Origin of the sequence: Streptomyces lycii (assembly GCF_009735685.1) — a bacterium.
In the GTDB taxonomy this organism is placed as follows: Bacteria; Actinomycetota; Actinomycetes; order Streptomycetales; family Streptomycetaceae; genus Streptomyces; species Streptomyces lycii.
The window spans coordinates 1-57,671 of sequence record NZ_WHPN01000422.1; the positions used below are offsets into that span (position 1 = coordinate 1).

Sequence of the window (57,671 nt, forward strand, 5' to 3'; positions counted from 1 at the left end):
CTGCGCAACTACATCGACGGGGAGTTCCGGGACGCCGCCGACGGCCGGACCACCGAGGTGGTCGATCCGGCCACCGGCCGGGCCTACGCCACCGCCCCGCTCTCCGCCGCCGCGGACGTCGACGCCGCCATGGCCGCGGCCGACGCGGCCTTCCCGGCCTGGCGCGACCTCGTACCGGGCGAGCGCCAGAAGGCCCTCCTGAAGATCGCCGACGCGGTCGAGGCGCGCGCCGACGAACTGCTGGCCGCCGAGTGCGAGAACACCGGCAAGCCGCTGGAGCTGACCCGGCAGGAGGAACTGCCGATGATGCTCGACCAGATCCGCTTCTTCGCGGGCGCGGCCCGGATGCTCGAAGGCCGCTCGGCCGGCGAGTACATGGAGGGCCTGACCTCCATCGTCCGCCGTGAGCCGGTCGGGGTCTGCGCGCAGGTCGCGCCGTGGAACTACCCGATGATGATGGCCGTGTGGAAGTTCGCCCCGGCGCTCGCCGCGGGCAACACCGTCGTCCTCAAGCCGTCCGACACCACCCCGGCGTCCACCGTCCTGCTCGCCGAGATCATCGGTTCGATCGTGCCGAAGGGCGTCTTCAACGTCGTCTGCGGCGACCGCGACACCGGGCGGCTCATGGTCGAGCACCGAACCCCGGCGATGGCCTCCATCACCGGTTCGGTCCGCGCCGGCATGCAGGTCGCCGAGAGCGCCGCGAAGGACCTCAAGCGGGTGCACCTGGAGCTGGGCGGCAAGGCGCCGGTCGTCGTGTTCGAGGACGCCGACATCGCCAAGGCCGTCGAAGGCATCTGCGAGGCGGGCTACTTCAACGCGGGCCAGGACTGCACGGCCGCCACCCGGGTGCTCGTCCACGCCTCCGTGCACGACGAGTTCGTGAGCGCCCTGGCCAAGGCCGCCGCCGACGCCAGGACCGGTCCCGGCGAGGACGACCCGTTCTTCGGCCCGCTCAACAACGCCAACCAGCTGGAGCAGGTCAGCGGCTTCATCGAGCGGCTCCCGGCGCACGCCAAGGTCGAGGCGGGCGGCCACCGGGTCGGCGACCGGGGCTACTTCTACGCGGCGACCGTCGTCTCCGGCCTCCGCCAGGACGACGAGATCATCCAGAACGAGGTCTTCGGCCCGGTCATCACCGTCCAGTCCTTCTCGGACGAGTCCGAGGCCGTCGAGCACGCGAACGGTGTCGACTACGCCCTGGCCTCCTCGGTGTGGACCAAGGACCACGGCCGCGCCATGCGCATGTCCAAGGCCCTGGACTTCGGCTGCGTGTGGATCAACACACACATCCCGCTGGTCGCGGAGATGCCACACGGCGGCTTCAAGAAATCCGGCTACGGCAAGGACCTCTCGGCGTACGGCTTCGAGGACTACACCCGCATCAAGCACGTCATGACCGCCCTGTAAGCGGCGGTCGCGGGAGGGGCGGGGCGGCCGTGGCACACGGCCGCCCCGCCCTGCTCGACGTCCGGGAGGGTCACCGGGGGACCATCGCTGTCGCCGATCCGGGCGTCCGGGAAGCACGTATCTCGATCGTCTCGTCGACGTAATCCGCGAGGCAGTCCCCGCCCAGCGCGACCGCCAGCGCCACGTCCAGCAGGCCCTTCCCCGGATCGTGCACCGCCCGAGTCTTCCGCCACGGCGCCAGCGCCGCGGATATCGCCGTGTCCAAGCCGGCCCTGCGGACGGCCTCGACCAGCAGCACGTCCCCGACCTGCGAGACCACTGCCCGGCCACCGCCCTCGATGCGGATACGCGGGTAGGACCCGGCACGCTTCTTCACCTGGAGAGTGCTTCTTCCCGTGCAGCCAACAGGACCCTGGACAAACCCCATCGTTGCAGCTCAGGAGCACTCTCTGCTTGTTTGATCAAGCCTCGGACCCCACCTCGTGAAAGCACGAGGCCAGAGCTGTTGCCGAGGAGCCTCGGCTGCTTCCGTGCGCAAGTGTCTCCCGGCCCCGATCGAGACAAGCGTGATCATCGAGCACCGCAGGAGTCGAACGTCGCGCTGGAGCACGAGATCCGAGCGCTGCGAAGTCGGCTGTTGCAATGATTGCGATCCGGCAGCCCCGGCCCGCTGGGCCCGGGCATGCAACTGGCCGCCCTCCGCATCGTGCAGGAGGCTCTGACCAACGCCCTCAAACACGCCGGCCCGCGCACCACCGTCTGCCCGAGCCTGGCCGCCGACTCCTGCCAGGTCCACATCGTCGTGCACGACAGCGGCCCGCCCGACGACGAACCCGCGCCGGCGGCCAACCGGCCTGAGCGCCGTTTTAACAGTCGTCTCAGGTTCGCTCGGTATGAAATAGGCGTCGCCGGGCGACGCGGGTCGCGGCCTCGCAGGCATGGCTGAACGCGCCGCGATCTACGGCGGCACGCTCAGCGCCGACCCCGCATCGGACGGCGGCTGGACCGTCTACGCGACCCTGAAGGCAGCCATTCATGATCTCCGTGCTCGTGGTGGACGCCCAGCCGCTGCAGCGCTTCGGGTTTCGCATGCTGCTGGAGAGCACCCCCGACACCAAGATCGTCGGCGAGGCCGAGAACGGCGCCGAGGCCGTTCGGTGGACCACCGAGCTGCGTCCCGACGTGGTGCTGATGGACATCCGCATGCCGGGCGTCGACGGAATCGAGGCCACCCGGCGCATCGTCGCCGCCGGTGGGCGTTCGCGGATCCTGGTGCTGACGACGTTCGACATGGACCGGTACGCGCTCGCCGCGCTGCGGGCCGGGGCGAGCGGTTTCCTGCTGAAGGACATCCCCCCGGAGGAGCTGCTCGCCGGCATCCGGGCCGTCGCCGCCGGGGCCGCAGTGATCGCGCCGGCGCTGACTCGGCGGCTGCTCGACGCGTTCGCCGACCGGCTCGGCGATGGCGGGCCCGTGCTGGAGGATCCCCGGCTGGATTCCCTGACCGGCCGCGAGCGCGAGATCCTCGTCGCCATCGGCCACGGCCTCACCAACGGCGAGATCGCGCAACGGTTCACGCTGTCGGAGTCGACGGTGAAGACCCACGTCGGGCGGGTCCTCGCCAAGATCGGCGCACGGGACCGGATCCAGGCCGTCATCCTCGCCTACGACCTGAGACTCACCCGGCCGATTCAACGTTCGTCTCGCGCGCCCGTCGGGGGCGCGACCGTAGTCCAGCCGCACCGCTCCGGGCCGGTCCGCTCGGCGTGATCGACCGCTCCACTGCCGGGTCCGCCTGCAGCCGCCCACACCACCGCCCGTCCGACTGCCACCACGCCGCACGGGTGTGAGTTCAGTGCGGACGTGTGTGAACTCAGAGCTGTCGACAAGTCACCAAAGCCGGAGCGAGCCGAAACAGGCGCGTACTGGACTCAAGCCCGTGATGTCGAGCGCTGCCCGAGCAGCTGGGGCAGGGGCGGTTGACCATCATCGGCCATGCTGCCGGCACCAGGCTCGCGATCAGCTACGCGGCGCACCATCCGGAGCGGGTCACCCGACTCCTTCTCGTCACGCCGCCATCCACCTGTCCCGTGGACGAGCCCGCCGACGCGGCGGAACTCATCGGTGAACGAAGCGGCGACCCGGTGTTCGACAAAGCTGTTGCCGCGTTCCAAGACGGCGCCGATCTGTCCGACGAGACAGCGTTCAATGCCTGGCAGCAGGCGTGCGGCCCCGATGGGGTACGCCGTCTGGACGGCAGCCGAACAGAAGCACGCACAACTGGGATGTCCGACCCCGCCGCGGCGCAGGCGTTTTTCAGCGTGCAGCCACGGAAGACCTGGCCGGAAGGCTCGCTGCCGTGCAGGCACCGACACTGGTGCTCGGTGGCGCGCAGGTGTCTGACGGGTGTGCGGCCGGTGAAGGCGTCGGCGAGGCTCTTCCCCAACGCTGATGTCGTGCTGATCGACCAGTGGGCCACTGTCCCCGGGTCGAACGGCCCGCCGAGTTCCGGCGGGCCGCCGACACCTTTCTAGGCGGTCACGACTGAGTCGCCGCTGATCTTCACCGGGATCGGGGTCAGGCCGGTGGTCGCCGGCCCCTTCTTCATGTCGCCGGTCGCGGCGTCGAAGACGCTGCCGTGGCCGGGGCATGTGATGGTGCCATCCGCCGGTTGGGAAACGGTGACGCCCGCGTGCGGGCAGACCGGGTCGAGCCCTTTGACCTCGTTCTCCGATGGCCGGACGATCAGGACTTTGCCTGACGGTCCGTCCACGATGGCCCCGCTGCCGACCGGGACGTCGGCCAGCTTGGCCAACGGCGAGCCACCGGAGCCGGAGGATCCTCCGGCGGGCGGGTTGGCGGCGGGTGTCTCGGACGAGCAGGCGGCCAGGGAAACCGGTGCGACCAGACCGGCCAGCAGGCCGCAGACAACCGTGCGGCGTGTTGGATCTGGCAAGACGATGCCTCCTGAGCGGCAAACAGTGGTGTTTTTCGGCTTGTCGGCCTCAGTGAACTTACACACGTCGACGCTTCGTCAGGACTTGCGCGGGGAGACCGTCATGATGCCGATGCACATCTCGTCGCCGGTTCCGTCGCCCCACACGACGTAGCGCGGCGGCAGCTTCTTCAACTGCGGCAGCTGTTTGCGCAGCCCCGCGTCGTGCGTACACGTCACCCGCAGCGTGTCCCCCGGACCGACCTGCACCGGCGACGGCAGCTTCACCATCCGCTGGTTGTCGAAGTCGAACTGCGGCACGTCCAGCAGGACCTTGGCCTTCGGCGTGCCCGGGTTGAGTTCGACCTTCATGGACCGCCCGAGCATGTGCATGTGACCGAAACCGGCGAACACCGTCACCGGCTCCTGCACCTCGTGGTCGCAGGACTGGGTGTCACCGGGCTCCGGCACGCCGCCCTCGTTGCACTCCTCCACCTGACGGTCCGCGAATTCGCCGACCTCCGGCCCGAACCGCTTCGTCACGTCCGCGATCGAGGCCGCCCGGTCACAGAGCGGACCCGACTCGTCGGCGGCACAGGGCAGGTCGGTCGGCGCGTCGAGCGACCACGTCTCGAGTTCCCGGGTCTGCGGCGTGCCGTCCTTCAGCCGCAGCCGCACCGCCGAACGGTCCGACCCGCCCGGCTTGCCGTCGGTCGCGAGCAGGTTGTAGTGCATCTGGAGGATGATCAGGCTGCCCGGCTCCAGCTTGAAGCCGGCGTCCTGGTCGAGCAGCGTCTCCGTGGCGCCCGGCGCCCAGGTGTCCACCCACGCCGCGCCCGGGTCGGCGCCCTCTTCGTCGCCCTCCACGTCGGCGCCGTCCACGCCGGTCCCGCCGAAACACTGCCAGCCGGGGCCGGGAGTCTTCGCGTCCTGCTCGCGCACCGCGGCAGCGCCGCCCGGCGGCACCGCGTACACGATGCCGTGGTGCGCGATGGCGACGTTCTCCGGCACGACCTGGGTCCCGGTCAGGAACGCCTCCTTGGTCAGGCCCGGATCGAGCACCTGGCACCGGTACTCGTCCACGGCGCCGTCCGGCGGCGCGGGCGTGTAGGCCTCGGCCATCTTCCGGTCGACGAACCGCTCGCCGGCGCGCAGCGGCTGCGGTGGAGCCGACGACCCGCTCGTGTGCGTGCCGTGCGATCCGGTCGCGGCGGGCGCCGCATTGTTGTCGGCGTCCGACCCGCAGGCGGCGACAGCGAACGCCGTCGCCAGCGCGATGGTGGCTGCCCCGAACCTCCGCAGTGGACTTCCAGGTTTCGTCATGGCCTGAACGCTAGGCTCGATTCCGTCCTGTTTCGTCGTACTGCGGTCGTCATCTTCGACAGGGAGGTGGTACCACGGTACTTCTCTCCGGAGCGCCGTTCGACACCCGCACGAGAATCAGACCCGTCGCAACAGGACCCGAAGTCACGCCCACGAAAGTCCGTCGGCGATGGACGGGAGCCGAACTCAGCTCAGAACCGACTCTGCGCCTGCCTGCCCACGCGGTCGACGCGCTGTTCGAGCTCACCGACACGGTGCTCTGTACCGATGGGCCGGTACGAGCCCTGGTCGGGTTGTCGTTGCCGCCCGAGCACCGGCGCGGGCACGGCGCGCCGTACGACGCGCTGAACAAGGGCCGGATCGAGGTCGAACGGCTTCATGGCGTCCTCACCGGGCTGCCGCTACCGCGGTGCGCGGGCGGCTGGTCCTGGCCGTGGACGTCAGCGCCCGGCTGCGCCCGGACGCCGCCACCAGCCCCGGCAGGTTTTTATGTCACGTCTACGGCCGCGGCAAGAACCAGGCCCAGCTGATCCCGGGCTGGCCGTACTCGTTCACCGCCGCCCCGGAACCGGGCCGGACCTCATGGACCGCGGTTCCTCGACGCCGTGCGGCCCGGCCGACGACGTCGCCGGTGTGACCGCGACCGGAAACCGGTTTGGCTGTGGTCGTCACACACCGGCGCCGCACCCGACGACGTGGAACGGCTCCGGCAGGCATCCTTGCGCCGTTTCGACCTGGAACACAACTTCCGCATGGTCGAACAGACCCTCGGCCGGACCGCCCCGAGGCTACGTGACACCGCCGCGGCCGAACCGGTGGGCCTGGCTCGTGATCACCGCGCACACCCCAGTTACGCCTCGCCCGGCACTCGACGCCCTGACCGGTCACGTCCGGGTTTCGCCCAGATGCGCTCAGCGGCCTGGCCGAGGTTGTGCCACAAATGCCAGCGGCCGGCGACTCGCGTCGCCTGTGGTGCCCCGGCTGTGGCACGGCGGCACGGACGAGATCCGGGACGGGGGCCCAGGCCCGTCCCGGGTTTTCACGAGCCCGACGGTCGCCGCCCTTTGGTCCTGCGCCACGCGCCGGGGCTGGGGTCGGCGCATCGCGGTGTCCTGCCCCGGCGGTGAGCCGCGCGGGGCCATGCCCGAGGGCCGCCGTCCCTTGTCCTGCGCCCCGCCGCGGGGGCGGGTCAGCGCACCGCGGTGCCCTCCCCGGCGGTGGGCCGCGCGATCGGGGCGGGCGGGGCCACGGCCGGAAGGCCGGCCCGAAGCAGCGCGCCACCGCGTGCGGAGCGGGCGACGGTGGCCCGGCCGCCGTGGGCGTCAACGACCCGCTGCACGATCGACAGCCCCAGACCGGATCCCGGCAACGCCCGGGCGCTGTCAGCACGGTAGAACCGGTCGAACACCCGCGGTACGTCGGCGGCGTCGATGCCCGGCCCGGCGTCGTCGACCTCAAGCACCGCCGATGCGCCCTCGGCACGGAGCCGGACCTGGACCGGCTGGTCCGAGGGGGACCACTTGCCGGCGTTGTCGATGAGGTTGAGCACCGCCCGCTCGAGCGCAGCGGGACGCCCGCTCACCCACACAGAGGCCACGTCGAGCGCGACCTCGATGTCGGGCACGCGGGAACGCACCCGGGCCGCGGCGGCCACCACCACGTCGGCGAGGTCGAGTACCTCGGTGCTCTCGTCGCTGACGTCACCGCGCGCCAGGTCGGTCAGCTCGGCGGCAAGGGTACTCAACTCGGCCACCTGAGCGCCGAGATCGCCGAGCAGCCGGGTCCGGCTCTCCGCCGGCAGTGCGCTGTCCAGGGTGCCGCGCCGATCGAGCCGCATCAGCAGCTCTACGTTGAGGCGCAGGCTGGTGAGCGGGGTCTTCAGCTCGTGGGCGGCGTCCTCGGCGAGCAGCCGCTGGGCCCGCCGGGAGTCCCGGAGCGCGGCGAGCATGTCGTTGATCGACTGGATCAGCCGCCGGATCTCGCCACCGCCCTCATCCGGGATGTCGGCGTCGAGATCCCGGGTGTGCGCGACACGTACCGCGGCGGTGGTCAGCCGGTCGATCGGTGCCAGCCCGGTCCGCGCCACGGTCCGCCCGACAAGGGCGCCGCCGACCACGCAGAGCAGCCCGATCAGCAGCATGCCCAACCCGAACCGGTTGACCGGGCTGTCGTCGACGACGCGGGCCACCTGGACCGCGCCGTCGCCCGCCCGCAGCGTGTAGATGAGGTAGCCGTCGTCGTCGCTGTCGTTCGACTCCATCAGGTCGGCCGAAGCGCCCTGCGCCACGCGCCCGGCGTGTTCGCTGACCGGGGGCAGCGCGGGTTGGCCGGCCGGCGTCCGGATCGAGCCGTCGGGCAGGATGACCCGCTCCAGCCGACCGGCTCCGGGATACGGCGGCAGCTGGACCTTCGCCAGACCGGCGCGCTCCGCGTCCGTCGCCAGGACGCGGGAGTCGGCGCGTAGCTGATTCTCGGCGGTGTCCTGCAGCTCCCAGTCCAGTAGCTCGCTGGCCACCTGGAAGGCCGCGAACACGCTGACCGCGATGGCCGTCGCCGCGATCACCGTCAGCCTGGTCCGCAGGGACCGCCGGCGCCACCATCGGGTCAGCCGGCGCGGTTCCCGGCCGGCGGGCCTGCTCACGGAGGAGTCTCCCGCAACGTGTATCCCAGGCCGCGCAGCGTGTAGATCAATCGCGGCTCACCCTCGGCCTCCATCTTGCGGCGCAGGTAGCTCACGTATACCTGGAGGTTGTTGGCGGTGGAGCTCATGCCGAAGCCCCAGATCGCCTCGAACAGCGCGTCGCGGGTCAAGACCCGGGTCGCGTTGCCCACGAGGACCTGCAGGAGGGAGAACTCGGTCCGGGTCAGGCGCAGCGGCCGCCCGCCACGCCACGCCTCGAACCGGTCGGGATCGAGCCGGACGTCGGCGAACGACAGGATCTGCGACTCCTCGTCGGTCGGCGTGCGCCGGCGCAGCAGGGCCCGCACCCGGGCCAGCAACTCCTCGGTGGCGAACGGCTTGGGCAGATAGTCGTCGGCGCCCGCGTCCAGCCCCGCGACCCGGTCGGAGACCTGGTCACGGGCGGTCAGCATCAGCACCGGCAGATCCCGACCCGCGGCCCGCAACCGCCGGCAGGTCTCCAACCCGCCGAGGCGGGGCATCATCACGTCGAGAAGCAGCAGATCCAGCGTGTCACCGCTGGCCCCACCGACCCCGTCGAGCACGGCGAGACCGTTGGTGACGATGCTGGTGTCGTAACCCTCGACCTGGAGCACCCGCTCCAGCGACGCACGGATGGCCGGGTCATCATCCGCGATCATGATCCGCACGCCGGCCCGCCCCCTTCCAGTCGATGTCTTTGCCGCTCATTCTCCCCGATCAACCTGAGGCCGGGATTAAAGCGTCGCCGCTGTGGTGCCCGCGGGCCGTGCTCTTACGGATACCTACTGAGGTTGGAATCGTGGAGTCGTGGAGGCTGATGGTTCGTCGCCCCTGCGGTATCACCGAGGCATGCGGTGTCCAAAGGGGGCGGGTTGACCGCCGAGCGACAGATGTTCCGCGAGGAGTTGCGGCTGAAGGCGGCCGAGAGGTTTGCCCAGGGCGAGGCGAGCGGGGTGATCGCCAGGGACCTGCGGGTCAGCGTCCGCTCCGTGCAGCGATGGCGGCAGACGTGGGACGAGGACGGCTCGCGGGCTCTGCGGTCACAGGGGCCGGCGTCGCTGCCGAGACTGAGCGGGAAGCAGTTCGCCCAGCTGGAGGCGGAGCTGGCCAAGGGGCCTGCCGCACACGGCTGGGAGGACCAGCGATGGACGCTCGCGCGCATCAGGACGGTGATCGGCCGGCGCTTTCATCCGGCCTACGCCATCCAGGGCGTGCGGAAACTGCTGGTACGCAACGGCTGGTCATGCCAGGTCCCGGCCCGGCGTCGGCTGGCTGCTCCACACCGCCTGGGACATGGCCCACCACCTCAAGGGCAATCCGATTCTGCCGTTCCGCCACGACGCATCTCCGGCATGTGCCATCTGTGATCCGGTCATCGCCCTGTGGTGCTTCCGCGGAGGACCTTCGCTGATCGCGCTCGTCCGCCGCCGGTTCCGGCCCGGCCGGACAGCAGACCACGCGCACGATCACGTCTCCGCCCTCTCCTGACCGGACCGCACCGGGACCCGACGGTCAGCCTGGGAGCCGGAAGACCGCCCCCGCCTCTTAGGCGGTGTCTTGATTGGTCGTGGCTCGCTGTCCGGTGCATGGGGATAGTCGATCGGCTGGTGTCGGACGAGTTGTGGCAGTTGTTCCAGGACGTCGTACCAGAGGCACCGGTGCGTCCGCAGGGTGGTGGTCGTCGGCGGTGTGATGACCGTGCGGTGCTGGCGGCGACCGTGTTCGTGGCCACGTCCGGCTGTGCCTGGCGGCAATTGCCGCCGGTGTTCGGCGCCTCCTGTCAGACGGTGCACCGGCGCTTCACCGGCTCGTCTACAGCTCGGGTCTGGGCCAAGCTGCACAGGGCGCTGTTGGATCAGCTCGGCGCCGCGGGTGAGGTCGACTGGTCGCGCTGCGCGATCGACTCGGTCAGTGTCCGGGCGGTTAAAGGGGCCCTTGACAGGACCGAATCCGACCGACCGTGGCAAGAACGGGTCGAAGGTTCACGTCATCTGCGACCGGGCCGGCTTGCCGCTGTCGGTGGGTATCTCCGCCGCCAACGTCCACGACAGCCAGGCGCTCGTGCCGTTGATGCGGGGCATCCCACCAGTTCGCTCCCGCTTCGGCCCGCGCCGGCGCCGCCCGGTCAAGCTACACGCGGACAAGGGCTACGACTTCGAGCACCTCCGTAACTGGCTGCGTCACAGGCAGGTCCTGCCGCGCATCGCCCGTCGGGGCGTGGAGAGCTCCAGCCACCTGGGCCGCCACCGCTGGGTGACCGGGCGCACCATGTCGTGGCTGAACGGCTGCCACCGCCTGCACCGCCGCTACGAACGCAAGGCCGAGCACCTTCGCCGGCATCGCCAGCGCCCTCATCCGCTACCGCCGTATGTGACGGGACCGCGAACTGCTCTCAGGCCCGTAACGGCCCCGACCAGTCCGAGCGGGCAGGCGGGTTCTATGATCCGCGCATGTCGAACATCTGGGGGCGGGCTGTCCTGCTGGCGCTGTTGACAGGAGTCACCAGCTTGGGGATCGCGCGGCTTCTGGTCGTGGATTGCGTACGAGTGCCCGCTGGCGGGGGCAGCCGGTGCGGCGCGTTCGTCCATGCGTACGACTACCTGGCCATCGTCGCGTCTATCGGCGGTTGGGGTTGTGTCCAAGTCCTACTTCGGAGCAAGCGCTACCGAGCCGACTGGCGTCCTGCCCTGGGCGTGACCGCCGGCGCGCTCATTGGCGCGGGCGTCATCATGGCGGTCGCCCCCTCGGCCCGGTTCGCCGCAGGCGTGATGCTCGTTCTCGGACTCGTCGCACCGCAGTTGGCTCGCCGGTACGAGCGCGAACCACAGCCTGAGAACCGTCGCCGTCCATGGAAGTGAAGCAACGAGCAGCCGGGCACCACCTGCCGCACGCGAGCCAATAGAGACACCGCCTTACTGCACCACCGGTCCGGCTCCCCCATGTCGGTGCTGCGCACGACCTGCAGGCAGCGGCGCCCACCGTCGACCGGCTGAAAACCCGCGCAGTGCCGCTGAGACCTTCGCCGCAGTTGGCGATGCGAGGATGCGGAAGCATACGTTCTCCGACACTGCGAGCCGTCTCCGTCACAAGGGCCAGCCGCCGGTCAGGCAGCATCTCGAACGACTCCGGGGACCCGGCGCACGGCTGACCGGTCGGGCCCGATCACCGGTGCAGGCCGCCGTTGCCGCTGAAAGACCCGGGCGTCGAAGGCCGGCGTACACCCGCACCTCGCCCCCGGCTCCCCCGGCTCGCGCCGCACGGCCGGGACCCCGGATGTCGCCCACCGCTGCTCCAGGCCGGCCAGCACCGCCGGCCTCGCGCGCGCTTCGCTCCGCGAAGACGACGCGGCGTCGCTACGCGACGGTACGTCGCGATGCTCCGCATCTCTGACGCGGCGTCACGCCGTGATGCCAGCTGGCCGCTTCGTGCCCGACTGAGATCCCGCTCTGCGACCTCTCAACGGAGCCCGCTCCGCGAAATCTGTTGCTTACTCCAGCACTGAGGGAGCGCCAGGTCCACTCGGGCGGGTCTCTGCGGAATCACACAGCAACAGAATGGGTCGTCCTCCGCGTCGAGGGCCTCCGAATCTGAGCGGCTCCGGCTCCTTGGCCGGAGTCTCCACGGCAGCACTTCCTGAGTGCTTCCTTGGTGGAGTCGTCAGCCAAAAAGTTACGGGATCTCTGAGAATCCGGGGCACTCCTGTTCGGCCCCGGCGTCCTATCTCTGACCACGGAGCGCGCTTGCAGAAATGGGCCCCCCTGTCCCAGGCACATGCCCCGCTCCGGACCTGTCGACCGCCACACCCACCACGTCCGTTAAAGACCTGTCTGCACTCTCACTCCCGCGTTCACCGGGTGTGCTCACGCTCTCGATGGACGCCTACCCGCCGGGCACCGATCTGGAGCTGCTGCCGTACGCGCCGGTGCGGCGGAGGGAGGCGGAGAGTGAACTCATCCGGGCCTTCTGGCCAGGATCATCCGTGACCTGGGCCCTCTCCCGTCGGCCTTTCCCGGCTCTTGATGTCGCCCCGTCACCTTGGGTGGGATCTGATGCGAAGCGGACCGGGAGTTGCCTGGCTGTACGCCAATTCGCGGTCCCGAGGGGAGGTGAATGGCGCGTCGCAGTCGTAGGAGCTGGCCCGGACCATTACGAATGGTCGAAGGGGGCGGGGAGGTGGCCTTCCCAGATCTGGCGGGATTCCTGTTCGGGGTAGGGCAGGGTCTTCGACTCGGCGTCCAGGACGCGGGTGAGGTGCCCGCCGGGCCGGTGGGCGGGCCAGCCCGCGTCGCCGGTGGTGACGAAGCGAACCCACGCCTCCTGGAGTTCGCGGGAGAGCGCGACGGCCTCGGGAGGAGGCTCCTCGCCGATGAGCTGGGTGCCGACGGGGCTGTCCAGCGTGCCGAACGCCAGGGGCACGTCGAGGCTGTGGCAGGCGCCCAGGATGCCGCCGAGGGCGGGGGCGACCCAGCACAGTTCGAACAGGTACGAGGTGCCGCCGGCTGCGGCGTTCGCCTCGGCCAGCTTCTGTGACGGCATGCGGAAGAGGGCGTCGGAGTACACCGTCTCCACCAGTTCCTCCGGGCCTGCCTGCGGGAACGCGGCACGGTAGGCCCGCGCGCCGCCCGGTTGAGGAGCGTGCAGTTCAAGGGCTGCGTGGGCGTCCTCCTCGGTGAAGGTGCCGTACCGTCCGCTCATGACGCTGAAGTACCGGAATTCGTCCCGGGTGTGGCCGACGAGCAGTTCGGTCCCGCTCGCGCGCGCGCCGGTCAGCGCGGGCCAGGGCGTTTCCGGGAGGATTTCGCCGTCGACGACGGGGCACAGCGCGGTACCGGTCTCCGTGAGGCGTCCCCAGCTCTCCCGGTGCGCGTGGAGGCCGGCGTTGAAGGAGGTGAGCTCGGCGGCCAGGTGCCATGGGTCGGTGTCGCGCAGGGCCTCGGCGGTGGGGGCCGCTGCGCCGAGCCGGTCCGCGAACGCGGCGGTGACCTGCCGTGCCAGCGCGGGGGTGCTGTGCAGTCCCGGCACCGAGTGGGCAATGGCCCGCCGGAACAGGCCGCGCGCCGGCTTCATCGTCAGCAGGGCGGCGACCGACCCTGCCCCGGCAGACACCCCGGCCACGGTGACCTGGCCGGGGTCGCCTCCGAAGGCGGCGATGTTGCGCTGCACCCACTCCAGCGCCGCGATCTGGTCAAGGAATCCGCGGTTGGGTGGCGCGTCGTCGAGGAACGCGAAACCCTCCGCGCCCACGCGGCAGTTGATGGTCACCACGACGAGTCCCGCCGCGGCCAGCGCTGCCGGGTCGAACATCGGGTCGCTCGACGCCGCCGAGAGGTAGCCGCCCACGGGGATCCACACCAGCACCGGCAGTCCCGCCGCGCCGGGATCCGGAGTGCCGACGTTGAGCGTCAGCCAGTCGGTGCCCTGCGGGGGCACGTCGATCGGCAGAGACAGCGGCACCACGGGGCCGAACTCGACCGCCTGCCTCGTCCCCTCCCAGCGGTGCGGCGGCACGGGCGCGGCGAAGCGGAGCGCTCCGACCGGCGGTTGGGCGTAGGGGATGCCGCGGAAGACCGCGTGCCCCTGCCGTTGGCGTCCCTGCACCACGCCCTCCGTGGTCCGTGCCTTGGGCTGTCCGGACATGGCGTTTCCTTTCCCCGAGTGGACTCCAGGATTTTGGGTCAGATGTATTATGTCGACTGTATTGGAAAGGTCCTGGTGCGAGGGAGGGGGTTGCGATGCCGAAACAGGTGGATCACCGCGGACGCCGCGAAGCGATCGCCCGCGCACTGTGGCGGGTGGTGGAGCAGCGCGGCGTCACACGGCTGACGATGCGCGTGGTGGCGCAGGAGGCGGGCATGTCACTCGGGCAGCTGCAGCACTACTTCGCCTCCCGGACCGCCATGCTTTCCTTCGCCATGGATTTCGCGTCCGAGCAGACCTCGGTGCGCGTGAACCAGGGGCTCGCAAAGCTCGGTGACCGCCCCCACCCCCGCGACGTTCTGCGGCTGACGCTCGCGGAGATGCTCCCCCTGCATGCCGACGCCCGCGCGACCAGCCGGATGAGCGCCGCGTACGTCCTGGAGGCGCTGCACGACCAGGCCGTGCACGAGCAGGCGCGCCGCGGCCTGGTCCAAGGGCGGACCCTCGTGGAGCAGTTGGTTCGCCAGGCGATCACCGACGGGTACATCGGCTCCGGCCGCGACCCGGTGACCGAGACCAACCTGCTGCTCGCCCTCACCGGCTTCGCCTCCCTGATCGAACTCGACGTGATCGAGCCCCCGGACGCGCTCGCCGCGATCGACGTGCATCTGGACCGGCTGTTCAGCGGTAGGTGACCTGCCCCTGGACGTGGGGGCAGGTGGAGACAAGATCAGCTCTGGTGCGGGCCGCGGCGCCTGGCATCGGTTGGTCGGAGATTAATGCAACGGCCGGCAGCCCTGCTGCCTCAGCCCGCCGGGCGCCGGTCCTGCGTCGCTGGTTGTCGGGGGGCGGGGTGGGTCGGGGCGGGGTGGGGCGGGGCGGGTCGGGGCGGGTTGGGCCGGGGCGAGATCGAGCCGCCGGTCCGTCTTCGGCCGGAAGGTGCCGTAGGGGTTGATGTGCGACCGGAACAGTGCCCGTCAGGCCGCGCCGGTCCCCCTGGTCCTCGGTGCTCAGCCTCTCCCAGGTCGGTTCGGCCAGGACCTGCTGGAGCAGCAGGGTGTTGACGTGGACGAGCGTGGAGTGGAGCAGGTTCAGCGCGAGCATCGATGTCTCGGCGTGTTCCTTGTCCGGGCCGGTCAGGACGCCGTTCTTGCCGTGGTGCAGCACGGTGTTCGTCGAGTTCCGGTTCTCCACGGCCCTGGGGGCCGTCGTGGACTTCGCGGCGCAGTCCGGGGCCGGCGAGGTAGTCGCGGGCGAAGATCGTGCGTACGGCGCGGCCGGGGCGGCCACGTCCAGGACCGCCAGCCCCGCCTACCCACGTGTCGTTCATCATCGGCTCCAAACCCTGCCCGACCCGGTCCGGCCTCAACCGGTTCGCTGACGCTCCACCCGTCACCCGTACAGGCGACGGACAACCGCACCTCAAGGCCCAGCGCAGCCCCCGCAGCAGGGCCACCGTGACACCGAAGTTGAAGGTCGCCGCCCGCGACGACCGGGGAAACGCCGCTGCCGCCCGGGGCAGGTCGCTGGGACAATGCGGGATAACCACGCAGCGGCCGCCGTTTCCGGTCCCGGACGAACGCGCCCACCTCTTCGTCGACAGCTACGCCGACATGCACGACCTGGTCGAGGACCTGGTCGTAGCCGACGGCGTGCCCGGAGCCGCAGCGACCGTGCTGTGCACGGCCCGCGAGCTGCTGCGCCAGTCGTACTACTGCTACGAGTTGGACCATCCCCGCACCCGCGGGGACGGGCCCGGCGCGCGTGGGAGAAGGAGGTGATCCGCGATCTGCTCCCCGCACCCGCAGGGTGGTTCCCGGCCTCCGCCTCGGTCGGTCGGTTCCCCTGCTTCCCGCACCCGCGGGGAATGGTCCGGGAATCGGGCCCGCCCGGGGGTGCCACCCCCCTTTGCTCCCCGAACCTGCGGGGACGGCTCATAGTCTGCACGTGCGGCGCCGCAATCTGCGGGAAGACGTCCCACTACCTGGCTCAGGGCTGGGCCACCCCCACCCGACGGGCCCGCTTCGTGGCCCCTGGACAGGACTCGAACCTACGCCGGAGGCGGTTGTGCCGTCATGCCTGAGACCTGATACACACACCCCTCCCGCCGGACACCACGCCTTCGTTGCGCCCCGCAGCCCCCAGCCACAGGAAGTTCATCGGAACGCTGAACGGCCGGATACCGCGCGGTGGCGGTGGGAGTGACCCGTCTGCGGATCAATGCCAAGGGGCTTGACCATGCCTTGACCGAGGCCGGTCGGCCGGATCCGGTGGAAGAGACCCCGGGTGGTCTGCAGGGATCGGCGGGCGCGCGCCAACGGTCGGGCCCGGCACCCCATCGTATGGGGAGCAGGGCCGGTGCTCCCAGTCGGGGAAACCGGGTCGGGAGCGGGCAAGGGTTTTTGGGCTGTTCGCCAGCCGGTTCGGGCCGACACTGGTGGGTGGTCACGGGGGCCGAGGGTTGACGGCGGCGCGCAGCGGCGCGACAGGGCGGGCAACGTCGACCGGATCGGGTGACGGACGAACCGGGCATGGTTGACCCGTCTGCGAGGTGGGAGCACGAGGGCTCCCAGAGGGCTCCCCGTCACTCCCACCCCCGGAACGGCAAAAGCCGTTCCCGCTACCCCCGGAAACAGCCTCCGACCTGCGATGGTGGTGGTCGGGACGACAGGATGTGAACCTGCGACCCCTTGACCCCCAGCCAGGCTCCACGCTCCGGGCTGAAGCCTTGAAAGGCCGTAGACCGCTGTACGACCCGGTCAAAGCCAGTACCCGCACGCTACCCAGTCGTCGAAGTCACGAGGACACCGGCAACCGCGCCCTCGCCCCAACCATGCGACAACCCCTGGTCTGCGGCTACGAACGCGATCCCGGGCACCCAACGACCACGACCATTGGACCGCCGTGTCCGACATGGTGCCGCGCTGACTCACCAGCAAGAAATCCGCCACCCACCCCGGCCCGAAACCCGTACGCCGCGCCCACTGAGCCGACCTCAGAAGCAGTCCTACAAGCCTTGAACGGCACATGCCCCTCTTGCGGCAGACGGCCTCGCCCGGGACGTCACCGTTCCCGGGCGTTCAGCGCAGCGGCCCGCTGCCGTAGGGTCCGTACAGGTCCAGGAGCCGTGTGCGGGTGGATCGCAGTCGGTGCCCGACGGCGCCCGCGACGAACACGGCCAAGGCCTGGCCGAGCACCGGATCGTCGACGCAGAGAGCCCGGACCGCGGCGGCGTCGAATTCCTCGGCGCGCACCGGGCTGGCCGCCTCCGCCCCCAGGTGCCACCGGTGCGGCGGGATCAGCCAGGACCAACCGAGCAAGTCCCCGCCTCCGAGTGTCTCCACGGTCGCCGCACACCGACCCGGGACGCGCACGTCCAGCGTGACGCTGCCGGTACGGATGATCCAGAAGCGGTCGGCCCGGCCGCCTTCGTCGAAGATCCGGGTAGCGATCGGGAACGCCACATCGTGGGCGAGGTGCATGAGCTTCTCACGGTGTCCTGCCGGCAGAGCTGCCAGGACCCCGGTCCTCGTGGTCATCGAAATCGTCCCTTCCCGCGGTGCCTGCCCGAGAGGTCGGTCCTCGTACGGGGCCGTCACCGCCATCGTGGGAGGTGCGCCGGTGCTGCGGCATGGGCCGACCGGCCCTCCCGCAGGACCACCTGGTCCGTGCTCCGGTACGGCACAGACGGTGAACGGTCCAACTCCGCGCGCCCGGACGTCCGCGTCCCGCGCAAGGGTCCGCACACGGTCGAGTCGACTCGGGCAACGGGGCCGTACGGCCCCGCGAGGGACTGTCGGCCTCTCCCGCGCCGCCGTGCCGCGTGGCGATGCTGGCAGCGTGCACCCGCATACGGCCCGCTGTCCGCGGCCCGGACCCGTGCACTCGAATCGGAGGTGTTTCCTGTGCGCCGACTCGTTGTCACCGGCGTGGACGGTTCTTGCGAAAGCATGGCTGCGGCGGACTGGGCGGCCCAGGAGTCGCTGCGCCGTGACCGGCCGCTGCGGGTCGTGCGCGCCTTTGAGTGGCTGCCCCGGCAAGAAGCCGTCCTGGCCGACCGCGACACGCTGACGCGACAGGCGCAGGACGATTTGCGTGAGGTCGGGGAGGCGTTACGCGGTCGCTATCCCTCGCTGTGCGTCACCACGGAACTGCTCCGGGGGCCGAAGGTGCAGACTCTGCTGGACGCGACCGGGGGCGCCGAACTTCTCGTCCTGGGTTCACGCGGACTCGGTGGCTTCGCCGGGTTTCTGATCGGTTCCGTGGGGCTTGCGACCCTTGCACGGACGCAGTGCCCCGTCGTGCTCGTACGGACTGTCGAGTCCACGGCCGTCGAGCGCACACCGGAGCTCGAAGTGCCGGACCCGGTGACGTCCGGCCTGCCGCAGGTGGTGCTCGGCATCGATGTCCGTCGATCGTGCGACGAACTGATCCGCTTCGCCTTCGAGACCGCCGCCACGCGCCGTGCGCCACTGCACGCCGTCCATGTCCGGGATCTCCCGCCCATGAACGCGTTCGAGCCACGGCCCGAGGGGGACGCTGTTCCGGGGCCGTGGGCGGAGGCCACGCGTCTGCTGACCGCCACCCTGCGCCCCTGGCGGGACAAGTTCCCGGACGTGCCGGTGACAGAGGAGGTCGCGACCGGCAAGCCGGTGCGGTCCCTGCTGAACAGCGCTTCCGGTGCGGGGTTGCTGGTCGTCGGCCGCCGGGCGCGCCGGGCGCGGCTCGGAGCCCGGATCGGCCCGGTCACCCATGCGGTGCTGCATCGCACCCGCTGCCCCGTCGCCATCGTACCACATTCCTGACGGCTGCCGTGTCCGCCCTGTTCCGACACCCAGGACAGGGCGTGCATGTCGGAACAGGGCCTGCCCGGCGCGGCGCCGTCGGTGGCTGGGCTCCCGGGCCCGGCACCGGGGCTGCCGGTCACCACCCTCCGGCCATGTCCTCTGACGTCGTGTGCTGTTGGGCCGGCCTCCGCCGTGCACGGGGCCGACCGGCAGAAGCATGGAGGTCTACTGCCTCTCCTGTCCAGTGGTTACGGTGTCCGCAGCGCCGGTGCAGATTCCGACGGCCCCGGCCCGGTTGACCGTGACCTTGAGGAGAGCTGGTGGGCGAGGACACCGTCAAAGGCGGGGATAGCCTGCCCCGTCTGGGGCTGGACGAGCTGCTGGATGAGCTTCAAGTCCGCATCGACGCCGTGCGGGGCACCCAACACCGGGTGCACAGTTTGCTGGAAGCGGTGCTCTCCGTGGGCCGGGAGCTGGATCTGGCACAAGTGCTGCGGCGCATCGTGGAGTCGGCCACGGTCCTGGTCGACGCCGAGTACGGGGCTCTGGGCGTGATCGGCGAGGACCAGCGCCTCTCCCAGTTCCTCACGGTGGGTATCGATGAGGAGCAGCATGCCGCGATTGGCCCCCTCCCCTCCGGGCACGGCATTCTCGGCGAACTGATCCGGCATCCCGAACCGTTGCGGCTGGCGGAGCTGTCACGGCACCCCGCGTCGTACGGCTTCCCGGCGAACCATCCGCCGATGCGCTCTTTCCTCGGCGTGCCCATCCGAGTGCGTGACCAGGTGTTCGGGAATCTCTATCTGACCGAGAAGCATGGCGGCAGGGAGTTCGACAGCGAGGACGAGAGCGTACTCTCCACCCTCGCCGTGGCGGCCGGTGTCGCCATCGAGAACGCCCGGCTCTACGAGGAGGCCCGCTACCGCCGGCGCTGGCTGGAGGCCAGCGCGGCCGTTACCAGCAGCCTGTTCTCCGGCACGGACGAGGCTGGGGTCCTTGGCCTGATCATGGAGCACGCACAGGACATTCTCGCGGCGGATCTCGGTGTGCTCGCGGTGCCCGTCGAGGGGTCCGACGACTTACGGGTGGCCCTGGCCAACGGCACCGAGGCAGCGGCCCACAGCGATCTGGTGCTGCCACGCGAGGGCTCCTTCATGGGCGCCGCAATCGCGGCCGGCGAGGCGACCACCAGCGGCCACATAGCGAAGGATCCCCGGGTCAACGCCGGACCGCCGCGCTGGGCTGGACTCGGCCCGGCTGTCGCGGTGCCGATGGGCACCAGCGGCGGCGTCCGCGGCGTGCTGCTGCTGGCCCGGTGTGAGGGTTCCCCCCTCTTCTCCCAGGTCGAGACGGCCCCTCTGCTGAGCTTCGCCCAGGCGGCTGCACTGGCCATGGAGCTGGCCGAGCGACGCCGGGACGCCGAACAGCTGGCGCTGTACGAGGACCGGGACCGCATCGCGCGGGACCTGCACGACCTGGCGATCCAGCGGCTCTTCGCCACCGGAATGACCTTGCAGAGCACCGTGCGGTACGTGCAGCACCCGGAAGGCTCGGAGCGACTGCTGCGGGCGGTGGACGACCTGGACGAAACGATCAAGATCATCAGGTCGACGATTTTCGGGCTCCGTTCGCACGAAGGGGGCACTGCGGCCAGAGGGCTCCGAGTGCGGGCCGCCAGAACGGTCGAGGAGGCCGTTCCGGCGCTTGGCTTCACCCCTTCACTGCGCCTGGAGGGACTGGTGGACACCGATGTGCCACAGCCCGTGAAAGATCATGTTGTGGCGGTGCTGGGAGAGGCACTGGCCAATGTCGCCCGGCACGCGGGGGCCGGCTCCGCCGACATCTCGCTGGTCGTCCGCTCGGGGAAGCTGACGCTGACCGTCACGGACAACGGCGTGGGCGTCCCGAAGGGCGGTCGCCGCAGCGGCCTGCGTAATCTCGCTGCCCGGGCCGAGGGGCTGGGTGGCAAGCTGTCGCTCGCCGTACCTCCCGGCGGCGGGACCCGCCTGGTGTGGCGCGTCCCCCTCGTTCGCGGCTGAGCGGATTGCCGCACCGGTCCTGTCCCGCCTGTGGTCACGGGCGGGACAGGACCGGTGCGGTTCCCGGGCCTACCGCGGGGAGTCTCCGGACGCCGCCGGGCCGTAGTAGGCGGTGCGCATGAGCTCCTGCATGTCGTCGGTCATCGGCATGCGAGGGTTGGCGGGGGCGCACTGGTCTTCGAAAGCGTTCAGTGCCTGCCGGGGCAGGGCCTCGAGGAAGGTGTTCTCGTCGATGCCCAGGGCTCGGAAGGAGGGCTCGACACCGACCGCGTCCCGCAGCTGTTCCACGGCCGCGGCGTAGGAGGCGACGCCCTCGGCCGGGGTGGCGGCCGGCAGGCCCAGGGCGCGGGCGACGTCCTGGAAGCGTTCGGGGGCCCGGTAGTGCTCGTACTTGGGCCAGCCGGTGAGCTTCGCCGGGACCTCACCGTTGTAGCGGATGACGTGCGGCAGCAGGACCGCGTTCGTGCGACCGTGGGCGATGTGGAAGGTCGCCCCGAGGGTGTGCGACATCGCGTGGACGATGCCGAGGAAGGCGTTGCCGAAGGCCATCCCGGCGATGGTGCCGGCGTTGTGGACCTTCTCCTGCGCCTCGGGGTGCGCGGCCCGGTCGTTCACGGCCGGTTCGAGGTGTTCGAAGATCAGCTTGATGGCGTGCAGGGCCAGTCCGTCGGTGAAGTCGTTGGCGTACACCGACACATACGCCTCGGTGGCGTGGGTGAGGGCGTCGAAGCCGCTGTCGGCGGCCAGGGCCGGGGGCAGGTCCGCGGTCAGCAGCGGGTCGACGATGGCCACGCTCGGGGTGAGGGCGTAGTCGGCCAGCGGGTACTTCCGCCCGGTCGACGGGTCGGAGATGACCGCGAACGGGGTGACCTCCGCCCCGGTGCCGGACGTGGTGGGGATGCACACCAGGCGGGCCCGCTCGCCCGGAGCGGGGAAGCGGAAGGCCCGCTTGCGGATGTCGGAGAACTTCTGCCGCATGTCGGAGAAGTCGATGTCCGGCTGCTCGTACAACAGCCACATCACCTTGGCCGCGTCCATGGGGGATCCGCCGCCGACGGCGATGACGGTGTCCGGGCGGAAGTCACGCATGAGGCCGGCGCCGTGCCGGACGGAGTCGATGCTCGGCTCGGGCTCGACATTGTCGATGATCTGTACGGTGACGGGCTCCGGCCTGCTCCGCAGGACGTGCGTCACGCGGTCGACGTAGCCGAGCCGGGTCATGGTGGCGTCGGTGACGACGGTGACACGGCGGATGCCGGGCATCGCTGTCAGATAGCGGATGGCCTGCGGCTCGAAGTAGATCTTCGGCGGCACCTTGAACCACTGGAGGTTGTTCCGCCGCGTGGTGACGCGCTTGACGTTCAGCAGATGGGCGGCGGAGACGTTGTCGGACACCGAGGTCCGGCCCCAGGAGCCACAGCCGAGGGTCAGCGACGGCAGCAGGCTGTTGTACACGCCGCCGATGGCTCCCTGGGAGGCCGGGGCGTTGACGATGATGCGTACCGTCTTCATCCGCCGGCCGAACTCCTCGGCCAGGTCCGGTTCCCCGGTGTGGACGACGGCACTGTGCCCCTGCCCGTGGAAGGCGACCATGGCGGCGGCCAGGTCGAAGCCCTGCTGGGTCGTGTCCGCGCGCAGCACGGCCAGCACCGGGCACAGCTTCTCCCGCGTCAGCGGCTCGTCAGGACCGACGCGGCCGGCCTCGACGAGGATGACCGAGGTGTTCCCGGGGACGGTGAAGCCCGCCTGTTCGGCGATCCAGGCCGGGCTGCGGCCCACGGCCGCGGGGTTGACCCGCCCGCAGCCCGCAGCGGGGAAGAGGAACTCCTCCAGCTGTCGTTTCTGGTCCGCGTCGGCCAGGTGGGCGTGGAGGGCGCGGAACTCCGCCAGGGCCGCATCGTAGATCTCGGTGTCCAGGATGACGCCCTGCTCCGAGGCGCAGATCATTCCGTTGTCGAAGGACTTCGAGAGCACCAGGTCGTTGACGGCCCGTCGCAGCCGGGCGCTGCGGTGCACGTAAGCGGGGACGTTTCCGGCGCCGACGCCCAAGGCGGGCTTGCCGGCCGAGTAGGCCGCCTTGACCATGCTGTTGCCACCGGTGGCGAGGATCAGGGCGATACCGGGGTGGCGCATCAGCAGCCCGGTGGCCTCGATCGAAGGGGTTTCGATCCACTGCACGCAGTGTTCGGGGGCGCCCGCGGCGACGGCCGCGTCCCGGACGGTACGGGCGGCCTCGGCGCTGCACCGCTGGGCGGAGGGGTGGAAGGCGAAGACGACCGGGTTGCGGGCCTTCAGGGCCAGCAGCGCCTTGAACACGGTGGTGGAGGTCGGGTTGGTGACGGGAGTGACCGCGCAGAGGACGCCGACCGGCTCGGCGATCTCGATGATGCCCTCCGTGTCGTTGCGGGCGACGACACCGACGGTCTTCATCCCCGCCATGCTGTGGGTCACATGCTCGCACGCGAACATGTTCTTGGCGGCCTTGTCCTCGAAGACCCCGCGGCCGGTCTCGTCCACCGCCAGCCGGGCCAGGCCGGTGTGCCGGTCCAGAGCGGCCACCGACGCCTTGGCCACAATGTGGTCGATCCGCTCCTGATCGAGCGAGGCGTAGTCGTCCAGTGCCTTCAGACCGTTCGTCACCAGGCGGTCAACGGCGATGGTGGTGTCGGAGGGCACAGCTCCGGCGGTGGCGGGCCGGGGTCCGGCATCGGATCGGGTCATGGAAGGCGCCTCCGTCATCGGGTCGCGTCAGCGGCAGGGGGCACGGCCCTGCGGGACCGTGCCGACGGGGGCCGGTGCCGGCCCTCACTCTCAGCGTTCCGCTCCGCCACCGGGCCTCGTAGGCCCCGAAGGTCCCCGGCCGGGGGCCAGAAGGCCCCTTCGGCCCCCTCCCGTGCGGCCCCGCCACCGGGTACGGACGGTGCGGCGAGGTGGCCGGACCCGCCGGGTGGCGCGGGGGCGGGGCCGTTCGGACCCTGGCCCGGGACCTACGGGACCTGCCCGCAGCAGGGGTGTCCGCCCGAATCTGAAGGAGGCGGGCAGGGGCCCGCGGGGCGTGGGAACGGAAGCGTTTCCCGCCGTCCCTCGTCCTCCGCAGGAAGGGACACACCATGGAGCGTTATGTGTACGACTTCACCGAGGGCGGCCGGGAGATGGCCGGTCTGCTCGGCGGCAAGGGCGCCAACCTCGCCGAGATGACCCGGATGGGCCTTCCGGTGCCGCCCGGCTTCACGGTCACCACCGAGGCCTGCCGGACCTTCCTGGCCACCGGCGCCGAGCCGGCGGGCCTGGGGGTGGAGGTGGCCGAGCATCTGGCGGCCCTCGAACGGGGCGCCGGACGGCGGTTGGGACAGCCGGACGACCCGCTGCTGCTTTCGGTCCGCTCCGGGTCCAGGTTCTCCATGCTGGCATGATGGAGACGATCCTGGACATCGGCCTGACCGACGACTCCGTGCCGGGCCTGGCCAAGGTGTCCGGGGACGACCGCTTCGCCTGGGACTCCTACCGACGGCTGCTGCAGATGTTCGGCAGCACGGTGATGGGTGTGGACAGCGCGCTGTTCGAAACCGAGCTGGACCGTCTCAGGGAGATCCGCGGAGCCCCCGACGACCTGCGCCTGGACGCGGCCGACCTCGCCCGGCTCAGCGACATCTACAAGGGCTTGATCCGCCGCGAGACGGGTGAGGACTTCCCGCAGGAACCGGAAGAGCAGCTCCACCGGGCGGTGCGGGCGGTGTTCGAGTCCTGGAACGGCGAGCGGGCCCGGCTGTATCGCCGGCGCGAGCACATCTCGGACGCCTTGGGCACCGCGGTCAACGTGCAGATCATGGTCTTCGGCAATCTCGGCCCGGACTCCGGCAGCGGGGTCGCCTTCACCCGGGACCCGGCCACCGGGAGGCCCGGGGTGTACGGCGACTATCTGGCCAACGCGCAGGGCGAGGACGTGGTCGCCGGTATCCGCAACACCGTCCCGCTGCAGGACCTCGAAGGGTTCGATCCGGGGTCGTACCGGCAGCTCCGCGAGCACCTGCGGAACCTGGAGCGCCACTACCGCGACCTGTGCGACATCGAGTTCACCATCGAACGCGGCACCCTGTGGATGCTCCAGACCCGCGTCGGCAAGCGCACCGCCGAGGCGGCCTTCGCCATCGCCCACGAGCTGGCCGACGAGGGCCTGATCACTCCCGCCGAGGCCCTGGGCCGGGTGACCGGCCATCAGCTCGCCCGGTTGATGTTCCCGCGCTTCGACACCTCGACCGCCGGTGCGCCTCTGGTACGCGGTGTCCCGGCGTCCCCCGGCGCGGCTGTCGGCGCGGCAGTCTTCGACTCGGCCGAGGCGGTACGCCGTGCCGCCGCCGGGGAGAAGGTGGTGCTCGTGCGGCGGGAGACCACTCCCGACGACCTTCCGGGCATGGTCGCCGCGCAGGCGGTTCTCACCAGCCACGGCGGCAAGACCAGCCATGCCGCGGTCGTCGCCCGCGGCATGGGAAAGGTCTGCGTCTGCGGTGCCGAAGGAGCGGATGTCGACACCACGGCGCGACGGTTCACCGTCGGCGGCACGGTCGTGGCCGAGGGCACCGTCATCTCGGTCGACGGCTCGGCCGGAACCGTCCGTCTCGGGGCGGCCCCGCTCGCCGACTCCGTGGTGATGCGGTACTTCGAGAACGGCGGCGAGCTGACGGGCGAGCCCTCCGGGACAGTCACGGAAGCGGTGCACCAGATCATGGAGCGGGCCGACTCCGTACGGCGGCTGAGCGTGCGGGCGAACGCCGACACGCCCGAGGACGCCGCGCGGGCCCGCCGCTTCGGCGCCGAGGGGATCGGGCTGTGCCGCACCGAGCACATGTTCCCGGGTGACCGCCGCAAACTCGTGGAAGCCATGATTCTGGCGCGTACGGACGCCGGCCGCGAGCGTGCGCTGAACGCCCTGCTGCCCCTGCAGCGCCAGGACTTCACCGGCATTCTGGCCGCGATGGACGGGCTGCCGGTCACCATCCGGCTGCTCGACCCGCCCCTGCACGAGTTCCTCCCCGACCGCACGGAGCTCGCCGTGCGCGTGGCTTCCGCCCGGGCACGCGGCGAGATTCCGGACCCGTACGACACCGAGTTGCTGACGGCCGTGAACCGGATGCACGAGGAGAACCCGATGCTGGGTCTGCGGGGCGTACGCCTGGGGCTGGTCGTTCCGGGGCTGTTCGCCATGCAGGTACGGGCCGTCGCCGAGGCGGTGGTCGAGCGGCGGCGCGCCGGCGGCGACCCCAGGGCGGAGATCATGGTCCCGCTCGTGGACACCGCCGAGGAGCTGCGGCTCGTCCGTGCGGAGGTGGAACAGGTGCTCGCCGAGGTCTCCGAGGTCTCCGGTCTGCGGGTCGACTGCCCGGTGGGCACGATGATCGAGCTGCCGCGCGCCGCGCTCACCGCGGGCCGGATCGCCGAGGCGGCGGACTTCTTCTCCTTCGGCACCAATGATCTGACCCAGACGACCTGGGGATTTTCCCGCGACGACGTGGAGGCCGCCTTCTTCTCGGCCTATCTGGAGAAGGGCATCTTCCCGGTCTCCCCCTTCGAGACGATCGACCGGGAGGGCGTGGGCCGGCTGGTGGAGGTCGGGACAGCCGAGGGCCGCGCGGCCCGCCCCGGACTGAAGATCGGGGTCTGCGGGGAGCACGGCGGGGACCCCGACTCGGTGCACTTCTTCCACGGTGCCGGACTGGACTACGTCTCCTGCTCCCCCTTCCGCGTCCCGGTCGCCCGGCTGGAGGCCGGGCGGGCCTCCCTCTCCGGTGGGGTGGCGGACGACAGCAGGTAGCGGGGCCCTGGAGGCCGGATCCGGGACGGTATCGCGGCGGCACGCTGCCGCGATACCGTCCCGTCTCGGCGGCAATCCCACGGAACTTCGCTCGGGCACTGCGGTTCACTCGATGTCGAGCACCTCTCGCACAGGCCGACGTGGCGGTCCGGGCTGCGGCGGGGCACCGTAACCAAGGCGAAGCACCATCTGCACAAACCCCATCGTCGACCGCGGGTCCCGCGCCGCCCAGCGCAGCTCGGGCCGCTCGAGGGCGTGGGACGTGAGCGAGGTCGAGAGTCCGTCCAGGGTGGCTTGGAGCAGGACGCGCTCCAGCGCCTGTCCCGCATGCAGCCAGTCCGTCGGCCGGTCGTCGGAGGTGCCGAGAAGAGCCAGTTGCGGCGCGTCCTCGAACATGCCGGTCTCGCGGCCCGCCACAGCGCGTCTGCCCGCGAAGTCGCGCACCGGCGCCCTACCGTCCCGCTTGGCCGGCCCGAAGGCGTAGTCCGGGATCCCGTCGGTCGCACCATCGGCAGCGTCGGCACCGACGCGGGTCCAGCGGACCATGTCCTCGGTTGCGGCGGGGTCCATGGCGTCACGTCCTTCGGCGTCCTCGACGAGATCCAGCAACGACTCCACGTGCCATCCGGAGGGAAAGAGCAGGCGCGCCCTCTCGAGGAAGGCGGCGGCGCACAGCTCGTCTTTGACGGCCGCGGGTATCTCCTCGTCCGAGAAGGGGTGACGGCTGGTGCGTCGTCGGTGGATCGCGGAGTACAGAGCGGCGAGGTCGCTGTCACGAGGTGCGGGCTCGGTCAGCCTTACCGTTGCGAGCAGTTGTCGGTCCCCGGGATCGGGGAGCAGTCCGGTTTCCGGTTCCCAGCCGGCGTGGGCGGCGGCGACCCGCAGGTTGAACAGGACGGCGCCACAGCCCAGGTGAAGGGCCCGGGTCGTGGTGTCGGCGCGGGGCATGGTGCGCCGGAGATCGGAGCGCACATGGAACGTGCTGCTGTCGCGGAAGAAGCGGAACTTCCACGGCTGGGCGTTGTGCATGGACGGAGCCACCGTGGCGTCCTGGACCAGCGCCGTCACGGTCCGTACGTCGAGCGCCTCTCCTGTCACCGGGACACCTCCCTGGGGAAGCCGATCGGTCTGCCTGAGAGCGGTCCGTCCCCTGTTTCACGATAGCGAGGGCACACGGACACCGCCGCTCAGCCTGTCGGCAGCGGGTACGGCCCCCGCGGCCGACCGACGAATGGAGAGCCTGCGCGACAGTGGACCCCTATATACCTCAAATCATTTCATAACCATTATGCCGGATTTCCGGGCCGGCGAAGTCCACCGGCATCCTCGGGCAGAGAGACGAGGAGACGGCTTGGAGATCTTGGCCTACGAGGTGCAGCACGATGAGCGGCCGCTGCTGGAACGGGCCGTCGCCGATCGGCATACGGTGCGGTGCCCGGAGGTGTTCCTCAACGAGGAAACGGCCCCGCCGGCCGCGGGGTACCGCGTCGTATCCACGGGCGCCAATGCCCGGCTCGACGCCCCCGTGCTGCGGCGATTGCCCGAAGGCGGGACACGGATGATCGCCCAGCGCTCCACCGGCTTCAACAACATCGACCTCGCCGTTGCCGAGGAACTGGGATTCACCGTGGGCAGCGTGGCCCACTACTCTCCGTATGCGGTTGCGGAGTTTGCCTGGGCACCCGCCTTGGCGGTCAATCGTGGAATGGTCCGGGCCGCCCACCGCTCCCGCGAGTTCGACTTCCGGCTCACGGGACTGATGGGCCGCGACATCCACGGCATGACCGTTGGCGTCATCGGAACCGGGAAAATCGGCGAGGTTTTCGCCCGTATCGCCCGTGGCTTCGGCTGCCGCCTGCTGGGCCGGGACGCCGTGGAGAATCCCGCCTGTCTCGCCCTCGGGTTGGAGTACCCGGATGCGGCCCGGCTGCTCGCCGAGGCCGACCTGATCAGCCTGCATTTGCCGCTGCTGCCCGGCACCCATCACCTGATCGACGCACGCGCGCTGGACCTCATGAAGGACGACGCCATCCTGATCAACACAGGCCGCGGCGGGCTCATCGACGCACACGCCCTGGTCGAGACGCTGCGCACAGGCCGGCTCGACGGCGTTGGTTAGGACGTGTACGAGGAGGACGCCGGGACATTCCACCTCGACAGGTCCATCCGGGGAATCACCGACGGCACCCTTGCCCGGCTGATGACCTTCCCGCAGGTGATCGTCAGCTCCCACCAGGCGTACTTCACCCGCACAGCGGTGGGCGAGATCGCCGACGCCACCGTCCGCAACATCGATGACTACGTGACGGGCCAAACCAAGCAGAACACCCTCGTTCCACGGGCATTCCAGCCGCTCTGACCAGTCGCGATGCCCGTTCAACGGTTTCGTGAGCGCTCAGGCCGACTGGGGCCTTCCGGTCCGGGAACGGCCCGTGCGACCCCTGCCCACGCGGGCCTCCGGGGTGTTGCCCGGAAGGTGGAGATTCACTGACCGGAGATCGCGGTGGTGCGGCGACTTCCTGCCCGGCCTTCCGGGCAGGGGTCAGCGAGGGTCGAGGGGCGGCGTCGCCTGGGAGGCCAGGACCGCGGCCTGAACGCGGCGCTCCACGCCGAGCTTGGCGAGCAGCCGGGAGATGTGGTTCTTGACGGTCTTCTCGGAGAGGTACAGCCGCTTGCCGATCTCCCGGTTGGTCAGACCCTCACCGATCAGGGCGAGGATCTCCCGTTCCCGCGGGGAGAGGCCGGCCAACGCCTCGTTCTGCGGCTCCTTCGGAGCGTCGTCACCGCGCAGGCTGCTCATCAACCGGGCGGTGGTGGCCGGGTCGAGCATCGACTGCCCGGAGGCCACGGTGCGGACGGCGGCGATCAGATCGGATCCCTTGATCTGCTTCAGGACGTATCCTGCGGCACCAGCCATGATGGCGTCGAGCAGAGCGTCATCGTCGTCGAACGAGGTGAGCATCAGGCAGACCAGCTCCGGCATGCGTGATCGCAGCTCACGGCAGACCGTGATCCCGTCTCCGTCCGGCAATCGCACGTCCAGCACCGCCACATCGGGCCGCAGAGCGGGCGCCCGTACCATGGCCTGCTCAGAGGTCACGGCCTCGCCGACGACCTCGATGTCCGGTTCGGCGTCGAGAAGGTCCTGAACCCCGCGCCGGACGACCTCGTGGTCGTCGAGCAGAAAGACTCGTATCGGTTCCTGCGCTGAGAATTCTCGTGCCTCGGTCATGTCGTCCTTCGCGCCGTTGTGAACGGTTCCTGTCCCGATCGTCGCGCGTACGGTGACACGGCACCAGGGCCGAAGGTCCCCTCTTCGGCCCTGCGGCGGTCTGCGGTTTTCAGGCCAGGTGCTGCCCGGGCGCGGGGCTGGTGAAGGTGCACTCCACGTCGACCACACCTTCCACCGCCCGGGCCAGCCGGGCTGCCACCGGCACCAGGGAGCGGTCATGAATCCCGCCGGCCAGCGTCACCACGCCCTCCCGCACCTGTACTCCGACAGCCGGTTCCGTGCCGGCGAAAAGGCCGCCCACGGCGCGACGCACCTCCTCCTCGATCTCCTCGTCCGGCCGCAGGAAGACCTTGAGCAGATCGCTCCGGCTGACGATCCCGACGAGCAGGCCCCCGGCGTCGGTCACGGGCAGCCGCTTGACGTGCTTTCGCGCCATGACCTGCGCGGCGCGGGCGAGGGAGGCGCCGGGGTCCACGCAGACGGCGGGAGACGTCATCAACTCCCCGGCGGTGACGGCCCCGGCCTTGGCCAGGTCCGCCAGCCGGCTCATCTGCTCCTTGCGGCTGGGGTCGCTGTCCCGGAACTCTTCCTTGGGCAACAGGTCCGCCTCGGAGACCACGCCGGTGACGCGGCCCTCGCCTGCCAGCACCGGAAGGGCACTGACCTTCCATTGCTGCATGATCCGGACGATCTCCCTGAACGGTGCCTCCTGGCCGATGGCAATGACGGTGGTGCTCATCACGTCACTCACGGTGTGTGGTGTGCCGTGCACGGTGTCCTCCTCCGAGGGTGTCGGCACCCCTCCGGGGAGGGGTGCCTTCGAAACCGGTGACGGATGGGCTCACAGGCCGCGAATCCAGTGGTCGCCGGACAACCCCTGGAGTGTGACGTCCTCGGGCCGCTGTCGTGTGTCGTCGAGGCGGTGGGTGAGGTGGTTGACCACGGCGACCACCCCGTCGACCTGTCCGGCCGTCCGGACGGCGACGAGGACCTCGCTGCTGCGCTCCAGTTTGCCCTCCAGCGTGACGACCCCGGCGGTAACGCTGACGGTGACGGCGCGCGGAGGGAGCCCGAGAATGCGCACCAGCACCTCGTCGGCCACCTCGGCGCGGATGTCGTCGTCCGGCCGGAGGAAGACCTCGAGCAGGTCCCGGCGGGTGACGATGCCCACGAGCCGGTCCTCCTCGTCGATCACGGGAAGCCGCTCGACGCGGTTCTTCACCATGGTGCGGGCCGCCTGCGCGATGGAGTCCTCGGCGCGGACGGTAACCGCCGGTGTCGACATCAGCTCTCCGGCCGTCCGCGCCCGGACCTTGGCGGCCGACCGGCGGGCGGTCCGGGTGAGCGGGAGGCGGTGCCCGGTCCCGAACTGCTCGGCCTGGCGGGCCATCAGGTCGGTCTCGGAGATGACGCCGAGGACCTTCTCGTCGTCGTCCACGACCGGCAAGCCGCTGATGCGGTGCGCCGCGAGCAGCGCGGCCACGTTCTTGAAGGGGGTGACGGGGGTGGCACGGACGACATCGTCGGTCATCACACTGCCGACTTTCCGGTGCTTCATGGTGTTCTCCTCTGTTGTGGCAAGGTCGGCTCTGTCGGGTTGAGGTCAGCGAAGACGGCGCAGATACGGGTCGTGGGCACGGCGGGGCAGCAGCCGGATTCGGGCGTCGACGGCAACGGTGCCGTCCGGCCGGGCGAGCACCGGATTGAGGTCCGCCTCGGCGAGCTGCGGCAGGTCGGCCGCCATCTGTGACAGCCGCAGCAACAGCCGTTCCAGCCCTTCGAGGTCGACGGGTCCGCCACCGCGGTAGCCGAACAGCAACGGAGCACAGCGCGGCGCGGTGATCAGGTCGTGCACGTCCTGGTCGGTGAGCGGGGCGAAGCAGGCCACGTGGTCGGCGAGCAGCTCGGTGGCAGTGCCCCCGAGACCGAAGAGCATCAACGGCCCGAAGACCTCGTCCTGGACGACACCGGCGACGAGCTCGGTGCCCCGGCCGGCCATCGGCTGGACGAGGACTCCGGTCATCACATCGCCCAGACGGGCTCTCAGGTCCCGATGGGCGGCGCGGACCTGCTCCTCTCCGTCGAGGTCGAGCAGCACCGCACCGTGGTCGCTCTTGTGCAGCAGCCTCGGCCAGTGGGCCTTGAGGACCACCCGGCCGCTCCCGGCAGCGGCGAGCCGGGCGGCGGCCTCCACGGCTTCCTGCTCCGTCTCGGCCCAGGCCCAGGGCAACTGCTGGACGCCGTAGCAGTCCAGCAGGCCGGCACAGCGGCGAGGGTCGAGCCAACCGCCTTCGGGGTGCTCGGCGAGGAATGCTTCCGTGATCTCCCGGGCGCCTGCCGGATCGGTGCCGGGCGGCTTCGGGACCGTGCCGGCCGGCCGGTCCAGCCAGCGGGCGCGCGCGGCCGCGTGGGCGAGGGCGCGGGCGGCCGGTTCCGGGTCGGCGTATGCCGGGACGGCGCCGCCACCCGGTGTGTGCAGCAGCCGGACGCGTTCGGCCTGGTCGAGCAGGACGGCGGCGACCGTACGGGGTCGGTTGCCCGATCCGGCGTGGGTGAGCACCCGGATGGGGTCGTCACCGGTAGCCTCGGCCAGCGCCGTGGGGACGAGCACAACCAGCACCGCGTCGACGGCGCCGTGTCCGGCGAGCCGGTCCACGCAGGCACGCAGTTCCCGGTCGCCGACCGCGGCGGTGGCATCGACCGGGTTGGCGGCGCTCGCACCGCCGGGAAGCAGGCCGAGGAGGTCGGTGACCAGTCCGGCGGGCAGTTCCGGGACGGTCAGTCCTGCCTCGGTGCAGGCATCGGCGGCCAGCACGGCCGCACCGCCGGCGTTGGAGACCACGGCCACCTTGGTTCCGGCGGGCAGCGGCTGCGAGTGCAGCAGAGCCGCTGTGTCGAGGAGTTCGCCGACGGAGCGGGTGGCGGTCACCCCCGCTTGGCGGAAGAGGGCCTGCCGCGTCATCGTCGGAGTGGCGGCGGCCGCGGTGTGCGAAGCGGCGGCCCGCCGTCCCGCGTCGGAGCGACCCGCGTCCACGGTGAGCACCGGCATCCGGCGGGCGACCCGCCGTGCCGTACGGGAGAAGGCGCGCGCGTTGCCGAAGGACTCCAGGTGCAACAGGGCCAGCTCGGTGCGGCCGTCCCCCTCCCACCACTGGAGCAGGTCGTTGCCACTGACGTCGTACTTGTCACCCAGCGAGACGAAGCTGGAGACGCCGATGCCGAGCCGGGACAGCCCGCCGAGCAGCGCGATGCCGACCCCGCCGGACTGAACGGCCACCCCGGCGGTGCCGGGCAGCGGACGGTGGGCGGCGAACGTCGCGTCCAGCCGCACCTCTTCTTCGGTGTTGGCAAGACCCAGGCTGTTCGGTCCGGCCAGCCGCATGCCGTGGCGGCGGCAGGCGGCGTGCAGGGCCGCGCCCTGGCCGGCGTCGAGCCCGGAGGTCAGCACGACGAGGGCCCGCACACCGGCCCGGCCGCATTGGTCGGCCGTCTCCGGAACGGCGGCGGCTGGCACGGTGAGCACGGCCAGGTCCGGCGGATGCGGCAGCTCGGCCACCGTGGCATGGCAGGGGGTGTGTTCGATGTGGCGCGCGTGCGGGTTCACAGCGTGCAGGCGGCCCGGAAACCCGGCGCGGCGCAGATTCTTCAGCACGGCGCGGCCCACGGATCCCGGCCTGCTGCCCGCGCCGATCACAGCGATCGACCGGGGGCGGAGCAGCGGCCGCAGACTGGCGGAATCGGCGGTGCGGGCGCGTTCGTCGACCGCTGAGCGGTAGCGCTCGCCGGGGGCCAGCCGGATGACGCAGTGGACGTCACCGTGGTCGAAGCGGCGGGTGACCTCCAGACCGAGGTCGGTGAAGACCTTCAGCACGGGGTGGTTGTCCGCGAGCGTGTCGGCGGTGAAGGCGGTGACGCCCGCCTCGCGGGCCGCGTGCATCAGGTGCTCCAGCAGCAGGGTGCCCGCCCCCTGGTGGCGGAAGTCGTCGGCGACGGCCAGGGCGATCTCGGCCGTGGCCGGGTCCTCGCCGGTCTCGTACTCGGCGACGCCCACGACCCGGCCCGCGAAGGAGACGACCAGTGCGAGCCGGCCCCGGCGTGGAGAAGCACAGAGGCAGTCGGCGGACTGCCGCCCGGAGAGCCGGCTCGCCCCGAGGAACCGCAGCCGCAGACTTTCGGCCGACATCCCCTCGTAGAACGCCAGCAGACCGTCGCGGTCGTCGGGGCGCGCAGGCCGGATCTGCACGGTTCTGCCGTCGCTCAGCAGCGCGTGGGCCCCGGGTGCGTCCGGTGCGCGGCGTGCGGTCTGCGTCATCACGATGTCCTCTCCCTCGGATTCCGTCTCCACGGTCCGTGACCGCGCCGGGGCACACAGGTGCTGCCCGGGGGCCGGTGACGGGGCCGTTCGGCCCTCTCCGAAAGAGCCGGACGGCTCCCTGCCGGGGATCGGCGGGCCCCTGCTCCCCGACCTGCGCGGCGGCGAGCATCGGAGAAGAGACGGCGGCACCGGCCCGGTGGCGCGACATGTGTGCGGAGAGAAGAGAGAGATCACCATGACCGCGACAGCCCGAGAAGGCGTGCAGGCACCCCTGGCCGCTTGGCGCGGATTCCGCGGCCGGCCGTGGCGGGACCGGATCGATGTGCGCGTCTTCATCCAGGCCAACTACACCCCGTACGAAGGGGACGCGGCCTTTCTGAGCGGACCCACCGCGCGCACCCGGGCCATATGGGAGAAGGTGTCCGCGCTCTTTCCCGAGGAACGCCGCAAGGGCATCCTCGACGCCGACACGGCCATCCCCTCCACCATCACCTCGCACCGGCCCGGCTGGATCGACCGCGAGCGCGAGCTGATCGTCGGGCTGCAGACGGACGCCCCGCTGAAGCGGGCCATCATGCCCAACGGCGGGCTGCGCATGGTGGAGAACGGTCTGCGCGCCTACGGCTACACGCCCGACCCGTTCGTGACCCGCGTCTTCGGCGCCTACCGCAAAACCCACAACGAGGGAGTCTTCGACGCCTACACCCCGGAGATGCGCCGAGCCCGCAAGGCGGGGATCATCACGGGCCTGCCGGACTCCTACGGCCGCGGCCGGATCATCGGCGACTACCGGCGCGTCGCGCTGTACGGCACGGACCGGCTGGCCGAGGCCAAGCGCGCCGAACGTGCCGCCCTGGACGCCCTGCCCTCCACCATGGAGGTGATCCGCGACCGCGAGGAGCTGGCCGAGCAGATCAAGGCGCTCGGGGAACTGGCGCAGATGGCGGCTTCCTACGGCTGTGACGTCACCCGCCCCGCAGCCACCGCCCACGAGGCGGTCCAATGGCTCTACCTGGGTTTTCTCGCCGCGGTGAAGGAGCAGAACGGGGCGGCCATGTCGCTCGGCCGCACCTCCACCTTCCTCGACGTCTATTTCGCCCGGGACCTCGCCGAGGGCCGGATCGACGAGGCGCGCGCCCAGGAGCTGATCGACGACTTCGTCATCAAGCTGCGGATCGTCCGCTTCCTGCGCACCCCCGAGTACGACGCGCTGTTCTCCGGCGATCCGACCTGGGTCACCGAGTCCATCGGCGGCCTCGGTGACGACGGCCGCCCGCTCGTCACCCGCACCTCCTTCCGCTTCCTGCAGACCCTTTACAACCTCGGGCCCGCACCCGAGCCGAACCTCACCGTGCTCTGGTCACCGCGGCTGCCGGCGGGCTTCAAGAGGTTCTGCGCTCAGCTCTCGGTCGACACCAGCTCCATCCAGTACGAGTCGGACGAGCTGATGCGCCCGGTGACCGGCGACGACACCGCGATCGCCTGCTGCGTCTCGGCGATGGCCGTCGGGAAGCAGATGCAGTTCTTCGGCGCCCGGGTGAACCTCGCCAAGGCCCTCCTCTACGCGGTCAACGGCGGCCGGGACGAGATGACCGGCGACCAGGTCGCCCCCGCCGCGCCGGCACTCACCGGGGACACACTGGATTACGACGAGCTGTCCGCCGCCTACGACCGCACCCTGGAGTGGCTCGCGGGCCTCTACGTCAACACCCTCAACGTCATTCACGCCATGCACGACAAGTACGCCTACGAGCGGCTGGAGATGGCCCTGCACGACCACCCGGCCCACCGCACCATGGCCTGCGGTATCGCCGGCCTGTCGGTCGCCGCCGACAGCCTCTCCGCGGTGAAGCACGCCCAGGTGCACGTGATCCGGGACGCGAGCGGACTGGCCGTCGACTACCGCGTCGAGGGCGACTTCCCCGCCTACGGCAACAACGACGACCGGGCCGACGCCCTCGCCGTGGACCTGGTGCGCTCCTTCATGGACAAGGTGCGCCGCCACCCCGCCTACCGGGACGCCGAGCACACCCAGTCGGTGCTGACCATCACCTCCAACGTCGTCTACGGCAGGCACACCGGCAACACCCCCGACGGCCGCCGCGCCGGCCAGCCGTTTGCCCCCGGTGCCAATCCCATGAACGGCCGGGACCGGCACGGCATGGCGGCCTCCGCGTTGTCGGTCGCCAAGATCCCGTACGACTGCGCCCGCGACGGCATCTCCCTGACCTCAACGATCACTCCGGAGGGCCTCGGCCATGTCCCGTCAGAGCGGGCGGACAACCTGACAGGCCTCCTTGACGCGTACACCGCCTCCGGTGGCTTCCACATGAACGTCAACGTCCTGGACCGGGCGGTCCTGGAGGACGCCATGGAGCACCCGGAGAAGTACCCCCAGCTGACCATCCGGGTCTCCGGCTACGCAGTCAACTTCGTCCGGCTGACCCGTGAACAGCAGCTCGACGTGATCAGCCGCACCTTTCACGGTGCGCCGTGAGCACCGACCGGGCCGCACACACCGGCCGAGCCGTGAGCACGCCCACGAGCCGGATCGCGGCCACTGGGCGCGCCGGGGCCGATGACCGGGCCGCGGTCACCGGGCGGATCCACTCCTGGGACCTGTCCACGGGCGTGGACGGACCCGGCACCCGGTTCGTGCTCTTCCTCAGCGGATGCCCGCTGCGCTGCCTGTACTGCGCAAACCCCGACACCTGGCACATGCGGGACGGGCACCTGATGACGGTGGACGAGGTGATGGCGGAGATCGAGCGGTACCGGCCCTTCATCACCGCCGCGGGCGGTGGGGTGACCCTCACTGGAGGCGAACCGCTGCTCCAGCCCGCGTTCACCGCCGAGGTGTTCCGCCGGTGCCGGGAGCTGGGGCTGCACACGGCCCTCGACACCTCCGGGCTGCTCGGCACCCGCGCCGATGACATGCTGCTCGGCGACACCGGTCTGGTCCTGCTGGACATCAAGTCCTTCGACGTCGGCACGTACCGCAGACTGACCGGGGGTGGCCTGGCCCCCACCCTCTCCTTCGCCGCCCGTCTGGACAGACTCTCCGTCCCCGTCTGGATCCGCTACGTCCTGGTCCCGGGCTGGACCGATGACAAGGCCGCGATCGAGGGCCTGGCCGAGTTCCTCTCCGCTCTGGGCTGTGTCGAGCGCGTGGAGGTGCTGCCCTTCCACAAGCTGGGGGCCGCCAAGTACGACGCCCTCGGCATCCCCTTCCCGCTGCGCGACACCCCGGTGCCCGGCGCCGCCCTCGTCAGCCGGGTGCTCCGGCAGTTCCGGGCGCACGGCCTGCGGGCGTACTGAAGCCGCCATCTTCCGAGAGGGAATCCAGATGAGGACCCGGCACGTGGTCACGGGCGTCGACGGCACGACCGCCGCCGTCCGGGCCCTGGACGCGGCCGCCCGCGAGGCGGCACGGCGCGACACCGACCTGGAAATCCTGTACGCCGTATCCGACTTGGACGAGGCCGGGCCGGTGCTGGCCTCCGCCGTCTCCCGGGTGCGCGGCCGCCACCCCGGTATGCCGGTGACCACCACAGCGGTCGTCGGAGACCCGGCTCGGGCTCTGGCCCGCCGGGGCAGGGACGCGGCGCTCACCGTCGTGGGCAGCCGCGGACTCGGCGGCCTCGCCGGACTCCTGCTCGGATCGGTGAGCTTGCGGCTGGTCGCGCAGGCACACGGCCCCTTGCTCCTCGTACGCGGCGAACAAGCGGCAGGCCTTGCCGGACCCGGGCACGGCGAGGTGATTCTCGCCCTGGGAAACGGCTCCGACACCGACGCCGCGGCATACGCCTTCGAGGAGGCCGCACGCCGTGGCACCCGGTTGCGGGTCCTGCACACCCGGGCCTGCCGGCCACCCCTCCTCGCCGGCACCGGGGCCGCGATCCGGCGGGACGGGACGAACGGAGAGATGCCCGCCTCGCGGGTGAACACCCTCCTCGGACCGGATTCGGGACCGCCGCGGCAGCGGCATCGCCGTCTCCGCAGGGACGTCGGCGCCACCCGCTCCGCCGCGGCGCACGCGTTGATCCAGGCCACGTCCGGAGCCGGTGTCGTCGTGGCCACGGCCGGCCGCCGGCGCCGCGGCACCGGCCTGTCACCGGACCCCGTCACCCACGCGCTGCTGCGCCACTCCCACTGCCCCGTCGTTCTCGTCCCCGCCTCACGGTGAGGAGTGCACAGCCCCTTAGCCGGTGGCCGCCGGAGCGTCGGGCCCAAGGCCCTCCTCCTGCCCCCAGGCAGCCCCCGCCCGCGGGCCGGCACCCCCAGCAGGCTGACGACACACCCACAATTCCTCGGAGGAGATCATGCACGACACCCCGGTCACGGCTGCCGCCGACCTGTCCGACGACGAGCTGCGGGCCCTCGACGCCCACTGGCGCGCCGCGAACTACCTCTCGGTCGGCCAGATCTACCTGATGTCCAATCCACTGCTGGCCGAGCCGCTGCGTCCGGAACACGTCAAACCACGGCTGCTCGGCCACTGGGGCACATCCCCCGGCCTGAACCTGGTGCACACCCACCTCAACCGGGTCGTCAAGGCCCGTGGCCGGAAAGCCCTGTGCGTCTGGGGACCGGGCCACGGCGGACCGGCCGTGCTGGCCAACTCCTGGCTGGAGGGCAGCTACTCCGAAACGTATCCGGACGTCGGACGCGACGCGGAGGGCATGGCGCGCCTCTTCCGTCAGTTCTCCTTCCCCGGCGGAGTGCCCAGCCATGTCGCCCCGGAGACCCCGGGATCCATTCACGAGGGAGGCGAGCTGGGCTACTCCCTCTCCCACGCCTACGGTGCTGCTCTGGACAACCCCGACCTGCTCGTCGCCTGCGTCATCGGGGACGGCGAGGCCGAGACCGGCCCACTGGCCGCCTCGTGGCACGGGAACAAGTTCCTCGACCCGGTCCACGACGGGGCCGTCCTGCCGATCCTGCACCTCAACGGCTACAAGATCGCCAACCCCTCCGTGCTGGCACGCCTCCCCGAGCAGGAACTCGACGAGCTGCTGCGCGGCTACGGCCACGAGCCGATCCACGTCACCGGTGAGATCCCGGCGACCGTCCACCTCACCATGGCCCGGGCCATGGACACCGCCCTCGACCGCATCACCCTGATCCAGCGCACCGCCAGAGAGGAGAATGTCACCGAGCGTCCTCGCTGGCCCGTCATCGTGCTCCGCACTCCCAAGGGATGGACCGGGCCGGCCGAGGTCGACGGCCTCCCCGTGGAAGGAACGTGGCGTTCCCACCAGGTCCCGCTGACCGCCGTCCGTGAAAACCCCCGGCAGCTGCGGCTGCTGGAGCGCTGGCTGCGCTCCTACTCCCCGCAGGAGCTGTTCGACGAGCGTGGCCGGCCGACAGCGGAAGTCCTCGCCTGTGTGCCGGACGGCGACCTCCGCCTGGGCTCGACACCGCACGCCAACGGCGGTCTGCTGCTGTGCGACCTGCCCGTCCCGGCACTGGAACGGCACGCTGTCCCGGTCGACAAACCGGGCATGACGCTGCACGAGCCCACCCGCGTCCTCGGCGGACTGCTGGAGGAGGTCATGGAAGCCACCACGGACCGCCGGGACTTCCGCCTCGTCGGACCGGACGAGACCGCCTCCAACCGCCTCCAGGCCGTGTACGGCGCGAGCGGCAAGGCCTGGCAGGCGGAGATCCTGGACGTCGACGACCACCTGGACCGGCACGGCCGGGTCATGGAAATCCTGTCCGAGCACACCTGCCAGGGCTGGCTGGAGGGCTATCTGCTCACCGGCCGGCACGGCCTGTTCTCCTGCTACGAGGCCTTCGTCCACATCGTCGACTCGATGGTCAACCAGCACATCAAGTGGCTGCGCACCACCCGGGCCCTGCCCTGGCGCCGCCCCATCGCCTCATTGAACTACCTGCTCACCTCCCATGTCTGGCGGCAGGACCACAACGGCTTCTCCCACCAGGACCCGGGCTTCGTCGACCACGTCCTCAACAAGTCCCCCGAGGTCGTACGCGTCTATCTCCCGCCGGACACCAACACCTTGCTGTCGGTGGCGGACCATGTGCTGCGCAGCCGCGACTACGTCAATGTCGTCGTCGCCGGAAAGCAGCCGTGTTTCGACTGGCTCGGGCTGGAGGCCGCCCGCGCCCACTGTGCCCGCGGCGCCGGGATCTGGGAGTGGGCCGGCACCGAGGACGGCGCCCACGAGCCGGACGTGGTGCTGGCCTGCGCGGGTGACGTGCCCACGCAGGAAGTGCTGGCTGCCGCGTCGCTGCTGCGCCGTCATCTGCCGCAGCTGGCCGTTCGGGTGGTCAACGTCGTCGACCTGGCCCGGCTGCTGCCCGGCGAGGAGCATCCGCACGGCATGCCCGACCCGGAATACGACGCGCTGTTCACCCGCGACAAACCGGTCGTTTTCGCCTACCACGGCTACCCGTGGCTGATCCACCGTCTCGCCTACCGCCGAGCGGGCCACCCTCACCTGCACGTCCGCGGCTACAAGGAGATCGGCACCACCACGACCCCCTTCGACATGGTCGTCCGCAACGATCTGGACCGCTACCGCCTCGTCATGGACGTCATCGACCGCGTCCCCGGCCTGGCCGTGCGGGCCGCGCCGGTACGCCAGCTGATGGAGGACACCCGGCTGCGCCACCACGCCTGGATCCGGGAGCACGGCACCGACCTGCCCGAGGTCACGGACTGGACCTGGACCGACTGACCCACCGCACAGCGGCGAGGGGCCGCCCGGGTGCCGGGCGCCCCCTCGCCGCTGTGCGGCATGAAGCCCGAGGGTCCCGTCGGATCAGGGCCGTTCGGCCCTGAGGCCGGGGCCCTCCGCCTCCAGCGCACCACGCGCCCGCTGCGCGACATTGAAAACAGAACGACCAACGTACACAAGGCACGGAACGTGCAGCACCCACCGAGCGAACCACCGAGACATCCGGAAGAGGGACCGTCATGGCCGTCCAGCAGGAACCCCGCATCACCAGCAGCATGCAGATCCCCGCCCAACGAGCAGCCCGGACCGCACCCGAGCACGGTGCCGTCATGACCCCGACGGCGGCCAAGACCTTCGCCGTCGTCCGCATCGTCACCGGCTTCGTCTTCCTCTGGGCCTTCCTGGACAAGACCTTCGGCTGGCACTACGCCACCCCCGCCGGCAAGGGATGGGTCGACGGCGGCTCCCCCACACAGGGCTTCCTCAGCGGTGTGGCAGTGGGCCCGCTGGAGTCCGTCTTCCACGAGTGGGCCGGGAACGCCTGGATCGACTGGCTGTTCATGCTCGGCCTGCTCGGCATCGGTCTGGCCCTGCTGAGCGGAGTCGCGCTCCGGCTCACCGCCCTCGCGGGCACTCTGATGATGGCCCTGATGTGGGCCGCCGAATGGCCGCTCGCCCAGCACCTCTCCGACGGTGCGCCGAGCATGTCGACCAACCCGGTCGCGGACTACCACCTGCTGTACGCGCTGGTCCTCATCGCCCTCGCCGCCGGCTACGCCGGCAACACCTGGGGCCTCGGCCGTGTCTGGGCCCGCCTCCCCTTCGTCCACCGCCACCCCTGGCTCCTGTGACCGTACCCGCGGTCCCGGGCGGGCGGCCCTCGATTCCGTCACCCGCCCGGGGTCTCCCGGCACGGGACCAAGCCCCTCCACACCGAGGAACCGACATGACCGTTCGCGTAGGCATCAACGGATTCGGCCGCATCGGGCGCAACTTCCTGCGCAGCACCCTGTCCCGAGCGGTCGACGACACGACACCGGTCGCGGTGGTGGCGGTCAACGACATCGCCCCTACAGCGACTTTGGCCCATCTCCTGGAGTACGACTCGACCTACGGCCGGCTCCGCGGCACCGTCACCCACGACAGCGAGTCGATCACCGTCGACGGACACCGCATCGCCGTGACCGCCGAGCGCGACCCGGCCTCCCTGCCCTGGGCGGCGCACGGCGTGGACATCGTCATCGAGGCCACCGGCCGCTTCCGCGCCCGGGACGACGCCGCGCTGCATCTGAAGGCCGGGGCTCGAAAGGTACTCGTCTCCGCCCCGGGCTCGAACATGGACGCCACCGTGGTGATGGGGGTCAACGAGACCGACTACGACCCTGCCGCTCACCACATCGTCTCCAACGCCTCCTGCACCACCAACTGCGTCGCACCGATGGCCAAGGTCCTCCACGAGCGGTTCGGAATCGTCAAAGGCCTGATGACGACCGTCCACGGCTACACCAATGACCAGGCACTCCTCGACAGCCCGCACAAAGACCTGCGCCGCGCCCGTTCGGCCGCCGTGAGCATCATTCCGACCAGCACCGGCGCCGCCCGTGCCGTCGGGCTCGTCCTGCCCGATCTCACCGGCGCCCTGGACGGCATCGCCGTACGGGTCCCCGTCGAGGACGGATCCCTCACCGACCTCGCCGTGGTGCTCCGCCGCCCGGCCACCGCCGAGGAGGTGAACTCCGCCTTCGCCGAGGCCGCCGCCGGCCCGCTCAGCGGCGTCCTCAAGGTAAGCAGCGCGCCGATCGTCTCCCGTGACGTCATCGGTGACCCGGCGTCCTGCGTCGTGGACGCCGACCTGACCCAGGCACAGGGCGACTTCGTCAAAGTCTTCGGCTGGTACGACAACGAATGGGGCTACAGCAACCGCCTGCTCGACCTCACGAAATACGTCGCAGCCAGACTGTGACCACACGCCGCAGCCCGGCCGCGCGGACCGCGGTCGCCTGTGGCACCGGAACGGATCCGGCCCGGTCTCTCTCAGAGGCACCGGGCCGGATCCGTTCTGCTGGGTGCGGCGGCCGTGCTACTCCCGTCCCAAGCCACGCTTTCACCCGCCGGATCTCCATGGTGGCCTCCCTGCCCACCGGGCCCGCCCGCCCACGGCCAGGCCCGGCCTTGAGCCATCGGCTCCGGCGACCACGCAACAAGTCGTCACGCCCTGCCTTCCCGTCGGGCATCCCTCCCCGCGCCACCACTGCCGGGGCACGACCGGCCCTGCTCCCATGGGCCGTTCGGTCCCGGTCAGGGACCTGCGACCCCTCTTCCCCGGGAGCCCCGGGCGCGACTCTGAAGCGGAACCACTCCTGTTCAACGATTCCCATCCGGAGGTACCGACCATGTCCCGTCCCGTGACCCTGGGCCTGGACGGCTCGCGCGAGAGCCTGACCGCCGCCGACTGGGCTGCCCGCGAAGCGCTGCTGCGCGGACTGCCGCTGCGGATCGTCCACGTGTGGCAAGCCTTGGGCTATCCCCAACCGCCCCTGATCGACCTTCCCACCCAGCGCCACTTCGCGGAGCGGATCCTGCGCGAGGCCACCGCCGAACTTCGCGACCGCTACCCCGAGCTGGACATCACGGCGCAGCAGTTGTCGGGCCGACCCGCCGAGATCCTGTCGAACGTCGCGGACGACGCAGACATGCTCGTACTCGGCTCCCGTGGACTCGGCGCCCTCACCGGCTTCCTGCTGAGTTCCGTGGCACTGGCCACCGTGGCCCACACGGACCGCCCGATCGTCCTCGTACGGGCCGGTGAGCAGGCCGGCGAAGAGCGCCGGCCGGTTTCCTCCGGGGATATGCCCGCCTCCGCCCCGTACCGCGATGTGGTGCTCGGCCTGGACCTGTCCGGCCCGTGCGACGCCCTGATCGAGTTTGCCTTCGACGCCGCCGCCCGGCGCGCGGCCCGGCTGCGCGTCGTACACGGCTGGAGCCTGCCACCGGCTTACCGCAACGACCCCGGGGCTCTCGACCCGGACCGCACCGTCAAACTGACCACGGAGGAGGCCAACAGGCTTTCCGACGCCCTGCGCCCCTGGCGGGACAAGTTCCCCGGCGTCGAGATCGTCGAGCAGGCCGTGATCGGCCGACCGGCCCGCCATCTGGTGGAGGCCTCATCCGACGCCTCCCTGATGGTCGTCGGCAGGCGCACCCGCCGTACGCCGGTCGGCCGCCGCATCGGCGCCGTCACCCACGCGGTGATGCACCACTGCGCCGTCCCGGTCGCCGTCGTCCCACACGACTGAGGACCCGGCCGCCCCTCACCATCCGGTGACGGGCACCCGCCCGTGTCCCGGCGAGCGTGACCGCCGGGACACGGGCCGCCCTGTCGGGAGCGCGCCGCCCGTGGTGAGCCCGGGCCTGCCCGTGTTGCAGACGAAGACGGGTCGACTGCCGAAAAGCGACCGGACCGCGATGCAGCGCGGCCTCATCGCTCACCGGTGATCGCAAGACAGCAACGTCGCCCGTCCTCTGTCACATCAACGAGCCGACATCCCGGAGGCGCCCCGCGGATCATCGACGGCACCACCCTTCTTCCCACGTTCCGGGGCCGGGACCGCCTTCCGCTGCTTGCGCAGTTGTCGAACAGTGCCGTCGTCCTTGTGGTGAGTGTGGTTCATTCCTGGCACCTCCTCTCCGGAGGGGAGGTGTGCACGGAGGGCGGTGAGGTCGGCCGAGGCGTTCGCCGAGCATTCGGTACCGGGGTGTGGATTCCTACGGTCCGGCCGGAGACTCCTGGGCCACCGGCGTGCCGCCGATGCGTTCGCGTAAGCCTTCGTGCAGCGGGTACAGAATCTCCCGTGGAAGTCCGGCCGATGCCTCGTCGATGCGATCGGCCGAGCGCCCGGTGGCCACCGGGCAGTGAAAGCCTGGTGACCTCGACGTCCTCGACCCGTTCACCACGGCATCTCTGCGTTCGTCAGAGCTTGTAGCCGCCGCTCGCCTCGATGACCTGGGCAGTCACCCAGCGGCTTTCGTCGGATCAACCCGAGGCCAGTATTAGAGCGTCGCCGCTGTGGTGCCTCACGTCCAGGTGGACCATGTGCCCGGGCCGGCGGGCAATGATCTTGCCGGGCCTGCGGTTGGTCCGGAGGGCTGAGCGGGGCGTTGCGATGCACCATGAGCACGTCCACTCTCGTCGGTGGCAGGGTTACGCCGTGGTCGGACGGTCGCGCTGCATCTCGCACAGCTCCCAGATGGTGTTGCGGGTGGTGCCGTCCAGGACGACATCGGGCCACGGGGTCGGCTTGGCCTTGCTGTTGAAGTAGGCGCCGTTCGTTCTGCGCTCCTCGGGGCTGGAGGCGAGGTACACGCTGGAGCGCGTGGCCCTCAGCAGCGCCCGGTGGCCGTAGACGACGGGCATCGCCAGCCGCAGCAACGGGACAATCGGGCGGGCCAGTGGCGGATAGGTGCCGACGGTGAGGTTCTTGTTCATCGAGGTGTAGGCGTGGCCGGGGTAGGCGACGTTCAGCGTCACCGGTGTGGCCGCAAGTTCCTGGGCGAAGCGGTAGCTCATCGCCATCTGCGCCAGCTTGGTCTGGTTGTAGAACGACAGCCCGACATAGGATTTCTCGCCCTGCAGGTTGTTGAGGTCGATCTGCCCCCGGGGGATGCCGCCGGTGATGTTGATGACCCGGGCCTGCCTGGACGCGGTCAGGGCCGGCATCAGCCAGTGGGTGAGGCAGAACGGCGCGACCACGTTGACCGCGAACGCGGTCTCGATGCCGTCCTCGGTCACCTCGCGGTGGGATCGGGTCGCTCCGGCGTTGTTGATCAGCACGTCCACCACGCCGCCGGCCCGGCCGCTGGCCTCCTGGGCGAGGCGACGGACGTCGCGCAGCCGGGACATGTCGGCCGTGATCGCCGTGACGTCGTCATTCCCGCTGGTGTGACGAAGATCCGCCACGGCAGCGTCGGCGCGGCACTTGTCCCGTCCGACGAGGATCACGCTCGCGCCGAGCGCGGCCAACTGTCGCGCGGTCTCCTTGCCGATGCCACCCGTGCTGCCGGTCACCATGACGATCTTGCCTTCCACTGACACCACCCCATTCGCGATCTGTCACTTGGTGACATGATAGTCATCGAATGATGCAAAGTAGACTGGGTGCATGAAAGAGGGACTGCGCGAACGCACCCGCCGAGCAGTGCGGGCGGAACTCGCCAAAGTGGCCGTCGACCTGTTCACCCGCCAGGGCTTCGACGAGACGACCGTCGAGGACATCGCCCGAGCAGCCGGCATGACGAAGCGCAGCTTCTTCCGTTACTTCCCGACCAAGGAAGACGTCGTCTTCGACGGCATCGACCTCACCGGAGAGAGCGTCGTCGCCGACATCGCAGCGCGACCAGCAGGCGAAGGGCCGTGGGAGTGCCTGCACCAGGTCCTGCAGGCTTGGCAGGAAGAGGTCCACGCCAGTGAGCAGGCGCTCGCAACCATCCGCCTGATCGAGGCAACGCCCGCACTGGCCGGGCGACTCCACCAACGCAGAACCGAATGGCGCAGGCGAGTCAGCGATGCGCTCCGAGATCGGCCAGGGACCGACCTCGACCCGTACACCGCGGACCTGCTCACCAACGCCGCCACGGCCGTACTCGACGCCGTATCCAGCCAGTGGGCCCGATCAGACGGGAACGCGGACCGCCCAGCCCTGCTGGACCAGGGGTTCAATCAGGTCCACGTTGATCCCAGCCCGCGGCAGGTGTGACCCGCCTCCCCGTCATCAACGTCCTGCCCCGCAGCAACTAGCCAGCCCTTGACTGTGGCTAGCACTCGAACCTGCGACCAACGGCCGAGCCGCCGCCCATCTGTCTGGTGTCCTGCCGAGGACTCGAGCCTCCGGACTGGGGCGGTTTATCTGTCACGGCCGGGAGCCTGAGACGGACACCTCTTCCGCGGGGCACCGTTGATTCGTGGCACCCCGCAGGCCTAGCGACAAGAGCGGCCAACACAATGAGCGAAGCTGTCGGTGGGTGATCAGGCGGCAGGCCAGTTTGAGGAAGGCTTCGTGCATGCCGGCTCGTCGTTCCCAGCGGATGCGTATGGCGGGCGCGGACCTGGTCGCGGTAGACGTCGTGGTCGTAGCCGCGGTCGGCGAACAGTGCGTCCGGTCGGCTGCGCGGGTGGCCGGCGCGTCCACGGATCGGGGGGATGGCGTCCAGTAGCGGCAGGAGCTGGGTGACATCGTTGCGGTTACCGCCGGTGAGGACGACGGCGAGCGGAGTGCCGTGTCCGTCGGTGATCAGGTGGTGCTTGGAGCCTGTCCGTCCCCGGTCGACCGGCGACGGGCCCGTCTGGAGCCCCCTTTTACGGCCCGCACGTGGCTGGAGTCGACCACGGCCCGGGACCAGTCCAGCCGGGCAGCGGCGTTCAGTTCGGCCGGCAGCACCTCGTGCAGGTACTGCCAGACGCCGGTCTCGTGCCAGTCCCGCAGCCGGCGCCAGCAGGTCATGCCCGAGCCGAAGCCCAACTCCTGGGGCAGGTGCTCCCACTGGATGCCGTTGCAGAGCACGAACAAGATCCCGCACAGAGCCTGCCGGACCGGGCACCCCCAGCATCATCGGCAGGGCCGAATCCGTCACGAGCAGGGGCGCGAGCCCCCCGGCCACCACGATGCCCGCAGCTCACCAGGCTCCGGCGTCACGCATCGTCCCTCCTCGACGCGGACACCGTCGTCACCGCGACGTGCCGGACGGCGCCAAGGCCTGCGGGCCGCCCGCCTCCGTCGCCAGTTGGCGGCCGCGGATCCTGCGGGCCAGACCGACGAGGACCGAGCGCAGCGCCTCGGCCCGACGGCTGGACGGGACGAACATCTGCTGCTTGAGCCGAGCGGTGCGCTGGTGCTTGGTGATGAACGGACGCAGCCCGGCCTCCCAGGCGTCCAGGGCGGCGGCGAGGTCGTCGGGGTGCTCCTGCAGGGCCGCGCCCAGTGCGGCGCCGCCGCGCAGCGAGGACGTGGCGCCCATGCCCGAGTACAGGTTCATGCACCACGCCGCATCCCCCACCAGCACGACCCGCCCCGCGCTCCACCGCTCCATCCGCACCTGGTGCACCGAGTCGAACAGGTGGTCAGGGGCCTCTTCCAGGGAGCCCAGGACGTGGCGCACCACGGGGTCGTCCATCCCGGAGAAGACCGCGCGCAGCCGCTCGACCCGCGACCCGCTGAACTGCTCCTGGATGTCCCTTGTCCGGTAGGTCAGCAGCGCAGTGGGCGCGTGGTCGGCGAGCCCGAACACCCACACCGCACGCTTGGCGCGCGCGATGATGATGCTGTCGCTCGCCTCGTACGTGGGCACCTGCTCCTTCAGCTGGAAGGCGCAGATCATCGCGTTCCACGTGGTCAGGTGGTCCTCGTGCGGACCGAACACGATCCGGCGCACGCTGGAACGCATCCCGTCCGCGCCGACCACCAGGTCGAAGCTCTCGCGGTGCCGGGCACCGGTGTCGGCGTTCTCGAGCAGGACCTGCACCTCGGCAGGACCCTCGGTGATCGCGACCGGAGTGGTCGCGAACCGCACCTCGACGCCCGCGATGCTCTGCCACAGCGCGGCCTCGATGTCGCCGCGCAGCACCGCTGCCGGCCCTCCGGGCTGGTCCAGGAATCCCAGAGCCGGCCTGCGCCTACCCCGACGATCCACCGACCACGAGTTCGCGCCCGGTCTCCGTTCCGGGTTGCGGGTGTGCAGGTGGTCGGCGATCCCCAGGTCGACCGCGGCCTGCCGCCCCTCCGGGAACAGCCCGACGAAGTAGCCCCCGGTACGCCGCTCCGGCGCCCGTTCGACGATCACCGGCGTCCAGCCGGCCCGGCGCAGCCCGATCGCCGCGGACATCCCCGCGATCCCGAGCCCCACCACCAACGCCCTCTTCCGCATGGTCGTCACCGCGCCGTGCCGGACAGGGCCGACGATGCGGCGTACTCCGCCGTCATCCGGCGGTGGACAACCTTGCGGATCAGTTCGAGGACGCCCGAACTCAGCACCTCGACCGGCCGGCTGGACGGGACGAACCTCTGTTGCTTGGCCCGTGCGGAACGCTGCTGCCTGGTGATGTAGGGACGCAGGCCGGTCTCATGGGCCGCCAGGGCGGCGGCGAGGTCGTCGGGGTGCTCCTGCAGGGCCGCGCCCAGTGCGGCGCCGCCGCGCAGCGAGGACGTGGCGCCCATGCCCGAGTACAGGTTCATGCACCACGCCGCATCCCCCACCAGCACGACCCGCCCCGCGCTCCACCGCTCCATCCGCACCTGGTGCACCGAGTCGAACACGTGGTCAGGGGCCTCCTCCAGGCAGTCCAGGACGTGGCGCACCACGGGGTCGTCCATCCCGGAGAAGACCGCGCGCAGCTGCTCGATCGCCGACCCGGCGAACCGGTCCGGGATGTCCTCGGTGCGGTAGGTCAGCCACGCGCAGGGCGCGTGGTCGGCGAGTCCGAACACCCACACCGCACGCTTGGGGCGCGCGACGAGGATGCTGTCACTCGCCTCGTAGGAGGGGACCTGCTCCTTCAGCTGGAACGCGCAGATCATCGCCTTCCAGTTGACCATGTAGTCCTCGTCCGGGCCGAACACCATCCGGCGCACGCTCGAGCGCATCCCGTCCGCGCCGACCACGAGATCGAAGTCCTCGCGGTACCGCTTCCCGGCGCCGGCGTCCTCGAGCAGGACCTGCACCCCGCCGGCGCCCTCGGTGATCTCGACCGGAGTGGTCGCGAACCGCACCTCGACCGCGTCCTCGGTTCCGTTCCCGGCGATGCCCTGCCACAGCGCGGCCTCGATGTCGCTGCGCAGCACCGATGCCAGCCCGCTGGGCGCGTCCAGCAGTCCCAGAGCCGGCTTGCGCCTGCCCCGGCGATCCACCGACCACGAGTTCCCGCCCGGTCTCCATTCCGGGTTGCGGGTGTGCAGGTGGCCGGCGATCCCCAGGTCGGCCGCGGCCTGCAAACCCTCCTGGAACATGAAGATGTAGTAGCCCCAGGTCCGACGCTCGGGCGCCCGTTCGACGATCACGGGCGTCCATCCCGCCTGACGCAGCCCGATCGCCGCGGACATCCCCGCGATCCCGAGCCCGACCACTAAAGCCCTCTTCTGCATGACTCTCCCCTCTCCGATCACGATCGACTGGTGGACGGCTCAGTCCGGCACGACGACGACGCGGCTGCGGCCGGTGTGCGCCCACGCCTCACCGACCCGGCTCAGCGGGAACGCGGTGTAGGGCAGGTGCAGGGACCCGTCGGCGAACCGGGCCATGACCTCGGGCGCCTCGGCGAGCATCTCCTCGGCGGACACCGATCCGGCGCCGCTGCCGGTGATCCGGATCCGCCGGCTGCGCAGCAGGTCCGCGGGCAGCGATGCCTCCACGCCCGCGAGCGAACCGATCTGCACGTAGGACGTGTTCGCCTCGGTGTCCTCGCCGCTGCGGCCCAGCGCGGCGAAGGTCGCCTCGGCGACGGGCCCCCACAGGTAGTCCAGCACGAGACCGGGCGACGTCTCGGACACGGCATCAGCCAGAGCCTGCTCCAGGCCGCCGGGCCCGTCCTGGGCCAGCGACACGGTCGTCGCTCCCGCGCCGCGCAGCCGCTCCAGGGCCTCCGGATCGCGCCCGGCGGCGATGACCCGCTCCGCCCCGAGCGCCAGCGCCCCCTGCACGGCGAGGGTGCCCGACATCCCTGTGGCGCCGAGCACCAGCACGGTGCCCAACGCCCCCACTTCCCTGCGCCGCGTGGTCAGGACCATCCAGCCGGACAGGCCCGGGTTCATGCCCGCGGCGATCGCGAGCGGATCCGCCCCCGCCGGAATCTCCGCCTGGAAGGGAGCGACCAGCCGCTCGGCCATCGTCCCGAAGGGCGGACGTGCGTACCCGGTGTAGACCAGTCGCCCGTCGCCGGTGCGGGCGACCGCGTCGATGCCCGGCACCAGCGGATACCTCATCCGGCCGCGGCCGTAGTGCCGCCCGGTGGCCAGCCCGCGCACGACGTTGTGCAGGCCGGCTCCGACGAGGTGCAGGGGCTCGGAACCGGGCGGGACCGCCGGCTCGGGGAAGTCGGCGCAGACGGGCGACGCATCGGGGGCGGTGACGACTGCAGCACGCATCATGGCTCTCCTTAACTAAGTTCAATGCTGGCCAGCATGCCTGAACACCGTTAAGGTGTCAACCATGACCAAGGGCATCACCCGGGAGCGGATCGTCACGGCGGCGCTCGAACTCCTCGACGACCAGGGCATGGACGCCCTCACCGTCCGCGCGCTCGCCTCCCGGCTGGACGTCCGTGCCCCCGCCCTCTACTGGCACGTGCGCAACAAGCAGGAGCTGCTCGACGAGATGGCCACCGAGGTCATGCGCCGCGTGGCCGGAGCCTTCGCCGCGGTCCCGCCGGGCGACGGGTGGCGTGACGACCTCGCCGCCTACGCCCGCGTGCTGCGCTCGGAGTACCTGCTCCACCGCGACGGGGCCCGCATCTTCAGCGGCACCCGGATCACCGACCCGGACGTGGTCCGCACGAAGGAGCCGTTGTTCGAACGCTGGACCGCGTCCGGCTGGCAGCCCGCCGACGCGGACGACGCCATCGACCTGGTCACCGCGTTCGTCGTCGGCTTCGTCATTGAGGAGCAGGAGAGGCGCCAGGCCGCCGGGGCCGATCCGTCGCGCTACTCGATCGACCAGCGCGACGCCTGGCTCGGCGAAGGTGCGTCACTGGTCAAGGAGGCCGGGCACCTCCACGACGACGGCGACCGGCGGTTCGAACGGCACCTCGGCATGGTCCTCGACGGGATTGCCGCCCGGCTGGACGCGTGACTCACCCGCGCCTGCGCACCAGCACCGTCGCGAGCACCGCGGCCGCGACGAGCGCCGCGCCACCCATCAGGATGTAGACCTGCACCCCGGCCAGGGAGTTCGCGGCGACCCCCGCGACGAGCGAGTCGGTGGCTGTCGCGTTGAGCAGCATCGCGCCGACGAAGTTGAGCACGACCGACCCGACGCAGAGCACGACCGCCACCAGGCTGCCGATCGCACCGTGGTTTTCGGGCGGTGTCATGACGGTCGCGAGGTTGAAGCTGGAGGCGATGCCCGCGCCGGCGGCCACCCCGAGCAGGGTGGCGCAGACCAGCCCGACCGGGAGCACCGAGATGCCCACGAGCATCCCGAACGTGGCCAACAGCCCCACCGCGATCCCGGCGAGCAGCGTGCGCGCCGGACCGATCCGGGACGCGAGGACACCCGACACCGGACCGCCGATCATGATCCCGACCGCGGACAGCACGAACAACGCGAGCACCACGTCGCCACCGCCGAGGCCGTAGCCGAGGCCGAGTTCTGGCGGCACTTCCGCAACGAGGCTCTTCAGCTGCAGCATGCTCTGCACCGCGCCGGCCGTGAGCGCCACCGCTCCCAGCGTCAACGCCAGCGACCCGCTGTGCCCACGCAGGTCGACGATCGGATCGGGGACCCGCAGCACGTGCCGCACCCCGGCGGCCAGCGCGATGACGCCGCCGACCAGCGCGGCCAGCAGACCCGGGTTCGCCCAGCCCACGTCCGGGGCCATGCTGACGCTGCCGAGCACCGCGACCAGACCGGAACCGAGCAGCAGCGCCCCGGCGAGGTCGACCGACCCGCCGGAGCGGATCGGCGGCTCCGGGATGAACAGCCGCACGGTGACCGCGCAGACCATCGCGAGAGCGGTGGCGACGACGAAGACGCTCCGGTAGCCGAACGCGTCGATCGCCGGGTTCAACAGGAACATCGCGGGGATCCCCAGTACCGACGCGCCTGTGGTCACGACGCCGACGGCGGCCATCCCGACCCGTGGGGTGCAGACCTGGCGGGTGATCGCCACCGTGAGCAGGACCGCTCCCATGGCCGCGCCCTGCAGGAACCGCCCGAGCACGAAGACGACGACATTCGGCGCGACCAGGCAGACCAGCGATCCCGCGAGCGTGACGAGCATGGTGACGACGAGGATCCGGCGCTTGCCGTGGATGTCGGCGTTGCGCCCGAGTAACGGCGCCCACATCGCGCCCGCCAGCATTGCGCTCGAGTTGAGCCACGCGGCCTGGTCGGTCCGGAAGTGCTGCATCATGTCCGGCAACGCCAGCAGCGGGGCGACGATGACCAGGTCGGCCAACAGGTTCGCCCCGACGAGGATCACCAACCAGCCGACCAGCCGACCGCTCCACGTGTCCGCCGCGACGCCCGACGGGCGCGCCACCGACGTGACTTGCACCATGAGTTCTCTCCAGGTAGCGGCAGCCGGGAACACCCGACCGCCTCGAGGGTTTCGTTCTCCGGTTCCGGAGAGCGGTCCGTCCGCAGGGGCGCTACACCACGCCCGCGACGGAGCGGCGAACGCGCACCCGGGCGGCGCCTCCGCGCACGTCGGAGGCCACGTCCTCGAACACGTCCAGCGCCGCGTCGAGATCGTGTGCCGCGGCCGCCTCCCGGCCGCCCGCGCCCATCCGCGCACGGGTCGCCGGATCGGCGAGCAGGTCGGCAAGCGCCGCGGCGAGCCCCGCCACGTCTCCGGGCCGGTACAGCAGGCCGTTGCGGCCGGGGTGGACGAGGTGCGGGAGTGCGACCGCTTCGGCGGCCACCACGCGCCGCCCGGCCGCCATCGCCTCGAGCATCACCAGACTCTGCAGCTCGGCGATGCCCGGCATGCAGAACACCGCGCGCCCCGGGAGCCCCGCGCGGGCGCCGAGGAGCTCGACGGCCCGGGGCGCGGGCGCGGTGACCACATCGGCCGGCTCGTGAACGCGGGCCAGGTCCCGCCAGGCCCACCGCGAGACCCGGTCGGTGAGCACGGCCGGCACCCGGGCGTACTGCAGCATGTTCTCCGGCATGAAGTGGTTCGTGGCGACGGTCGGGCACCCGGCCGCGGATGCGCCCGCGAGCAGACCGCGCCCGCCCTGGAAGTGCGACTGCACGTGCACCACGTCCGGGCGCACCGCCCGCAGCAGCCGCCGCGCCCCGGCGGCGGCCGGGCCGGGCAGGCAGGCGCGGAGCCGGCCCTGACCGGGGACGCGGCAGGACCGCAGCCGGCGCACCGCCTGCACACCGTTCCCCGGGACCGGGGACGAGGCCGCGCCGGCGTCGGACGGCGCCACGGCGTGCACCCCAGATCCAGCAGGGCGCGGTCGGTCCGCTGCTGCACCAGCTGCCGGGCGACGCGCGTGGGCACCTGCCGGATCAGGAACCCGGTGACCGGGATGACCACGGACATCGTGAGCAGGAAGCCCGCGGTGAGCCACTGCCCGACGCTCGCCTCGACCCGCAGGTCGGTCACGAGCACCGGAAGCGCGACGCCCATGATCGTCTCGTTGAGGAAGACGGCGAACGTGGAGACCAGCAGCACCCCGATCACGACGCGGTTGCGGGAACCGAGCTGTCCCGAGATGCCGGGACCGCCTTCGACGACAGCCGCCATGACCACTCCTTAACGATGTTCAGCTACGCCTCAGCCTGACTGAACATCGTTAAAGTGTCAATCGGCGGCTGACCCCGCGCTCACCCTTCCGGTAGCGGGTCACCATCGCGACCAGCTCGTCCTCGAACGTTTCGACGGGACGGTCCGCGGAGCGGCCATGAACGTGTGCGTGTTCATCTCCACGGTGAACAGGATGATCCCCGCGGCGACGCCGGGGTCGCCCACGCGGACGTCGGGGTGCTCGACGATGACGTCGCGGACCTGGGCCGTGCGCGACTTCCCGTGCCGGTCGATCGTGTCGAGCAGTTCCTGGGAGACCGGCGCCTCATCGCCCACATCGAGGACGGGCCCCTCATCGACGCCTTCCACCGCGGCTGCTCACCCACCGCGCTGCACCGGCGCTGGGGCCGCACCCGCATCCTGTACCGCGATATCGAGCGGCTACTCGCCCACTGCGACATCTGGATCAGCCTTGACCGCACACCAGCGAAGCCATCGCCCCGACCTGCACAGGACGGCTCGGCCGGGAACAAGGCGTGGTTGGCCGGCGGCGTGCAAGTCGCCGACACCCGCCAGCGCCGCGGCATCTGCACCGCGCTGGTCCACCATGCCGCCGAGAACGCCCGGGCCCAAGGCGCTCACACCCTCAGCGCGTACACCGAAGCGTCGAACACCCCGATGCTGCACCTCCTGCGCAATCTCGGGCCCTGCACCACACCTACGAGGGCACCCACATCGACGTCCGCAATTGAGGGCTTGCCCGCACCGCCGTGCTGCTGAGGGCGGCGCGGGCTCAGTCACCCGAAGCCTGGGTTGTCCGGGGTCACATGGGAGCCCTGCTCCACCGCTGGTTGGCCTGGCCGTTGCAGGCCCACAGGATGCCCGGCGTGCCGTTGGCGGTGCCCGCCTCGTCGACGTCCAGGCACAGGCCGGAGTGGTCGTTGCGGATCGTGCCGTCGGAGCCGAGGGTCCACCGCTGGTTGGCCTGGCCGTTGCAGGGCCAGGTGATCACCGGTGTGCCGTTCGCGGTGCCCTGGTCCATGGCGTCGAGGCACTTGTCGCCGAAGACGCGGATCTCGCCGTTCTCCCAGCTGGTCCACAGCTGGTTGGCCGCGGTGTGGCAATCCCAGACCAGGACGGTGGCGCCGGGGGCGGTCGAGGCGTTGTCGACGTCCAGGCACCGGCCCGAGGACTCACCGCGCCACCGGGAGGTCGTGTTCTGCAGCGGGGTGCCGCCCGTCACCCGGTAGACCGCGGTGCCGTGCGCGGGCACGTCCGCGGAGAGCTGGCCGCCGGTGCTGGATGTGGCGCCGGTCCACAGGTCGGTCAGGGTGAACGACGCGCCGGCCAAACCTGTTTCGGCTGCGGTGGTGCTGATCCTCGTGGTGGAGGCGCCGCGGTTGAGCAGGCCGACGGCGACGGAGCCGTCGGACAGCGGCTTGGCGAAGACCTCTGTGTTGCCGTCGTCCCGTACCCGCCGGCCGCCCGCACCGAGCGTGTCCTGGTTCACGGCGAGCAGGCGTTCGTTGCGCAGGACGGCGCTGACGTCGGCGGACATGGTGCGGATGTCGTTGCCCGCCATCAGCGGCGCGCCCATCAGGGCCCACAGCGCGAAGTGCGACCGCGATTCGGTCAGGGTGAGGCCGGGCCTGCCGACCACCAGCATGTCCGGGTCGTTCCAGTGACCGGGCCCGGCCTGTGCGGCCAGCGGCGCGGTCACGTCGAGGACGTTGCCCACCCCCATCGGGTAGCTGTTCACGTTGTCGCTCTGCCAGATGTCCAGCAGGTCCTCGGTAGTGCGCCACATGTCGGCGACCTCCCCCCAGTTGTACTTGTCGCCGGTGGGGGCGTGGTAGCTGTTGGAGTTGATGCTGTAGACGATGTCCCGTCCCGTGGCGCGCAGCGCGTCCCGCATGATGGAGAACCGGGCGATCTGCTCGTCGCGGGTACCGGCACCGGAACACCAGTCGTACTTGAGGTAGTCGACTCCCCAGGAGGCGAAGGTCCGGGCGTCCTGCGTTTCGTGGCCCATGCTGCCGGTGGAACCGGGAAACGTGCCGCCGCCTTGGGCGCAGGTGCGTTCGGTCGGCACCTGGTAGATGCCGAACTTCAGCCCGCGGCTGTGAATGTAGTCGCCCAGCGCCTTCATGCCGCTGGGAAATTTCTCCGGGTGCGCACGGAGGGAGCCGTCGGCGGCCCGCTCGGGGTCGAACCAGCAGTCGTCGACCACCACGTACTCATACCCGGCGTCCCGCATTCCCGAGCTCACCATCGTGTCCGCCGCATCACGGATCACCTGTTCGTTGACACCGTTGCAGCCGAAGCTGTTCCAGCTGTTCCACCCCAACGGTGGGGTGAGTGCCGGACTGCCAGGGGCGGCCTCGGCCCGGTCGGGCTGGGGTGGCGTCGCGCCGAGCAGGGTCAGTGCGACGGCCGACGCCACGAGTAAGCGCGGTAGGTGTCGAAGAGATCGCAGCTTCATGAGCGTTCCTTCTGTGGGGGTCGTGGGGTGCACATGGGCGCGCGTGCCCGAGGGCGGGGCGCCGCGGAGTTCTCGCGGGGCGCCCCGCCCCCCGGGAGGGGCCGGAGCTGAGACGATCAGGCCGTCCGGTCGGCTGCGCGGACGTTCTCCCGCCAGGCGGCCGGGTGGTGGGCCTCTGCGGCGGTGTTGCCGCTGTTGCCGCTGTTGCCGCTGTAACTGTTGGTTGCGGCAGAATTCAGGGCGTCGAGGACCGCGTAGTAGGCCTCCTTCTTGTTGTAGTTGGTGTCGAAGAGCAGAGGTGTGTCATCCCCGCGCCAGGAGTGCGCGTCAGTGAAGCCCCAGATCGTGATGCCGTTGCAGCGGGAGACAGCTACGCACGCCTGGGTGACGGTGCGGTAGGCATTGGCCTGGGCGCTGCCGGAGCCGCCGATGTCCAGCTCGGTGATCTGCACGTCGATGCCGAGGTCGGCGAAGCGCTGCAGGTTCTGCCGGTACGTACTGAGATCGGAGTTGGAGTCCAGGTGGCTCTGGAAGCCGACGCAGTCGATCGGCACCCCGCGGGAGCGGAAATCCTGGACCATGCGGTAGATGGCGTCGCTCTTGGCGTTGATGCCGTCGGTGCCGTAGTCGTTGTAGCAGAGCTTGGCGTTCGGGTCGGCGGAGTCGGCGGCGCGAAACGCCTCCTCGATCCAGCCGTTGCCGAGCTGCTGCTGAAGGTTGGACTGGCGGCGGCTGCCGTCCCACTCGAACGCCTCGTTGACCACGTCCCAGGAGTGGATCTGACCGCGGTAGTGGCCGGCGACTCCGGAGATGTGGTCCAGCATCGCCTGCCGCAGGCTGTCGCCGGTCAGGCCCTGGACCCAGCCGGGCTGCT

Annotated in this window: 43 protein-coding genes and 8 pseudogenes (1 of these 51 running past the window's edge); 26 read left to right on the forward strand and 25 right to left on the reverse strand. The window is 70.8% G+C overall.

The features are described from left to right. Positions 1 to 1,410, forward strand: a 1,410-nt coding sequence (locus GCU69_RS30510) for a gamma-aminobutyraldehyde dehydrogenase (protein WP_156207816.1), incomplete at its 5' end; no start/stop codon positions are given. A gap of 142 nt (positions 1,411 to 1,552) precedes the next feature. Here GCU69_RS30510 and GCU69_RS30515 read toward each other — a convergent pair. Next, a pseudogene (locus GCU69_RS30515) lies at positions 1,553 to 1,786 on the reverse strand (transposase); the annotation flags it as partial. A gap of 306 nt (positions 1,787 to 2,092) precedes the next feature. Here GCU69_RS30515 and GCU69_RS34890 point away from each other — a divergent pair. From GCU69_RS34890 to GCU69_RS30525, 3 genes are all read left to right on the forward strand, one after another. Further along, entirely contained in the window at positions 2,093 to 2,356 is a 264-nt protein-coding gene (locus tag GCU69_RS34890; RefSeq protein WP_408055864.1) for an ATP-binding protein, read from the forward strand. Between the two features lie 89 nt (positions 2,357 to 2,445). Continuing rightward, positions 2,446 to 3,180, forward strand: a complete 735-nt coding sequence (locus GCU69_RS30520; protein ID WP_156207817.1) for a response regulator — start codon at positions 2,446 to 2,448, stop codon at positions 3,178 to 3,180. Positions 3,181 to 3,374: 194 nt separating this feature from the next. After that, entirely contained in the window at positions 3,375 to 3,944 is a 570-nt protein-coding gene (locus GCU69_RS30525; RefSeq protein ID WP_268969343.1) for an alpha/beta hydrolase family protein, read from the forward strand. Here the strand turns inward: GCU69_RS30525 and GCU69_RS30530 are convergent. Further along, positions 3,941 to 4,432, reverse strand: a complete 492-nt coding sequence (locus GCU69_RS30530; protein ID WP_218038005.1) for a Rieske (2Fe-2S) protein — start codon at positions 4,430 to 4,432, stop codon at positions 3,941 to 3,943. The two genes, GCU69_RS30525 and GCU69_RS30530, sit on opposite strands and share 4 nt — an antisense overlap. A 12-nt stretch (positions 4,433 to 4,444) precedes the next feature. Then, a complete protein-coding gene (locus GCU69_RS30535; protein WP_156207819.1) occupies positions 4,445 to 5,668 on the reverse strand; it encodes a monooxygenase in 1,224 nt (407 codons plus the stop codon). A gap of 203 nt (positions 5,669 to 5,871) precedes the next feature. Here GCU69_RS30535 and GCU69_RS34655 point away from each other — a divergent pair. Continuing rightward, positions 5,872 to 6,508 (forward strand): annotated as a pseudogene (locus GCU69_RS34655) (transposase); the annotation flags it as partial. 349 nt (positions 6,509 to 6,857) lie between these two features. Here GCU69_RS34655 and GCU69_RS30545 read toward each other — a convergent pair. Both GCU69_RS30545 and GCU69_RS30550 read right to left on the reverse strand, forming a co-directional pair. Then, the gene (locus GCU69_RS30545) at positions 6,858 to 8,309 is read right to left on the reverse strand and encodes a HAMP domain-containing sensor histidine kinase (RefSeq protein ID WP_156207821.1); all 1,452 of its coding nucleotides are present in this window, start codon (positions 8,307 to 8,309) and stop codon (positions 6,858 to 6,860) included. Next, on the reverse strand, positions 8,306 to 8,998 hold the full coding sequence (locus GCU69_RS30550) for a response regulator transcription factor (RefSeq protein ID WP_098750758.1): 693 nt from the start codon (positions 8,996 to 8,998) through the stop codon (positions 8,306 to 8,308). Before GCU69_RS30550 ends, GCU69_RS30545 begins: the two co-directional genes overlap by 4 nt. A gap of 222 nt (positions 8,999 to 9,220) precedes the next feature. Here GCU69_RS30550 and GCU69_RS30555 point away from each other — a divergent pair. The 4 genes and pseudogenes from GCU69_RS30555 to GCU69_RS30565 form a co-directional block, all read left to right on the forward strand. Then, positions 9,221 to 9,601: pseudogene (locus GCU69_RS30555) on the forward strand (winged helix-turn-helix domain-containing protein); the annotation flags it as partial. Then, positions 9,591 to 9,818, forward strand: a pseudogene (locus GCU69_RS34225) (DUF6010 family protein); the annotation flags it as partial. The pseudogenes GCU69_RS30555 and GCU69_RS34225, both read left to right, overlap by 11 nt. A gap of 98 nt (positions 9,819 to 9,916) precedes the next feature. Next, positions 9,917 to 10,658: pseudogene (locus tag GCU69_RS30560) on the forward strand (IS5 family transposase); the annotation flags it as partial. Between the two features lie 122 nt (positions 10,659 to 10,780). Then, on the forward strand, positions 10,781 to 11,188 hold the full coding sequence (locus GCU69_RS30565; protein ID WP_098750757.1) for a hypothetical protein: 408 nt from the start codon (positions 10,781 to 10,783) through the stop codon (positions 11,186 to 11,188). 1,288 nt (positions 11,189 to 12,476) lie between these two features. Here GCU69_RS30565 and GCU69_RS30570 read toward each other — a convergent pair. Next, a complete protein-coding gene (locus GCU69_RS30570; RefSeq protein ID WP_156207822.1) occupies positions 12,477 to 13,967 on the reverse strand; it encodes a carboxylesterase/lipase family protein in 1,491 nt (496 codons plus the stop codon). Between the two features lie 95 nt (positions 13,968 to 14,062). Here GCU69_RS30570 and GCU69_RS30575 point away from each other — a divergent pair, with 95 nt between their 5' ends. Then, on the forward strand, positions 14,063 to 14,662 hold the full coding sequence (locus tag GCU69_RS30575; protein ID WP_098750755.1) for a TetR/AcrR family transcriptional regulator: 600 nt from the start codon (positions 14,063 to 14,065) through the stop codon (positions 14,660 to 14,662). Here GCU69_RS30575 and GCU69_RS33320 read toward each other — a convergent pair. Continuing rightward, complete coding sequence (locus GCU69_RS33320) at positions 14,649 to 15,161, reverse strand: Tn3 family transposase (protein WP_218038006.1); 513 nt, start codon at positions 15,159 to 15,161, stop codon at positions 14,649 to 14,651. The genes GCU69_RS30575 and GCU69_RS33320 overlap by 14 nt on opposite strands. Positions 15,162 to 15,424: 263 nt before the next feature. Here GCU69_RS33320 and GCU69_RS33100 point away from each other — a divergent pair, with 263 nt between their 5' ends. Further along, positions 15,425 to 15,748, forward strand: coding sequence for a hypothetical protein (locus tag GCU69_RS33100; protein WP_176604682.1), 324 nt, complete (start codon positions 15,425 to 15,427; stop codon positions 15,746 to 15,748). 1,299 nt (positions 15,749 to 17,047) lie between these two features. Here GCU69_RS33100 and GCU69_RS30590 read toward each other — a convergent pair. Continuing rightward, positions 17,048 to 17,506: a cyclic nucleotide-binding domain-containing protein gene (locus GCU69_RS30590; protein WP_098754988.1), complete on the reverse strand. Its 459-nt coding sequence runs from the start codon at positions 17,504 to 17,506 to the stop codon at positions 17,048 to 17,050. 390 nt (positions 17,507 to 17,896) lie between these two features. On the opposite strand from GCU69_RS30590, the gene GCU69_RS30595 reads away from it, so the two are divergent. After that, the gene (locus tag GCU69_RS30595) at positions 17,897 to 18,772 is read left to right on the forward strand and encodes a universal stress protein (protein WP_268969344.1); all 876 of its coding nucleotides are present in this window, start codon (positions 17,897 to 17,899) and stop codon (positions 18,770 to 18,772) included. Between the two features lie 302 nt (positions 18,773 to 19,074). Next, positions 19,075 to 20,793 carry a sensor histidine kinase gene (locus tag GCU69_RS30600; RefSeq protein WP_235978809.1) on the forward strand — a complete coding sequence of 573 codons (1,719 nt, stop codon included), beginning with the start codon at positions 19,075 to 19,077 and terminating at the stop codon, positions 20,791 to 20,793. Between the two features lie 69 nt (positions 20,794 to 20,862). On the opposite strand, the gene adhE is transcribed toward GCU69_RS30600, so the two are convergent. Then, a complete protein-coding gene (adhE, locus tag GCU69_RS30605; protein WP_156207824.1) occupies positions 20,863 to 23,514 on the reverse strand; it encodes a bifunctional acetaldehyde-CoA/alcohol dehydrogenase in 2,652 nt (883 codons plus the stop codon). 389 nt (positions 23,515 to 23,903) lie between these two features. On the opposite strand from adhE, the pseudogene ppdK reads away from it, so the two are divergent. Beyond that, positions 23,904 to 26,602: pseudogene (gene ppdK, locus GCU69_RS30610) on the forward strand (pyruvate, phosphate dikinase). A 105-nt stretch (positions 26,603 to 26,707) separates the two neighbouring features. Here ppdK and GCU69_RS30615 read toward each other — a convergent pair. Further along, a complete protein-coding gene (locus tag GCU69_RS30615) occupies positions 26,708 to 27,700 on the reverse strand; it encodes an Acg family FMN-binding oxidoreductase (RefSeq protein ID WP_156207825.1) in 993 nt (330 codons plus the stop codon). Between the two features lie 253 nt (positions 27,701 to 27,953). Between GCU69_RS30615 and GCU69_RS30620 the strand changes: the two are divergent. Next, positions 27,954 to 28,961 (forward strand): annotated as a pseudogene (locus tag GCU69_RS30620) (2-hydroxyacid dehydrogenase). A gap of 183 nt (positions 28,962 to 29,144) precedes the next feature. Here the strand turns inward: GCU69_RS30620 and GCU69_RS30625 are convergent. The 4 genes from GCU69_RS30625 to GCU69_RS30640 all read right to left on the reverse strand — a co-directional run bounded on the left by GCU69_RS30625 (position 29,145) and on the right by GCU69_RS30640 (position 34,146). Next, complete coding sequence (locus tag GCU69_RS30625) at positions 29,145 to 29,834, reverse strand: response regulator (protein WP_098754993.1); 690 nt, start codon at positions 29,832 to 29,834, stop codon at positions 29,145 to 29,147. A gap of 109 nt (positions 29,835 to 29,943) precedes the next feature. Then, positions 29,944 to 30,606: a CBS domain-containing protein gene (locus GCU69_RS30630; protein ID WP_156207826.1), complete on the reverse strand. Its 663-nt coding sequence runs from the start codon at positions 30,604 to 30,606 to the stop codon at positions 29,944 to 29,946. Positions 30,607 to 30,675: 69 nt separating this feature from the next. Further along, on the reverse strand, positions 30,676 to 31,392 hold the full coding sequence (locus GCU69_RS30635) for a CBS domain-containing protein (RefSeq protein ID WP_156207827.1): 717 nt from the start codon (positions 31,390 to 31,392) through the stop codon (positions 30,676 to 30,678). A 45-nt stretch (positions 31,393 to 31,437) separates the two neighbouring features. Then, entirely contained in the window at positions 31,438 to 34,146 is a 2,709-nt protein-coding gene (locus GCU69_RS30640; protein WP_156207828.1) for a bifunctional acetate--CoA ligase family protein/GNAT family N-acetyltransferase, read from the reverse strand. Positions 34,147 to 34,384: 238 nt separating this feature from the next. Between GCU69_RS30640 and pflB the strand changes: the two genes are divergently transcribed. From pflB to GCU69_RS30675, 7 genes are all read left to right on the forward strand, one after another. Further along, positions 34,385 to 36,646: a formate C-acetyltransferase gene (pflB, locus tag GCU69_RS30645; protein WP_156207829.1), complete on the forward strand. Its 2,262-nt coding sequence runs from the start codon at positions 34,385 to 34,387 to the stop codon at positions 36,644 to 36,646. Positions 36,647 to 36,699: 53 nt separating this feature from the next. Then, a complete protein-coding gene (gene pflA / locus GCU69_RS30650; protein WP_156207843.1) occupies positions 36,700 to 37,467 on the forward strand; it encodes a pyruvate formate-lyase-activating protein in 768 nt (255 codons plus the stop codon). Positions 37,468 to 37,495: 28 nt separating this feature from the next. Further along, positions 37,496 to 38,335: a universal stress protein gene (locus GCU69_RS30655; RefSeq protein ID WP_176604683.1), complete on the forward strand. Its 840-nt coding sequence runs from the start codon at positions 37,496 to 37,498 to the stop codon at positions 38,333 to 38,335. 136 nt (positions 38,336 to 38,471) lie between these two features. After that, a complete protein-coding gene (locus GCU69_RS30660) occupies positions 38,472 to 40,856 on the forward strand; it encodes a phosphoketolase family protein (protein ID WP_156207830.1) in 2,385 nt (794 codons plus the stop codon). A 239-nt stretch (positions 40,857 to 41,095) separates the two neighbouring features. Next, on the forward strand, positions 41,096 to 41,707 hold the full coding sequence (locus tag GCU69_RS30665; RefSeq protein WP_156207831.1) for a DoxX family membrane protein: 612 nt from the start codon (positions 41,096 to 41,098) through the stop codon (positions 41,705 to 41,707). A gap of 95 nt (positions 41,708 to 41,802) precedes the next feature. Then, positions 41,803 to 42,819: a type I glyceraldehyde-3-phosphate dehydrogenase gene (gap, locus tag GCU69_RS30670; protein WP_098754998.1), complete on the forward strand. Its 1,017-nt coding sequence runs from the start codon at positions 41,803 to 41,805 to the stop codon at positions 42,817 to 42,819. A gap of 430 nt (positions 42,820 to 43,249) precedes the next feature. Beyond that, positions 43,250 to 44,152 carry a universal stress protein gene (locus tag GCU69_RS30675; RefSeq protein WP_098754999.1) on the forward strand — a complete coding sequence of 301 codons (903 nt, stop codon included), beginning with the start codon at positions 43,250 to 43,252 and terminating at the stop codon, positions 44,150 to 44,152. Positions 44,153 to 44,386: 234 nt separating this feature from the next. Here the strand turns inward: GCU69_RS30675 and GCU69_RS30680 are convergent, their stop codons facing one another. After that, entirely contained in the window at positions 44,387 to 44,527 is a 141-nt protein-coding gene (locus tag GCU69_RS30680; RefSeq protein ID WP_156207832.1) for a hypothetical protein, read from the reverse strand. Between the two features lie 530 nt (positions 44,528 to 45,057). After that, positions 45,058 to 45,948, reverse strand: a complete 891-nt coding sequence (locus tag GCU69_RS30685; protein WP_156207833.1) for an SDR family NAD(P)-dependent oxidoreductase — start codon at positions 45,946 to 45,948, stop codon at positions 45,058 to 45,060. Between the two features lie 67 nt (positions 45,949 to 46,015). On the opposite strand from GCU69_RS30685, the gene GCU69_RS30690 reads away from it, so the two are divergent. Then, a complete protein-coding gene (locus GCU69_RS30690) occupies positions 46,016 to 46,609 on the forward strand; it encodes a TetR family transcriptional regulator (RefSeq protein WP_235978810.1) in 594 nt (197 codons plus the stop codon). Between the two features lie 153 nt (positions 46,610 to 46,762). On the opposite strand, the pseudogene GCU69_RS30695 reads toward GCU69_RS30690, so the two are convergent. The 4 genes and pseudogenes from GCU69_RS30695 to GCU69_RS33105 form a co-directional block, all read right to left on the reverse strand. Beyond that, positions 46,763 to 47,440 (reverse strand): annotated as a pseudogene (locus GCU69_RS30695) (IS5 family transposase); the annotation flags it as partial. A gap of 136 nt (positions 47,441 to 47,576) precedes the next feature. Then, positions 47,577 to 48,773 carry an FAD-dependent monooxygenase gene (locus tag GCU69_RS30700; protein ID WP_170315979.1) on the reverse strand — a complete coding sequence of 399 codons (1,197 nt, stop codon included), beginning with the start codon at positions 48,771 to 48,773 and terminating at the stop codon, positions 47,577 to 47,579. 5 nt (positions 48,774 to 48,778) lie between these two features. Then, positions 48,779 to 49,987 (reverse strand): FAD-dependent monooxygenase, encoded by a 1,209-nt coding sequence (locus GCU69_RS30705; protein ID WP_156207834.1) that lies wholly within the window; start codon positions 49,985 to 49,987, stop codon positions 48,779 to 48,781. Positions 49,988 to 50,026: 39 nt separating this feature from the next. Next, a complete protein-coding gene (locus GCU69_RS33105) occupies positions 50,027 to 50,989 on the reverse strand; it encodes a quinone oxidoreductase family protein (RefSeq protein ID WP_218038007.1) in 963 nt (320 codons plus the stop codon). Between the two features lie 61 nt (positions 50,990 to 51,050). Between GCU69_RS33105 and GCU69_RS30715 the strand changes: the two genes are divergently transcribed. Next, a complete protein-coding gene (locus tag GCU69_RS30715; protein WP_156207835.1) occupies positions 51,051 to 51,689 on the forward strand; it encodes a TetR/AcrR family transcriptional regulator C-terminal domain-containing protein in 639 nt (212 codons plus the stop codon). 1 nt (position 51,690) lies between these two features. On the opposite strand, the gene GCU69_RS30720 is transcribed toward GCU69_RS30715, so the two are convergent. Beyond that, on the reverse strand, positions 51,691 to 53,118 hold the full coding sequence (locus tag GCU69_RS30720; protein WP_098755006.1) for an MFS transporter: 1,428 nt from the start codon (positions 53,116 to 53,118) through the stop codon (positions 51,691 to 51,693). Between the two features lie 91 nt (positions 53,119 to 53,209). Then, positions 53,210 to 53,995, reverse strand: coding sequence for a glycosyltransferase (locus GCU69_RS30725; protein WP_218038008.1), 786 nt, complete (start codon positions 53,993 to 53,995; stop codon positions 53,210 to 53,212). Between the two features lie 102 nt (positions 53,996 to 54,097). Here GCU69_RS30725 and GCU69_RS30730 point away from each other — a divergent pair, with 102 nt between their 5' ends. Beyond that, on the forward strand, positions 54,098 to 54,328 hold the full coding sequence (locus GCU69_RS30730) for a hypothetical protein (protein WP_156207836.1): 231 nt from the start codon (positions 54,098 to 54,100) through the stop codon (positions 54,326 to 54,328). 86 nt (positions 54,329 to 54,414) lie between these two features. Here the strand turns inward: GCU69_RS30730 and GCU69_RS34230 are convergent, their stop codons facing one another. Next, positions 54,415 to 54,684, reverse strand: coding sequence for a hypothetical protein (locus GCU69_RS34230; RefSeq protein WP_235978811.1), 270 nt, complete (start codon positions 54,682 to 54,684; stop codon positions 54,415 to 54,417). 183 nt (positions 54,685 to 54,867) lie between these two features. On the opposite strand from GCU69_RS34230, the gene GCU69_RS34895 reads away from it, so the two are divergent. Then, positions 54,868 to 55,095, forward strand: coding sequence for a GNAT family N-acetyltransferase (locus tag GCU69_RS34895; protein WP_408055866.1), 228 nt, complete (start codon positions 54,868 to 54,870; stop codon positions 55,093 to 55,095). Positions 55,096 to 55,138: 43 nt separating this feature from the next. Here GCU69_RS34895 and GCU69_RS30740 read toward each other — a convergent pair whose 3' ends face one another. Together GCU69_RS30740 and GCU69_RS30745 are read right to left on the reverse strand one after the other, a co-directional pair. Next, positions 55,139 to 56,797, reverse strand: coding sequence for a glycoside hydrolase family 27 protein (locus GCU69_RS30740; protein ID WP_156207838.1), 1,659 nt, complete (start codon positions 56,795 to 56,797; stop codon positions 55,139 to 55,141). A 116-nt stretch (positions 56,798 to 56,913) separates the two neighbouring features. Next, positions 56,914 to 57,671 carry the 3' portion of an endo-1,4-beta-xylanase gene (locus tag GCU69_RS30745; RefSeq protein WP_156207839.1) on the reverse strand. Its footprint extends 379 nt past the window's final position, so only the last 758 of its 1,137 coding nucleotides appear in the window; its start codon lies off the right edge, out of view — the gene reads right to left on this strand; the stop codon is at positions 56,914 to 56,916.

Bases quoted from the DNA above. Each gene is read 5' to 3' on its own strand.
- GCU69_RS30705 (WP_156207834.1), bottom strand. From the start codon at position 49,987: ATGCAGAAGAGGGCTTTAGTGGTCGGGCTCGGGATCGCGGGGATGTCC.
- GCU69_RS30680 (WP_156207832.1), bottom strand. From the start codon at position 44,527: ATGAACCACACTCACCACAAGGACGACGGCACTGTTCGACAACTGCGC.
- gap (WP_098754998.1), top strand. From the start codon at position 41,803: ATGACCGTTCGCGTAGGCATCAACGGATTCGGCCGCATCGGGCGCAAC.
- adhE (WP_156207824.1), bottom strand. From the start codon at position 23,514: ATGACCCGATCCGATGCCGGACCCCGGCCCGCCACCGCCGGAGCTGTG.
- pflB (WP_156207829.1), top strand. From the start codon at position 34,385: ATGACCGCGACAGCCCGAGAAGGCGTGCAGGCACCCCTGGCCGCTTGG.
- GCU69_RS30535 (WP_156207819.1), bottom strand. From the start codon at position 5,668: ATGACGAAACCTGGAAGTCCACTGCGGAGGTTCGGGGCAGCCACCATC.
- GCU69_RS30655 (WP_176604683.1), top strand. From the start codon at position 37,496: ATGAGGACCCGGCACGTGGTCACGGGCGTCGACGGCACGACCGCCGCC.
- GCU69_RS30575 (WP_098750755.1), top strand. From the start codon at position 14,063: ATGCCGAAACAGGTGGATCACCGCGGACGCCGCGAAGCGATCGCCCGC.
- GCU69_RS30715 (WP_156207835.1), top strand. From the start codon at position 51,051: ATGACCAAGGGCATCACCCGGGAGCGGATCGTCACGGCGGCGCTCGAA.
- GCU69_RS30520 (WP_156207817.1), top strand. From the start codon at position 2,446: ATGATCTCCGTGCTCGTGGTGGACGCCCAGCCGCTGCAGCGCTTCGGG.
- GCU69_RS30660 (WP_156207830.1), top strand. From the start codon at position 38,472: ATGCACGACACCCCGGTCACGGCTGCCGCCGACCTGTCCGACGACGAG.
- GCU69_RS30665 (WP_156207831.1), top strand. From the start codon at position 41,096: ATGGCCGTCCAGCAGGAACCCCGCATCACCAGCAGCATGCAGATCCCC.
- GCU69_RS30740 (WP_156207838.1), bottom strand. From the start codon at position 56,797: ATGAAGCTGCGATCTCTTCGACACCTACCGCGCTTACTCGTGGCGTCG.
- GCU69_RS30720 (WP_098755006.1), bottom strand. From the start codon at position 53,118: ATGGTGCAAGTCACGTCGGTGGCGCGCCCGTCGGGCGTCGCGGCGGAC.
- GCU69_RS33105 (WP_218038007.1), bottom strand. From the start codon at position 50,989: ATGATGCGTGCTGCAGTCGTCACCGCCCCCGATGCGTCGCCCGTCTGC.
- GCU69_RS30590 (WP_098754988.1), bottom strand. From the start codon at position 17,506: ATGACCACGAGGACCGGGGTCCTGGCAGCTCTGCCGGCAGGACACCGT.
- GCU69_RS30640 (WP_156207828.1), bottom strand. From the start codon at position 34,146: ATGACGCAGACCGCACGCCGCGCACCGGACGCACCCGGGGCCCACGCG.
- GCU69_RS30570 (WP_156207822.1), bottom strand. From the start codon at position 13,967: ATGTCCGGACAGCCCAAGGCACGGACCACGGAGGGCGTGGTGCAGGGA.
- GCU69_RS30565 (WP_098750757.1), top strand. From the start codon at position 10,781: ATGTCGAACATCTGGGGGCGGGCTGTCCTGCTGGCGCTGTTGACAGGA.
- GCU69_RS30690 (WP_235978810.1), top strand. From the start codon at position 46,016: ATGAAAGAGGGACTGCGCGAACGCACCCGCCGAGCAGTGCGGGCGGAA.
- GCU69_RS30675 (WP_098754999.1), top strand. From the start codon at position 43,250: ATGTCCCGTCCCGTGACCCTGGGCCTGGACGGCTCGCGCGAGAGCCTG.
- GCU69_RS30625 (WP_098754993.1), bottom strand. From the start codon at position 29,834: ATGACCGAGGCACGAGAATTCTCAGCGCAGGAACCGATACGAGTCTTT.
- GCU69_RS30635 (WP_156207827.1), bottom strand. From the start codon at position 31,392: ATGAAGCACCGGAAAGTCGGCAGTGTGATGACCGACGATGTCGTCCGT.
- GCU69_RS30730 (WP_156207836.1), top strand. From the start codon at position 54,098: ATGACCACGGACATCGTGAGCAGGAAGCCCGCGGTGAGCCACTGCCCG.
- GCU69_RS34890 (WP_408055864.1), top strand. From the start codon at position 2,093: ATGCAACTGGCCGCCCTCCGCATCGTGCAGGAGGCTCTGACCAACGCC.
- GCU69_RS30700 (WP_170315979.1), bottom strand. From the start codon at position 48,773: ATGCGGAAGAGGGCGTTGGTGGTGGGGCTCGGGATCGCGGGGATGTCC.